Below are 56767 nucleotides of genomic sequence, written 5' to 3'. Positions count from 1 at the left end.
CCGTCGTTGGTGTCAGTGGTGTCAGCGGCCGAGGTCAGGCCGGTGTCGTTACCGACGACCTCGCCGCCACGTTCTTCGCCGTCTGCGGCCACAGGTGTTTCTTCATTGCTCGCCACGGGCGTTCTCCCGTCAACCCCGGGCGCCGACCACACCGCATCGGCGCCGCTCGGGGCACTCGTGTAGGTCGCCGCGCCTACCGGTCGCGGCGGAAGTCAAGACTCTGCGCCCTATCGGTTGCGCGCCGTGCCGGTCAGGGCTGGGGCGCGGCACCGGTCAGGCGCCGCCGCCGTCCCGATCGGGGACCAGTGGGTCGGTCACCGATCCGTCTGCCTCGTCGAGCAGCCCCTGCGCCAGACGCGTCACTCGGGGAGGTGACGGAGGCGCGAAGTCGGCTACCGCGCGGAAAGCGGAAAGGACGTCGTCGGGGCGTACGGCCGGTGTGTTATGCCGCACGACCAAGCTCAGTATCGCACAACCGTTACCGGGTCTTGATGTGACACTAGGCTCCACTTGGATCCGGAGCACCGCCTCGCGGGCGTCGAACGTTCGCAACCCGTTCTTCGTCATCCGCTGGACCTCGACCCGCTCGGCCGCCAGGAAGCGCTCGACCACGTCGCGGACCTGCGCCTCGTTGTCGGCCGCGGCCTGCTCACCCGGCTGGTTCGCGAACAGCTCGATCTGCCAGACCGAGGCCTGCAGCCGGTCGGCCAGCAGGCCCGGCCCGGCCTCCACCACGTCGATGATGTCCAGGCCGTCGGGCAGCGCCTCGTTCAGCGAGTCCCGGATCGCCTGCGGCTCCCGGCGCTCGGCCAGCGAGATCTCGATGTACTCGGCCTCGCTGGCCGTGCCGGTGGGCGCGGCGTTGGCGTAGGAGATCTTCGGGTGCGGGTGGAACCCGGCCGAGTAGGCCATCGGGATCGCGGCCCGGCGCACGGCCCGCTCCAGCGCCCGCTGGAAGTCGCGGTGGCTGGAGAAGCGCAGCCTGCCTCGCTTGGCGTACTGCAGGCGGAGCTTCTGGACGACCGGGGGCGGCGGCGGGCCGTCCGGCGTGCGCGCCGCCATCAGCCGACCGGCCCGGTGATCGGCGTGTGGGTGTGGGTGTGCGTCTGGGTGGGCAGCGAGGACTTGACCGCGAGCGGCAGCAGCGAGCGGCCGGTCGGGCCGACCTGGATCTCGGTGTTCATCTGCGGGCAGACCCCGCAGTCGAAGCACGGCGTCCAGCGGCAGTCCTCGACCTCGTCCTCGGACAGGGCGTCCTGCCAGTCGTCCCAGAGCCACTCCTTGTCGAGCCCGGAGTCGAGGTGGTCCCAGGGCAGGACCTCGGTCTCCTCCCGCTCCCGGGTGGTGTACCAGGCCACGTCCACCGGGGTGTCGGCCAGGGCCTTCTCGGCGCAGCTCATCCAGCGCTCGTAGGAGAAGTGCTCGCTCCAGCCGTCGAACCGGCCGCCGTCCTCCCAGACCGCGCGGATCACCTGGCCGACCCGGCGGTCGCCGCGCGAGAGCAGCCCCTCGACCTGGCCGGGCTTGCCGTCGTGGTAGCGGAAACCGATCGCCTTGGCGTAGCGCTTGTCCGAGCGGATCGCGTCGCGCAGCTTGGCCAGCCGCGCGTCGACCACCTCGGGGTCGGTCTGGCCGACCCACTGGAAGGGGGTGTGCGGCTTGGGCACGAACCCGCCGATCGAGACCGTGCAGCGGATGTCCCGGGTGCCGGAGACCTCGCGGCCGGTCTGGATCACCCGCTTGGCCAGCTCGGCGATCTGCAGCACGTCCTCGTCGGTCTCGGTGGGCAGACCGCACATGAAGTAGAGCTTCACCTGCCGCCAGCCGGCGCCGTAGGCCGCGGCGACGGTACGCACCAGGTCGTCCTCGGTGACCATCTTGTTGATCACCTTGCGGATCCGCTCGCTGCCGCCCTCCGGGGCGAAGGTCAGGCCGGAGCGCCGGCCGTTGCGGGACAGCTCCTGGGCCAGGTCGATGTTGAACGCGTCGACCCGGGTGCTGGGCAGCGACAGCCCGGTGTTGGTGCCGTCGTAGCGGTCGGCCAGCTGCTTGGTCACCTCGGCGATCTCGGAGTGGTCGGCCGAGCTCAGGCTGAGCAGGCCCACCTCCTCGAACCCGGTGGCCTTCAGACCGGCGTCGACCATCGAGCCGATGCCCTGGATCGAGCGCTCGCGCACCGGCCGGGTGATCATCCCGGCCTGGCAGAAGCGGCAGCCGCGGGTGCAGCCGCGGAAGATCTCCACGCTCATCCGCTCGTGCACGCTCTCGGCCACCGGGACCAGCGGCTTCTTCGGGTAGGGCCACTCGTCGAGGTCCATCACGGTGTGCTTGCTGACCCGCCAGGGCACGCCGGCCCGGTTCGGGGCGACCCGGCTGATCCGGCCGTCGGGCCGGTACTCCACGTCGTACATCGAGGGGACGTAGACCCCGCCGGTGCCGGAGAGGCGGAACAGCAGCTCCTCGCGGCCGCCCGGGCGGCCCTCCTGCTTCCACTCCCGGATCACGTCGGTGATGATGCCGACGGCCTGCTCGCCGTCACCGAGCACGGCGGCGTCGATGAAGTCGGCGATCGGCTCGGGGTTGAAGGCGGCGTGTCCGCCGGCCAGCACGATCGGGTGCTCGACCCCGCGCTCGGCGGCGCTGAGCGGGATGCCGGCCAGGTCGAGGGCGGTGAGCATGTTGGTGTAGCCGAGCTCGGTGGAGAACGACAGGCCGAGCACGTCGAAGTCGCCTACCGGGCGGTGGGCGTCGACCGTGAACTGGGGAACGCCGTGCTCGCGCATCAGCTTCTCCAGGTCGGGCCACACCGCGTAGGTGCGCTCGGCCAGGGCGTCGGGCCGCTCGTTCAGGACCTCGTACAGGATCATGGTGCCCTGGTTGGGCAGGCCGACCTCGTACGCGTCCGGGTACATGAGGGCCCAGCGCACGGTCTCCGGGCCGGCGAAGTCCCACTCCTTGATCGTGGAGTTGAGCTCACCGCCGACGTACTGGATCGGCTTGGAGACGAACGGCAGGAGCGCCTCGAGCCGGTCGAAGACCGATTCGCCGCTCACTGCCGGCTGGGTGTCCGTACGCATCGGGCCAGTTTAAGCGGGACCAGGGACTCTGGACGAAAGCCGGAGTCCCTGGCCCTGCGCGAGAGCTACAGCGAGGGGAACCAGAGGGCGATCTCACGGGCCGCGGACTCGGGCGAGTCGGAGCCGTGAACCACGTTCTGCTGGACCTTCGTGCCCCAGTCGCGGGCCAGGTCGCCGCGGATCGAGCCGGGGGCGGCCTTGATCGGGTCGGTGGCCCCGGCCAGCGAGCGGAACGCCGGGATGACCTGCTGACCCTCGACCACGGCGGCGACCACCGGGCCGGACATCATGAACTCGACCAGGGCGCCGTAGAACGGCTTGCCGACGTGCTCCTCGTAGTGCTTCTCCAGCAGCTCGGCGGTCGGCACCAGCATCTGCAGGGCGACGACGTCGTAGCCCTTGGTCTCGATGCGGCGCAGCACCTCGCCGATCTGACGGTGGCGCACGCCGTCCGGCTTCACAAGAACGAGCGTCCGCTCCGAGGCCATGATCGTTTTCCCTCTCGACAGTTCAAGACACGGATGCCCGGCCGATCGTTCCGGGCCGGGCAGGCAGAGCCTACTGAACACCGATCGGTGTCCGGTCCCCGCCCGTCACCTGTTCGGCGACTCAGGACCGGCCTGGTCGCGGGCGATGGAACACCGTGCGGCCACCCGTGGCCGCGTCCGTCGAGCAGTAGCTGAAGCAGCTGGAGGAGTCATGGAACGCCCGTCGCTGACCACCGTGCTGGCGTCGGTGCTGACGGCCGCCGTGGAGAACGACAACCGGCCGGCCCTGCTGGCCACCGTGATCCCGCTGCCCCGCCGCTCCCCCGACCAGGAGCAGACCGACCCGGACACCCCCGACCCCGGATCGGCCGCCTGAAAGTCAGGCCTTACGGACGGCGGCGGCGATCTCGGAGTTGCCGGAGACCAGTTCGAGCACCTTGCCGGCGGTGGCCGGGGCGTCGAGCAGGGCCACGACCACCGCAGCCACGTCGGCCCGCGGGACCGACCCCCGGTTGACCTTCGGCGCCAGCTTCACCTGGCCGGTGCCGGGCCCGTCGATCAGTGCCCCCGGCCGCAGGATGGTCCAGTCCAGGTCGCGCCCGCGCAGGTCGTCCTCGGCGGCCAGCTTGGCCACCAGGTAGGCGTAGAAGACGTCGTCCAGCCCGTCCGGCCGCGCGCCGTCGGCCACCGCGTCGGCCCCCACGCTGGAGATCTGCACATACCGCCGGACGCCGGACTTCTCGGCCGCCTGGGCCAGCAGCACCGCTGCCGCCCGGTCGACGGTGTCCTTGCGCTGGGCCCCGCTGCCCGGGCCCGCTCCGGCCGCGAAGACCACGGCGTCGGCGCCGGCCAGGAGCCGCACCACCGCCTCGGTGTCCGACTTCTCCAGGTCCAGCACGGCCGGGGTCACCCCCACCGCGCGCAGATCGTCGGCCTGGGCCGGGTTCCGGATGATCCCGACCACGTCCTCGCCGCGGTCGTGGAGCATCCGGCCCAGGATCAGAGCGATCTTCCCGTGGGCTCCGGCGATGACGATGCGCATGAGGTGGACGCTAACCCAGGTGAACGTGAACTGTCCCGGACCACGTCCCCGGCGATCGGACCGGCGGTCGGCCGGTGCGATGAGCGGACGGCTCAGGCCGGCTCGGTCGGCTCCCCGTCCCGGGCCCGTTTCGCCTGCTCGGCCTCGTGAAGCGCCCACCGCTGAGCGCTCTCGCGCTCCAGCCGCACCCCGATCCGGAGTGACACGATCCACAACAGGGCGAACACCACCCCGACGAACAGCATGGTGTGCACCCAGAAGCCGAACCCGATGATCAGCACCTGCAGCAGCGAGCCCACCACGTAACCCGTACGGCTACGCAGCATCCCGGCGGTGAGCAGGAGGGCCAGGGCGAGCGCGCAGCTGATGCCCAGCGCCGCCCCGGTCGACAGGTCGGAGAGCGACTTGGCGACCAGCCCGGCGAAGAACATCACCAGCGCCTCGCTGACGAGGACGGTTGCGGCCATGGTCCGGGTCGGGTTACGCACCCGCCCAGTCTGTCAAAGGTTGCCGCGCTTCCTCTGCTGACCCTCCTCCGACCCGTCTCTGCGGCCTATCGGGTGCTGAACGCCGCGTCGAAGGCGGCGGCCGGCGGGTCGAACAACTGCGAGCGCACGAACTGCAGGGCCTCGGGGGCACCGACCAGCCGGTCCATGCCGGCGTCCTCCCACTCGATCGAGATCGGGCCGTCGTAGCCGATCGCATTGAGCATCCGGAAGCAGGCCTCCCAGGGCACGTCGCCGTGGCCGGTGGAGACGAAGTCCCAGCCCCGGCGCGGGTCGGCCCAGGCCAGGTGCGAGCCGAGCCGGCCGTTGCGGCCGTTGCCCACCTGACGCTTGGCGTCCTTGCAGTCCACGTGGTAGATCCGGTCCCGGAAGTCCCAGAGGAAACCGACCGGGTCGAGGTCCTGCCAGACGAAGTGCGACGGGTCCCAGTTCAGCCCGAAGGCCTCCCGGTGCCCGACCGCCTCCAGGGCCCGTTGCGCCGTCCAGTAGTCGTAGGCGATCTCGGACGGGTGTACCTCGTGGGCGAATCGCACGCCTTCGGAGTCGAACACGTCGAGGATCGGGTTCCAGCGATCGGCGAAGTCCTGGTACCCGGCGTCCACCAGGTCCTGGGAGACCGGCGGGAACATCGCCACGTACTTCCAGATCGCCGAGCCGGTGAAGCCGACCACGGTGTTCACCCCGAGCCGGGCCGCGGCCCGCGCGGTGTACTTCAGCTCCTCGGCGGCCCGGGTGCGCACGCCCTCGGGCGATCCGTCGCCCCAGACCCGGTCGGAGAGGATGCCGCGGTGCCGCACGTCGATCGGGTCGTCGCAGACCGCCTGGCCGGTGAGGTGGTTGGAGATCGCGTACACGTTCAGGCCGTGCTCGGCCAGCAGGTCGCGGCGGCCCTGCAGGTAGGCATCGTCCTCGACCGCCCGCACCACGTCGAGATGGTCGCCCCAGCAGGCGATCTCGAGTCCGTCGTAGCCCCACCCGGAGGCCAGCCGGCAGACCTCCTCGAACGGCAGGTCGGCCCACTGCCCGGTGAAAAGGGTGATCGGTCGTGCCATCTGAACCTCCCAGCGAGAAAGGCCGCCCGGGTCCTGCGAGGAGGACCCGGGCGGCACGGACCTACTTCTGCACCTGCTTGATCAGGTCGGCCGCGTCACGCTTCAACGCGGCCCGGACATCGGCGTCCTTCACGATCGCCTTCGTCACGGAGGCGCTGAACACCTTCAGCGCCGTGACCTTCTTCTTCGGGTTCTTCAGCTGACGGGCCGTCTCGAGCTCGGCCTGCAGCAGCACCGCCCCGGCCTTGGTCACCTTGCCGTCCTTGCGGAACTGGGTGACCAGGGCCTTGACGTCGGCGAACGAGGTGACCGTGGTGAACTCGACCGTCTTCGTGGTCTTCAGCCCGGCCTTGTCGGTCGCCGTCACACTGACCGTGTGCTTGCCCAGATCCAGGTTCCACAGCGGGATCTCGGCACCCGACTTGATCTCGGCGCCGTCCAGGGTGCCGGCGACGGTGTCCAGGCCACCCTCGTCGGTCGCCTCCCAGGCGGGCTTGACCGACTTCGAGTCACCGATGGACGCCCCGGCCTCGATCCCGGTGACGGTCACCGCGGGCGGCGTGGTGTCGTCGGGGTCCTCCCCACCACCCCCGTCGCCCTTGACGAACGTCAGCTGGTCGAGGATCACCCCACCACTCGAGGTGACGAACAGCTTGCCCGTCCCCTTGGGCTTTTCGGTGAGCTTCACCGTCTTCTCGGCGATCGCCGCACTGTCCACGGCCAGTTCCGCGAACGGTTCGGCGGTGGGCTCACCCCAGTGGAACTTCAGGGTGCCGGCCCCGGACGAGGCCACCGTGACCGACCCGACGGCGTCCAGGTTCACCGGGTCCCAGCCGAGGTGGTCTCCCTCGTCGAACGAGGTGACCTTGCGCAGACCGCCGGCCGCGGCGTCGTCCACGATCTCGACGCCCTTCTGCTCGTCGGCCCACTCGGCCTGCTGCACGTCCGGGTTGAGGATCATCGAGACCTCACCGGTGGCGGCCGGCACCCCGTTCGCCCCGGCGTCGGTGTAGCGGATCACCACCACCCCGAAGATGTTCTCGGTGGCGCCGTGCTCCTGGGCGTCGGCCGGGGTGTTGATCGTGAACGTGCAGCCCGAGCCCTGGCTGAGCGGGTGGGCGTGCAGGTCGTGACCGAGACCGAAGGTCCAGGAGACCCGGTTGCAGACGGTCGCGGTGCCGTCCTCGGCGTCGTTCGTGGTCACGGTGAACGGAACCCCGTCACCCCACTTGAAGAACGACCCGTCGGCCGGGGTGGTGACGTTCACCGTCGGCGCCACGTTGCCCACGCTGATCGCGGTGGACGTGAGGCCGAACTTCCCCTCCGGGTCGGTGACCCGCAGGATCGGCGTGTACCGGCCGAGCTCCTCGTAGGTGTACGAGGTGGTAACGCCGGTGGCGTCGAACGTGCCGTCGGCGTCGAAGTCCCACTCGTACTTGAGCTCCTTGCCCTCCGGGTCCACCGAGTCCTCGGCCGAGAACTCCACCTTCAGCGGGGCCTTGCTGCCGCTGACCGGGTCGGCGGTGATCCGGGCCTGGGGCGACTTGTTGCCCGGGGCCCAGTCGATCCGGTAGAGCCCGGCGTCCGGGTTCTGCCGGAAGAAGCCGTCGCCGTAGTCCAGCACGTACAGCGAACCGTCGGGCCCGAACTCGATGTCGATCGGGCTGTCGGTGATCGCCTGGTTGCCGACGGTCAGCTCCTTGTTGGGCAGGAAGTGCTCGATCTTGGAGACCGGGCCGGCCGGCCACTCGAGCGTGAACGCCGCCAGGTAGTCCTGCGAGAACTCGGCGAAGAACGCCTTGTCGTCCCAGTACTCGGGGAACTTGGTGGTGGAGGCGTTGTCGGCGTCGTAGTGGTAGACCGGGCCGCCCATCGGGCCCTGACCGCCCTGCGGGTCGAAGTCGGTCAGTTCCGGCCAGGGCTGGTCGTCCGCGTCGTCCCCGTAGTAGAGGGTTGCGGGCGTGGCCGGCGGCAGGGTGTCCAGACCGGTGTTCCATCGCGAATTGTTCTCCGCGCCCGCGGCGCAGTCGAAGAACTCACCCGGGGCAGACGTCTCGAAGTTCCACTCGTTGTAGTTGAAGTTGTTGCCGGTGCAGTACGGCCAGCCCGAGTTCATCGGCTTGTCGATCCCGGTGGTCTGCCACTCGACCAGGCCCATCGGACCGCGCTCGGCACTGGGCACCGCCGAGTCCGGCCCGTAGTCACCCCAGGAGACGCTCTTGGTCTCCGGGTCGACATCGATCCGGAACGGGTTGCGCACCCCCTGGACGAAGATCTCCGGTCGGGTCTTGGCGGTGCCTTCCGGGTAGAGGTTGCCCTCGGGCACGGTGTACGACCCGTCGGCGGCGACCTTGATCCGCAGGATCTTGCCCCGGAGGTCGTTCGTGTTGCCGGCGCCCCGGCGGGAGTCGAAACCGGGGTTGTAGCCGGGCCGGTCGTTGTTCGGCGCGAAGCCGTTGGCCCCCGGGGTACTGGCCGGGGTGTTGTCGCCGGTGGCCAGGTAGAGGTTGCCCTCGGCGTCGAAGTCGACGTCACCGGCCACGTGGCAGCACTGCCCGCGCTGCACCTCGACCTTGATGATCACCTGCTCCGACTCCAGGTCGAGCTTGCCGCTCTCCAGGTCGAACTTCACCCGGGAGAGCTGGTTGTAGCCCTTCCACTGGTCCCAGTAGGACTCCTCCTGCCCGGCCGGGAGGGTGTTGGGCGCCGAACCGGCCGGCGTGCTGGCCGGGTACGGCGCGTCCATCGTCTTCGGCGCGTAGAAGAAGTAGACCCAGCCGTTCTCGGCGAAGCCCGGGTCGAGCGTGACGGTCTGCAGACCGTCCTCGGAGTTGTTGTAGACGTCGAACTTCCCGGCCTGGGAGCTCACCCCGGTGGTCGGGTCGACCAGGCGCACCACCCCGTCGCGGGCCGTCGTGAGCACCCTCCGGTCGGGCAGCACGGCCAGGTCGATCGGCTCCCCGGTGTCCTTGGTGAGCAGGATCTTCTCGTAGTTCTCCCAGTTCACCGGGTCGTCCGGGTCACCGGGGGCCTCGGCCGCCGGTTTGGCCCCGTGGTGCCCCGCCGCGTTGTCGGCAGCCCGCGAGGAGGCCGGGTTGGCCAGCACCATCGCCAGCACCGTGGCCGAGGTCAGCACCCCGGCCAGGAGCAGGGTGAACAGCCTGATCCGGAGCAGGCTGCGAGCCGGCATCACAGGCTCGCCAGGTGCTGGTAACCGATCCTCGCGTGCTGCAGCGACTGGGCCGGGGCGGTGGTACCACCCGGGGCGGTGTCCTGCTCGACCATCGGGTTACGGCTGTCGGTGCGCCCCACCCGGCGGAAGAACTTCTCGTAGTCGATCTGCCCGGTGCCGAAGGGCACGATGTTGTAGCCGTTGGGCACGTCCTGGTCGGGCTCACCGTCCTTGGCGTGGAACAGCGGGAACCGGGCGTTGGCGGTCAGCACCGTGGCGGCCGGGTCGAACAGGTCCTTGCGGGTGGAGCCGTCCGGGGCGGTGAACTCCCTGAACTTGTACTGGGCCACGTGCGCCCAGAACACGTCCATCTCCAGGTGCACGAACTTCGGGTCGGTGATCTTGAGGAAGTACTCCAGCCGCCGGATCCCGCTGCTGCGCGTGGGGTTGCCGGCCGCGTCGGCCGGGCCGCTGTCGAGCAGGAAGCTGTACGCCGCGTCGTGGTTGTGGGTGTAGAGCTTCAGCCCGGCCCGCGCCGCGATCTTGCCCAGCGCGTTCCACTTCTCCGCGGCCACGTCCCAGTCGGCCTTGAAGGCGCTGTTGGTCGGGTCGGCGCCGGTGCCGATGTGCTGCATGCCGAGGATGTTGGCGATCTCGGTGTGCAGCTTGAAGCGCTCCAGGTCGGCGTCGGTGAACGGCCAGGAGGAGGGGATGAAGCCGTGGTTGCCCTGGGCCCGCAGGCCGTTGTCGTCCAGCCACTTGCGCAGCTGCTTGGCGCCCTCGACCGACTCCAGCGAGGCGCCGCCGGGGGCGTTGGCGTGCTGGTTGTAGCCGGCGAACTCGATCTGCTTGTAGCCGATCTTCGCCAGGGCCTCGAACACCTCCTTGAAACCGGAGGGGCCGTTGAACGCGTTCGGGTCGCGGGAGATGGCGTCGCGCACGGTGTAGAGGATGATCCCGCGCTTGCCCCGGGGGATCGAACCGCCTCCTCCCCGGCCGGCCGGAGCGGCCGAGGCGGGCAGGGCGGGCACCGCGACGGCAGCCGCGGCGGCCAGTCCGGTGCTCGCTGCGAAGAGCTGACGACGGTTCAGCCGCAGGGCTCTGGCCAGGGCTGATGGCTCGTTCTGCGATGGTGCGTCGAACATGCTGTGTCTCCTAGACTGGAGCGGTCAGGGGGGCGTTCCGATCTCGAGCTAGGTGCTGTTCTCCTTCCTGGTGGGTTCCCGCCGGTGTGCCAGCACCGGCGGGAACCATCGCGTGCGGGAAAATCAGGCGGCGCTGGTGGCGGCGACCGGCGCGGGCAGCGACTGCCAGCGCGATCCGGCGGCGGCCGAGTCGGCCACCGCGGCCAGCACCTGCTGCACCTGCAGCCCCTCCTCGAACGACGGCGTGGGGTCGGTGCCGTTGCCCAGATCGGTCAGCAGGTCAGCGATCTCGTGGGTGAAGGAGTGCTCGTAGCCGATCAGGTGCCCGGCCGGCCACCACGCCCTCAGGTACGGGTGCTCCGGCTCGGTGACCAGGATCCGGGTGAACCCCCCGGTCTCCGCGGCGGCGGTGCCGTCGTACAGGTGCAGCTCGTTCATCGACTCGAAGTCGAAGGCCAGGCTGCCCAGGCTGCCGTTCACCTCGATCCGGATGGCGTTCTTGCGCCCCCCGGCGAACCGGGTGGCCTCGAACGACCCGAGGGCCCCGCTGCCGAACCGGCCGATGAAGAGGGCCGCGTCGTCCACGGTCACTGCACCGGTGCCGCCTCCGGTACCGGCTGAGAGACCGGACGAGGCAGCAGGCAACGGGCGTTCCTTGACGAAGGTCTCGGTCAGCCCGCTCACCCCGGCCAGCTGGTCGCCCACGATGAACTGGGTGGCGTCGACGATGTGGGCGCCGATGTCGCCCAGCGCCCCGCTGCCGGCCCGTTCCGCCTGCAGCCGCCAGACCAGCGGGAACTGCGGGTCGATGATCCAGTCCTGCAGGTACTGGGCCCGCACGTGCCGGATCTCCCCCAGCCGGCCTTCGGACACCAGCTTGCGGGCCAGCGCGATGGCCGGCACCCGCCGGTAGTTGAACCCGACCATCGAGCGCACCCCGTGCAGCCGGGCCTGCTGGGCCGCGGCCACCATCAGCTCGGCCTCGGCCACCGTGTTGGACAGCGGCTTCTCGCACAGCACGTGCTTGCCCGCGGCCAGCGCGGCGATCGCGATCTCGGCGTGGGTGTCCCCGGGTGAGCAGATGTCGATGATCTGGATGTCGTCCCGTTCGAGCAGCGCCCGCCAGTCCGTCTCCACGCTCTCCCAGCCGAGTTTCGCCGCCGCGCCCTCCGTCGCCGCCCGGTCCCGGCCACAGATCGCGGTCATCCGGGCGGTGGCCGGCAGGTCGAAGAAGTGCCCGGCCGAACGCCACGCCTGGGAGTGCGCCGCCCCCATGAAGGCGTAGCCGATCATCCCTACCCCGAGGGTGTTTTCCGCCATCAGGACTCGAATCCCAGAGAGAGGTACTGGTCCACGTTCTCCTTGGTCACGGTCTCGCTGGTCAGCGTGATCGAGGCGGGCACCCCGAGCTCGACCAGGTCGGACATCCCCTTGTTCTGCCCCACCAGCCGGGCCAGCTTGACCGCCGAGGCGGCCATGCTCGGCGGGTAGGTGACGGTCGCCTTGACCACCCCGGAGTCGGCCTTGATCAGGTCCATCATGTTCTTCGAGCCGGCCCCGCCGACCATGATGAACTCGTCCCGCCCGGCCTGGTCGATCGCCGCCAGCACGCCCAGGCCCTGGTCGTCGTCGTGGTTCCAGAGCGCGTCGAGCTTCGGCGCGGCCTGCAGCAGGTTGCTGGTCACCTGCTGCCCGGACTCGACCGTGAACTGGGCGCTGACCTGGTTGGAGACCTTGAACCCGGCGGTCGCCAGGGCCTCGGCGAAGCCCTTGCTGCGGTCCTGGGTGAGCGGCAGGTCGGCGATGCCCTGGACCTCGCCGATCACCGGGTTCTTCACGCCCTTCGCCTGCAGCTGCTGCACCAGGAAGTACCCGGCCGCGGCGCCCATGCCGTAGTTGTCGCCGCCGATCCAGGTGCGCGCACCCCGGGGCGAGGAGAACACCCGGTCGAGGTTGATCACCTGGATCCCGGCCTCCATCGCCTTCACCCCGACCTCGGTCAGGGCGTTGCCGTCGAACGGCAGGATCACCAGCACGTCGACGTTGCGGCTGATCAGCGTCTCCACCTGGGAGATCTGCTGGTTCACGTCGTTGCTGCCCTCGACCGCCTGGAAGTCGACGTCCGGGTACTTCTTGGCCTCCTCCTCGGCCTTGGTGGTGATCGCACCGATCCAGCCGTGGTCGGCGGCCGGGGCGCTGAACCCGATCACCACCTCCTGGCCGGGCTCGTCGTTGCCGCTGCCGGTGGCGGCCGCCTGGGTGGTGGCGGCGGCGTCTTCGGTCTCCGGCTCGTTGCTGGTGCAGGCGGCGAGAAAGCCGGCCGCACCGAGCAGTCCGGACCCGACGAGCAGACGCCGGCGGTCGAGAGCGAAACGGTCCATCGGAACCTCCGTGGGATGGGTGGGCGGGAATGCCCTAGCTGGAGCTGCTTTCGCGGTTCGCGCGGCGCTGGAGCAGCACGGCCGCGACGATGATCAGGCCCTTGGCGATGTTCTGGGTCTCGGTGGGCAGGTTGTTCAGGATGAAGATGTTGGTGATCACGGTGAAGACCAGCACGCCCAGGACCGAGCCGACCAGGGTGCCGCGGCCGCCGGTGAGCAGGGTCCCGCCGATGATCACGGCGGCGATCGCGTCCAGCTCGTAGAGCTGGCCGTGGGTGCTGGAGCCGGTGGTGGTGCGGGCCAGCAGCATGATCGCGGCGATCCCGCAGCAGGTTCCGGAGAGCACGTAGAGCAGGGCCGTGTTCAGCCGGGTGTCGATCCCGGCCAGCCGGGCGGCCTCGGTGTTGCCGCCGATCGCGAAGGTGCGCCGACCGAAGGTGGTGCGGTTCAGCAGCACCCAGCCCACGGTCGCCACCAGGGCGAGAATGATGACCAGGAGCGGGATCCCGAGGACGTCGGTGGTCGCCAGATCCTTGATCGGCTGCTCGGTGACCACCTGGGAGCGGTTGTCGGCCAGGCGGGCGGCCAGCCCCCGGGCCGACACCATCATGGCCAGGGTGACGATGAAGGCGACCAGCCGGCCGTAGGCGATCAGCAGGCCGTTCACCAGCCCGGCGCCGGCCCCGACGAGGATCGCGCAGAGCGCCATCATCCACGGCCCGTACGACTGGGTGGCCAGGGTGGTGGCCCAGACCGAGGCCAGGGCCACCAGCGCCCCCACCGACAGGTCGATGCCGCCGCCGATGATCACGAACGTCATGCCGATCGTGACCACACCGATCGTGGCCGAGCTGACCAGGATGTTCTCGAGATTGTCGGCGGTCAGGAAGTTCTCGCTGGAGGCCGCCCCGATCACGGCCAGCACGGCGAGCACCGCCACCAGGCCGAGGTTGCGCACCTCGGTGCCGCGCAGCCGGGCGAGCACGCCGGAGCGGGCCGGCGCCGCCGCCGGGGCGGCCGTCCGGTCTTCGGAAAGGGCCTCGCTCATCGCACGATTCCTTCCATCACCAGGTCGAGCACCCGGTGCTCGTCGAGTTCACCGGCCGGGGCGGTGTGCACCACCCGCCCTTCACGCATCACCAGCACCCGGTCGGCCAGGCCGAGCACCTCCGGAACCTCGCTGGAGACCAGCAGGACGCCCATCCCGGCGTCGGCCAGGCGCCGCACCAGGGCGTAGATCTCCGAGCGGGCGCCCACGTCCACACCTCGGGTCGGCTCGTCGAGCAGCAGCAGCCGGGTCGACCCGAGCAGCCACCGGGCCAGCACCACCTTCTGCTGGTTGCCGCCGGAAAGCGTTCGTACCGGCCGGGTCACGTCGGCCGGGCGCACCTCCAGCCCGGACGTCGCCTCCTGCGCCGTGGTCCGCTCCCGGCGCCGGTCCAGCCAGCCGGGCAGGCCCTTGGTCATCCTCGGCAGCGAGGCCAGCGTGACGTTACGGGCCACCGGTTCACCCAGCAGCAGGGCCTGGCTCTTGCGCTCTTCCGGCGCCAGCCCCATTCCCGCCTTCACCGCCGCCCGCACCGAACCGGCCGGCAGCTCGCGCCCGTCCATGACCACCGAACCGGAGGTACGCCGCCGGGCCCCGTAGATCGTCTCCAGAACCTCCGAGCGCCCGGCCCCCACCAGCCCGGCCAGACCGACGATCTCGCCGGGCCGGACGGTCAGGCTGACGTCCTCGAAAGAGCCCTTCAGGCCCAGACCGTCGACCTTGAGCAGGAACTCCTCGGGAAACACCGGTGCCTCGTCGCGTGCCGGGAACAGGTACTCCACCCGCCGCCCGGTCATCAGCGACACCAGGTCTGCGGTGGGCGTGCTCCGGGCCGGCAGCCCGGTGGCCACCGTGCGACCGTCCTTCAGCACCGTGACCTGGTCACCGATCTGCCGGATCTCCTCCAGACGGTGCGAGATGTACACCACCGCAACGCCTTCGGCGATCAGGTCGCGGATCACCCGGAACAGGTTCTCCACCTCGTCGTGGGCCAGCACCGCCGACGGCTCGTCCATCACGATCAGCCGGGCGTCCCGGGCCAGGGCGCGGGCCAGGCTGACGATCTGCTGCTGCGCGGCCGAGAGCCGGCCCACCTCACGGCCGACCGGGATCTCCGGGTGGCCGAGCTTCTTCAGCACCTGCTGGGCGGCCGCCCCCTGGGCTCCGCGGTGCACGAACCCGGCGGTGGCCTTCTCGTGGCCCAGGTAGAGGTTGTCGGCCACCGAAAGACCGGGCACCAGGTCGAGTTCCTGGTAGATGGTGGCGATGCCGCGCTGGATGGCGGCCGAGGGCGAGGAGAAGCTGACCTCCTCGCCCGCCCAGGTGATCTGCCCCTCGTCCGGGCGGTGGGCTCCGGCGAGAACCCGGATCAGGGTGGACTTCCCGGCGCCGTTCTGGCCGAGAAGACAGTGCACCTGGCCCGCGGCGACGTCGAGGTCGACGCCGTCCAGGGCCCGGACACCGGGGAACTGCTTGACGATGCCGCGCATGCGCAGCAGGACGTCGTCCACTGTGGCCTCCTCGTCGAGGTCAGGATGGAGCGCGAAGAACGTTCAGTTGGTGGCGAATACCGAGTCTGAGATGAGCCGCCCGGCACCCACGACTCCCGCGGTGCCGCCGAGCTCGGACAGGACGATGGGCAGATTGCCGGTCGCCAGAGGAAGCGAACGGCGGTAGACGACGCTGCGGATCTCGGCGAGCAGAGGGTGACCGAGGCCGGCCACGCCGCCCCCGATCACCACCAGACCAGGGTTGAAGAAGCTGACCAGAGAAGCCAGGACCTTGCCGATCCGGGTTCCGCCGTCGCGCACCAGGGCCAGGCTGACCGGGTCCCCGGCGTCCGCCGCGGCCCCGACATCCCTGGCTGAGAGCGGATTTCCGGCCAGCAGGCGTTCGGCCAGCCAGTCCGAGCGGCCGCTGCGGGCCGCCGCCTCGGCGTCGCGGGCCAGGGCGGCGCCACCGAAGGCGGCCTCCAGGCAGCCGGTGTTGCCACAGGCGCAGACCGGACCGTGGCCGTCCACCTGGATGTGCCCGATGTCGCCGGCCGAGCCGTTCACCCCGCGGTAGATCTCCCCGCCGACCACGATGCCGCAGCCGATGCCGGTCCCGATCTTGACGAAGAGCAGGTCGCGCACACTGCGCGCGGTGCCGGCGTGCAGTTCGCCGAGGGCCATCACGTTCACGTCGTTGTCGACCATGACCGGGGCGCCGAGCGCCGCGCCGAGCACGTCGCGGATCGGGAAGCGGCTCCAGCCGGGCATGATCGGCGGCGCCACCAGTGCGCCCTCGGCCTGGCTGACCGGGCCCGGCACCCCCACCCCGACCCCGGTGATCGTGCCGTCGAGCTCGGCCCGGACCTTGGCCACCAGATCGGTGGCCTGGTCCAGCACCGGTCCCGGGCCCAGGCGCACGTCGGTCTCGGCCCGGTCCTGCCCGAGCAGGTTCAGCTCACCGTCCAGCACCGCCACGTCGATCGAGGTGGCGCCGATGTCGACACCGACGAAGCGCAGGTTCTGGGAGAGCGCGACCATCTGCGAGCGCCGGCCGCCGCGCGAGGCGGCCAGCCCGACCACGTCCACGAAGCCCAGCTCGGCCAGCCGCTCGACCTCGATCGCGACCTTCGACTTGGACAGCTCCACGGCGTCGCCGAGCTCGGCCCGCGACTGCGGGCCGCTGTCTCTCAGGATCCTGAGGAAGCGGGCCTGGTGCCGGTTCTCCGGACGGGTGCCGACTCGCGCCACGATGCCGACCTCCCCGTCCGTGTCCGATCACTACCCCTGTGTAGCGTCTGTGAGGGACAGTAGTCAGCCTTCGCCCATTTTGTGAAGAACTTCGGCCACAAAAAACAAAAAGTCCGGTGAGCGGTCGATCGCCGGCGATTGAGGACGATGCTGGGCCCGGATCGCGGACCCGGTCACCTCGGGTGCCCCTCGGCGAGCATCTGCTCCAGCTGGAGCAGGGCCGGGGTCTTGGCCGCGGTGAACAACACCGTCAGCATCCGGGCCAGTTCCGCGTCCTCCTCCTGCCACCCCTCGGGCAGATCGGCCGCGGTCGGCTGGAGGGTCCCGATGATCTCGTCGGCCACCTCGCGCAGCCGCGGGTCGTCCGGCTCCCAGTGCTGGGCCTGGTCGTAGAGCACGTACTGCCGCAGCGCCGTCGGCGCGGCCAGCCAGGAGATCTTGTCCAGCAACAGTTCCCGGCCGCGAACGGGATACCGGGCGAGAATCAGCACCCAGCCGTCCCGTTCCGCCCGCAACGCCCACTCACTCACTCCCGCTGCCCGCAGCGTCTCCAGGAGATTGCCGAGTTCACCCGGCAGGAGGGCATTCTCACCTCGGCCCAGTGCGGTGAGCCGCTCCCTACGCAACTGGAGCTCCGAGATCTGGCGGTCGAGATCGTCCTCAATTTCCTGCACTGCCTCGGCCAGCACCGGCTGCGGCACCTCGAGGAGCTCCTGCACCCGGGCCAGCGGTACCCCGGCCTCCGAAAGCGTGCGGATCTTCAGCAGGTCGAGCACCGCCCGGGCGCCGTAGCGCCGGTAGCCCGAGGCGTCGCGTTCCGGCTCGGCCAGCAGTCCCCGCTGGTGGTAGTGCCGAACCGCCCGCACCGTGACTGCGGTGTAGGCGGCCAGCTGTCCGATCGTGAGCGACGCGTCGGCCGGAACCGGCCCGACCGAGGCGCGCGCATCGTCCGTCATCGGTGTCTCAGCTCTTCCTGACCTCGGCGAAACGGCGGGCAGCAGCAGCGTAGGCGAGCACCCCGACGGCCAGGCACCAGAGCACCGCGACCACTGCGTCCGAACCCGGATCGCGTCCCTGCAGCAGGGCCCGCAGGGTCTCGGCCAGTGGCGTGAAGGGCTGGTACTCGGCGAACCAGCGCACCGCCGTGGGCATCGTCTCGGTGGGGATGAAGGAGCTGCTCACGAAGGGCAGGAGCTGCACCAGAAGTGGCGTGTTGGAGGCGGCTTCGGGGTTCGGCGAGCGCAGCCCGATCAGCACCGCCAGCCAGGTGATGGCCAGGGCCATCAGCATCAGCAGGCCGAACGCGGCCAGCCAGTCCAGCACATTTCCCTGGGGCCGGAATCCCATCAGCACAGCGGCGCCGATCACCAGCACGGTGCTGATCGCGGTCTGCACCAGGCTGGCCAGCACATGGCCGGTGAGGAAGGCGCCGCGGGAGATCGGCAGGGTGCGGAACCGGTCGACGATGCCGGAGGTGAGGTCCACGCAGACGGCCACGGCGCTGCTGGTGCAGCCGGAGGCCACGGTGATCAGGAAGACGCCGGGTGCCAGGTAGTTGATGTACCCGCCCTCGCCCTGCACCCCGATGCCGGCGCCGAGCGGGCGGCCCAGCAGACCGGCGAAGAGCAGCAGGATCACCACCGGCACGAGCAGCACGCCCACGGTCAGGCCCGGGTAGCGAAGAGCCCGCCTGAGGACGCGTCGCAGCATCGTGAGCGAGTCGGTGAACGGACGCGGGGTGGTTGCGGTGAGGTTCGGGGCGATGGCGCTCATGACAGCGAGTCCTCCTCGGGAGCAACGGGAATCGGGCGGCCGGTCAGGGCCAGGAACACGTCGTCGAGGTTCTGCGCCCCGGGAACCTGCTGCTTGAGCTCGGCCGGGCTGCCCTCGGCGACGAACCGGCCGTGGTCCAGCACGGCGATCCGGTCGGCCAGCTGGTCGGCCTCCTCCAGGTACTGGGTGGTGAGGAAGATCGTGGTGCCGGACCCGACCAGTTCCTGCACGATCTGCCAGACCGCGCGGCGGCTGCGCGGGTCGAGGCCGGTGGTCGGCTCGTCGAGGAAGACGATGCGCGGGCGGCCGATCAGGGTCATGGCCAGGTCGAGGCGACGCCGCAGGCCGCCGGACAACGAGCTCGCCGGGCGGCCGGCCACCTCTTCGAGGTCGAAGTGGGCCAGCAGCTCGGCCACCCGACGGCGGCCCTCACGCCGCCCCAGGTGCAGCAGGTCGGCCACCAGGACCATGTTCTCGTGACCGGTGAGCAGCTCGTCCACCGCGGTGAACTGGCCGGTCAGGCCGATCGAGGCGCGCACCGCGTCGGCCTCGTGCACCGGGTCGTACCCGGCAATGCGCACCTGCCCGGCGTCGGGGGCCAGCAGGGTGGCCATGATCCTGACCATCGTGGTCTTGCCGGCGCCGTTGGGGCCCAGCAGGCCGAAGACGGTTCCCTCGGGAACCTCCAGGTCGACGCCCCGCAGGACGCCGACCTCACCATAGGACTTCTGCAGTCCCCGGATCGCGATCGCTGTGTTCATGACAGCGATCCTCGAAGGTTGACCCTGCGTCAGGGTCAACCCCCGATCTCTAACGGATCCGGAAGAGCCGGCGGACGTCGGCCGCCATCGTCACCGAGCCGGTGGCCAGGACCCCGCCGCCGATCATCCCGCCGATCTCGGCCTGGCCCATCGCGTAGTCGAGGGCGTCGTCGAGCCGCTGGAAGCTGGCCACCCGGTCGTCGCCGAACACGTCCTCGGCGATCTCGGTCAGCTCGTCCACGTCCATCGCCCGCGGCGAGGAGGTGCGGGTGACGACGACCTCGGAGAGCACCGGCTCGAGCGCGCCGAGGATGCCCTCCGCGTCCTTGTCCTCCAGCACCGCCACCACCCCGACCAGCTTGCTGAAGCCGAAGGCCTCTTCGAGGGAATCGGCGAGAACCTGCGCGCCGGAAGGGTTGTGGGCCGCGTCGATCAGCACCGTCGGGCTCTGCCGGACCATCTCCAGGCGCCCGGGCGAGCTCGCGTCGGCGAACGCGGCCCGCACCACGTCGATGTCGAGACCCGTTCCCTCGCGGGAGTTGTCGGTCTCGGCCCAGTCGCGCCCGTCGGACAGCAGGAAGGCCTCGACCGCGGCCAGCGCGGTGGCCGCGTTCTGCGCCTGGTGCGCGCCGTGCAGGGGCAGGAAGAGGTCGGGGTAGACCGCGGCGATGCCCTGCAGGGTGAGCAGCTGGCCGCCGACCGCGACCTCCCGGCTGCTGACGCTGAACTCGTACCCTTCCCGGAACACCGTGGCGCCCACCTCGGCCGCCCGCTGCAGCAGGGGCTCCATGGCCTCCTCGAGCTGCTCCGAAAGCACGGCCACAGCGCCGGGTTTGATGATCCCGGCCTTCTCGGTGGCGATCGTGGCCGGGTCGTGGCCGAGGAACCGCTCGTGGTCGACCCCCACCGGGGTGACCACGGCCACCCGGGCGTCGACGATGTTGGTCGCGTCCCACGAGCCGCCCAGGCCGACCTCGACCGCGGCGACGTCGACCGGGGTGTCGGCGAACGCCGCGTAGGCCATCGCCACCAGCACCTCGAAGTACGTCAGCCGCGGGTTGCCGGCCTCGGCGTTGCGCTGGTCGACCAGGTCGAGGTAGGGCTTGATCTCGTCGTAGACCTCGACGAAGCGCTGCTGGTCGATCAGCTCGCCGTCGATCGAGATCCGCTCGCGCACGTCGTTCAGATGCGGGCTGGTGAACCGGCCGGTGCGCAGGTTGTGCTCGCGCAGCAGCCGCTCGATCATCCGCGTGGTCGAGCTCTTGCCGTTGGTGCCGGTGACGTGCACCGCCTCGAACGCCCGCTGCGGGTCGCCGAGCAGCTGGGCCACCGCCTGGATCCGGTCCAGGCTGGGCACCAGGTCGTGCTCGGGGGCCCGGTCGAGAATCTCCCGGTAGACCTCCGCCGACCGGCGGGACAGCGCCTCGGCGGCCGCCGTCTCCTTGGCATCGCGCTGCGGCCCGTGGCCCGAAACCCGCGCCATCAGCGCACCCACACCTTGCTGCTGTTCATTCCGGAGAGCGTAGTCGGGGCCGTCGGTAAACCCTGCACCCCACCCCGCGGCTGTGCATGGTCATGGACCAGCCACGAGGGGAAGGATGGCCGGGATGCCAGCTCCACCGCGCGCAGTCTCCGGGGGTAAGCAGGTCGTGGACTACGAGGAGTTCTACCGGCGGGAGTTCGGCCGGATGGTGACGCTCGCCTGCGCGGTCTCCGGCAGCTGGCTGACCGCCGAGGACGTGGCCCAGGACGCGCTGCTGCAGGCCCGGCAGAACTGGGACCGGGTCGGCCGCTACGACCAGCCCGGTGCCTGGCTGCGCCGGGTCACCATCCAGCTGGCCTCCAAGCGGCTGCGCCGGGCCCGGGTCGAGGCCGCCGCCCTGCTCCGGCTGGGCAGTACCCCCACGCCACTGCCTCCCGGCCCAGAAGAGGTCGAGACGGTGCTGGCGGCGATCCGGCAGCTACCCCGGCAGCAACGCGCGGCCGTGGTGCTGGCCTACCTGGAAGACCGCAGTGTGCGTGAGGTGGCCGAGATCATGGGCTGCGCCGAGGGCACTGCCAAGGCCCACTTGTTCAAGGCCCGGGCCTCGCTGGCCCAGATCCTCGGGGAAGGCGACCAGCGATGAGCGACCTCGACGACCGCCTGCGCAACGCCCTGCACGACCTGAACGACCGGGTGGGCGCGTCGGTACCGACACATCAAGAACAATGGACGAGGCCCTCCCGCACTTTGCCGTTCCTGGTGCCCCTCATGGCGGGGGTCGCCGTTCTCGGCATCCTGCTCGGCGCCCTGATCTTCCTCGGCCAGGACCAGGGCGGCGAGGCGCCGGCCGCTCCTTCGGCGCTCCCCACTCCGGTGGTGGATCATCTGGACGAGAGCATCCCCAGCCAGTCGGCCGCCGAGGCCGAGCGGGACGGGGTGTACCCGCAACTGGCCGAACTGCCGTTGGCCGAGCGCCTCATCGGTGAGGACCTCCCCGAAGTCACCACCCCGGAGGGCGTCTGGACGATCCGTCACGCCGATGCGTTCGACGAGGGCGATCCGTTCGGCGCCGACGGCTGCCTCGCCCCGGCCGGCCCGGCCCGCTCGTACCCGTTCTGCGGCGAGTACAGCGAGGTGCTGCTGCTCTCGCCCGACCGCAGCCGGATCCTGCGCGCCTTCCCGATGGCCGACCGGATGTACTGGCTCACCGTCACGCCGGACGCGGTGTACTGCGGCCACGACGGCGACGGGGGCCTGCCCCGGTCCAGCGTCTGCCGGATCGACCGGGAGACCCTGGACGTGGTCGGAGTGCAGTTCCGCTGCCCCGAAGGCCTGGCCGACTGCTCCGACGACCCGGGCGAGGCCACCCGGCTGGGCAAGTACCCGGGCAAGTGGTCGCTCGGCGACCCGGTGGCCGGGGCGGCCTCGGTGGAACTGGGTGACGGTGGGGGCTACCTGGCTCTGTTCGTCCGCGACGCAGAGGGAAAGAACACCGCGGCGCTGTATCCCGACACCCTGGAGCCGGCCCTCTTCTGAGGGCCGGGCGGGCCGGGCCTAGAGCCCGGCCCGCTCGTACTCCTCGTCCAGCAGCTCCGACGCCTCGGCGTTGCTGAGGCCGTGCTCGATCGCGTCGTAGTACACCTTCACCAGCTGGTCGCCCCCGACCTTCTGGTAGGTCTCGGCCCAGCGCTCCGCGTCCTGACGCCAGTAGCCCACGGTGGTCACCCGCTCCAGCGGCCAGCCGTGCTCCTTACGCATCAGCTTCCGGATCGCCCGGGACTGCGCCGCCTCACCGGAGTACCAGACGTAGCCCGGGCCCTGGCCGAGCAGCTCGGGCAGCTTGGCGGCGATCAGGTCGCTCAGCGCGCCGGGGGCCACCCCGTTGCCGGTGCCCACGCTCGCGTCCACGCTGTGGGCGTTGCACTGGGTGGTGGGCAGCGCCGCCAGGTCGTCGGCGTCGGCCGTCTCGACCATCGCGTGCACCTGCGGGCCGTCGGCCGGGCACTCCTCGATGATCCGGGCGAGCGCGGGCAGGCCGGTCAGGTCGGCCGCGGCCAGGATCCACTTCGCGTCGGCCGGGGGCTCGTACCAGCACCGGGGGCGGGTGATCAGCAGCTCCTGCCCGACCTGGGCGTTGACCGCCCACTCCCCCGCGACCCCGCCCGGGTGCACCACGAAGTCGACGGTCATCCGCGCGTTCTCACCCGCTTCGAAGGCCCGCACGGTGTAGTTGCGGCCCTCCGGCGCGGTCTGCGGGTCGTGGTGGCCCCACACGCCGTCCTTCTCGGTCACCGGCGCGGGTCGTTCCTGGCCCGGCCGGGGGAACCAGAGCACGACCGCCTCGTCCGGCACGTTCAGCGGCTCGTAGCCGGACAGCTCGGGACCGCCGAAGACGATCCGCACCAGGTGCGGGCTCAGTCGTTCGGTGGCCACGACCTCGGCGTACAGCGCGCCGGACGGGTTGTCGGTCATGCGTTCGTTCAGCTCCCAGCTCGGGGACCGCCACCGGGACCAGCGGCTTAGGGCAGCCTAACCTTAAGTCAGGAACCGCTGCCGATCCAGGGGCGTGAACTGCACGACAGCTGCCGGACGCGCCGACGGCGCCCCGGTCGGTGACCGGGACGCCGTCGTCGAACTGCGGTTCAGATCACTTGGTGGTCACCCGGATCGTGGACGAGGCCCCGCTCTGCTTGGTCACCTCGATCCGGACCCCGGCTCCGGCCACCTTCACCCCGTGGTCGAGCTGCTTGGGGTCGAAGTAGTTCTTGGTGTCGTCGAAGACCGGGTTGCCCTTCAGACCCTTGATGGTCTGCTTCTTGCCCTCCCAGTGCAGGGTGATGCTGTCGGCCTTCTTCTTGCCGAACGGCGCGTCGTACAGCTGCACCCGGGTGCGCCACGGCTTGCCGTCGGACCGGATCAGGGCCTTGGGGTGGGCGTCGACGTTCAGGTTGCGGCCCTGGCCCGGGTGCACGCTCACGTCGTTGTCGTCGAACGCGGTGTCCCAGTAGGTGACCAGCAGGCCCTCCTGGTAGGGGAAGTGCTCCGCGTAGTCGGGCCGGGTCTTGGCCCAGCCGTAGTTGTACGGGCCGGTCTTCAGGTACTTGTCGTAGCTGATGTACGACCGGTTGGCGGCGATGTAGTAGTGGTCGTACTCCACTTCCTGGGTGCCCTGGGCCCGTCGGAAGCCCTTCGCCGCCCAGGCCGCGTCGACGGTCTCGGCACCGTCCTCGAACACGACCGTGTCACCGGCCCGCACCGCGATCTGGTCCAGGAAGATCCCGGCCGGCTGACCGGCGCCCTGGTTGCCCGCGGTGGCCGGGTCGGTGGCGTAGCGGAAGCGCAGCTGCACCTTCTTGCCGGCGTAGGCGGACAGGTCGAAGGTGGCCGGCTTCCAGCCCTTGCTCACCCCGTCGATGCCGTTGCCCTCGGCGGCGTTGGTGATCGAGCCGGGCAGCACCTTGTAGCCGCTGCCGTCGTCGACCTCGACGAAGGCGTAGTCGCAGGCGGTCTCGCCGCAGTCCTCGATGTTCCAGTTGGCCTGGAAGGTCAGCTGGGGCGAGCCGGCCGGCAGGTCGACCGAGCGGGTCAGGGTGTTGGTCAGGTCGTTGCCGGTGTCGCTGTACCACTGGTACTCACCGGCAGCGGGCGCGACCAGCTTCTCCTGCACCTTCTTCTTGGGCAGGACGACCACTGCGGCCTGCGGCTTCTTGGTGTTGTACTCCGAGGGGCCGAGGTCGATGGTGCGCTTCTTGTCCTTACCGGCCTGCACCACCTCGAAGTCCAGCCAGCCGAGCTGGAGCTTCTCCCAGGCGCCGATGTCACCGGCCCGGGTGCCGAGCGCCTCGCCCTTGCCGCTGAGCCGGCTCTGCGCCATCAGCGACCACCACTCCACGGGGCTGCCCTCACCCCCGGAGATGTCGTAGTTGTCGGGCAGGCCCAGGTCGTGGCCGTACTCGTGGGCGAACACGCTCAGCCCGCCGTTCTCGGGCTGCGTGGTGTAGTCGCCGACCCAGATGCCGGTGTTGCCGATCTGGGTGCCGCCCAGCTGGTTGTTCGCCGGGCCGGCCGCGCCGGCCTGGTCGAAGTAGGCGTACCAGCGGTGGCTCCAGACCGCGTCCTCACCCTGCTGCGGGTCCTGGTCGGCCTGGTCGCCGCCGGCGTGGACGATCTGGAAGTGGTCGACGTAGCCGTCCGGCTCGTTGAAGTTGCCGTCCCCGTCGAAGTCGTAGCGGTCCCACTGGTCGAACTCGGCGACCGCGGCCTTGATCTGCGCGTCGGTCTGCCCCTTGGCCTTCTGGTCGGCGACCCAGGCCTTGAGCCCGTCGGTCACCATCTCCCAGGTGTTCTCGCAGATCGTGTCCGGGCAGGGGTAACCGTTGGAACGGCCGTAGCGGGCCTCGTTGTACGGCAGCTTCACCCAGTCGGTGACGGTGCCCTCCACGCTGTAGCGCCCGGACGACTGCGTCTCGTAGTAGGTCTTGAGCGACTCGACGCCCTTGCCCTCACCGAAGTACAGGTCCTGGTAGTGCTTCTGGCTGTAGTCCTTCTGCCAGACCGTGGTGTTGTCGTCCTTGCCCGGCGCCGGGATCTTGTTGTGCAGCGGCCCGTCGAACACCGTGGGACCGACGAAGTCGGGGTCGGTGTCCTGGTCCGGGTAGTCCGGGTGCCGCTGGTCGCCGAACTCGGCCAGGACCACGAAGATCCGGTCGGTCTGCTCACGGGCCAGCTCGACGTACTTGTCGTCGGCCTTGCCCTTGCGCCCGGCCATCTTGACGACCTGGCTGCCGTTCCTCTCCTGAACCTTCGCCTCGCCGTTCAGCACCCGGGTCAGGGCCTCCTGGCGCAAAGCCCGGGCCTTGTCCTGCTGGGGGCTGGACAGGTCGTCACTGCCGTGAGTGTGCTCGGCACCGTCCACGGCGGGTTGCGCCCGAGGAATCGCCGCCGAGGCCGTGCCGGGGAGGGTGATCGCCGCTCCCGCGGCCAGGGATAGGGTCGCCAGACCCACCAGGACTTTTCGCACTCAGACCTCCGAGTCCGCCGATCCCACGGTCCAGGTGCCGCAGGACTCGGAGTAGAACCTAAGCCAATCGACAGCTCCCGTTAAGGTGCTTTCTGTTATTTGTCGGGTCAACGGCAAGAAACCTGGACGAAACCCGCCGATCCCGTCACCCCCGCCCCACGCACAACAGCGCCCCGGCCGGTCGGCCGGGGCGCTGTCGAACTGCGAGGTCGGGCGGTCTCAGGGGGTGGTGACCCGGACCGTCATGTGGGTCTTCTTCTGCTTCAGCACCTCGATCCGCACCCCGGCACCCCGCACCTTCACCCCGTGGTCGAGCTGCACCGGGTCGAAGTAGTTCTGCTTGTCGTCGAAGACCGGATTACCGGGCCGCTTCGGGATCTTCGTCTTCTGCCCCGCCGTGTGCAGGCCGAGGCTGTCGGTCTTGTCCAGGCCGAACGGTGCGTCGAAGAGCTGGATGCGGGTCCGGAACGGCTTCCCGTCGTTGCGGAACAACGGGGCCGGGTGCGCGTCCACGTAGAGGTTGCGCCCCTCCCCCGGGTGCTCGCTGACATTGTTGTCAGCCTGCGACAGGTCCCAGTAGGAGACCAGAAGCCCTTCCTGGTAGGGGAAGTGCTCGGCCCACTGCGGCCGGTCCGGCCAGCCGAAGTTGTACGGGCCGGTCTTCAGGTACTGGTCGTAGCTGACGTAGGAACGGTGCCCGGCGATGTAGTAGTTGTCGTAGAACGAGGAAACGGTGCCCTTCGTCCGCGCGAAACCGCTTGCCAGCCAGCCGTTGTTGCCGTTCTCCGCGTCGTCGGCGAAGGCCCCGGCAACGGTGATGTCGTCGAGGAAGAGCCCGGCCGGGCGCTTCGGGTCGGCGCCGGCCGCGGCCGGGTCGGTGGTGTAGCGGAAACGAAGGGCGATGTTCTTGCCCGCGTACGCACTCAGGTCGAACGAAGCCGGCTGCCAGCCCTTGCTCGCCCCCTCGATCGCGTTGCCCTCAGCGGGGTTCGTGATCGAACCGGGCAGCGCCTTCCACGTACCCCCGGTGCTGACCTCCACGTAGGCGTAGTCGCAGGCCTCCTTCTCGCAGTCCTCGATGTTCCAGTTGGCCTGGAAGGTGAGCTTGGGCGCGCCCTTCGGCACGGTGAGCACCCGGCCGAGGGTGTGCGAGATCAGGTCTCCCGACCCGCTCCACCACTCGTACGACCCGCTCGGTGGCTGCGGCAGCTGGGTGACGACCTCCTTGAGCGGCAGAGGCACGATCACCGCCTGCGTCCGGGAGGTGTTGTACTCCTGCGGGCCGAGCTCCACGACCCGGTCGCGGCGGCCGAACGGCACCAGCTCGTAGTCCAGCCAGCCCAGCATCAGCTTCTGCCAGGCCCCGAGGTCACCGGCCCGGCTGCCCACCGGCTCGCCCGCTCCGCTCAGCCGGCTCTGTGCCATCAGCGACCACCACTCCACCGGGCTGCCCTCGCCCCCGGCCGTGTCGTAGTCGTCCGGCAGCCCCAGGTCGTGCCCGTACTCGTGGGCGAAGACGTCCATGCCGCCGTTCTCCGGCTGCATCGTGTAGTCGCCGACCCAGATGCCGGTGTTGCCGACCTGCGAGCCGCCCAGCCGGTTCCCGGCCGGTCCGGCGACCCCCAGCTGGTCGCGGTTGACGTACGAGCGGTGGCTCCAGATCGCGTCCTCGCCCTGCTGGCGGTCCCCGTCGGCCTGGTCCCCGCCGGCGTGCACGACCTGGAAGTGGTCGATGTACCCGTCCGGCTCGTTGAAGTTGCCGTCCAGGTCGAAGTCGTAGCGGTCCCACCGGTCGAACCCGGCCATGTCCGCCTTGATCTGGGCGTCGGTGCGCCCGGCGGCCTTCTGCCCGTCCACCCACACCTTCAGCGCGTCGGACACCAGGGACCAGACGTTGGTGCAGACCGAGGTGGGGCAGGGATAGCCGTCGGATCGGCCGTAGCGGGCCTCGTTGTACGGCACCCGCACCCAGTCGGTCACCGTGCCCTCGACGCTGTAGCGCCCCGAGCTCTGCGTCTCGTAGTAGGTGCGCAGCGACTCGCCGGCCCCGAAATACAGGTCCTCGTAGTGCTTCTTGTCGTAGTCCGGCTGCCAGTTGGTGGAGTTGTCGTCGGCGCCGGGCTTCTGGATCTGATTGCGCAGCGGACCGTCGAACACCGCCGGGCCCGGTGTGTCGGGATCGGTGTCCTGGTCCGGGAACTGCGGGTGGCGCTGATTGCCGAACTCGGCCAGCACCACGAAGATCTTGTCGGTCGTCTGCCGGCCGAGTTCCACGTACTGGCCCTCGCCGGGGTCGCTGCCGCGTGCCTTCACGCCATCCGCGGCGTCGGCCGCGCCGGCCAGACGCACCACCTTGCTGCCGTTGCGGGTCTCCACCTCGGCCTGCCCGTTCAGGACCTGGGTGATCGCCTTCTCCCGCAGAGCGCGGGCTTTCACCTGCAGAGGCCCGACCAGGTCGTCGTCCGACACCCCGGAGACCGAGGCGCCGTCCACCGGAGCCGCGGCCGCCCTCGGTGCCGCCGCGGCTGCGGCCCCGGCCGGGCCGGTGGCCACGGCGCTGCCGCCGATCGCCAGGACGGCCAGCCCCACCAATACTTTCCGATTCACTTCGCGTTCCCCCGAGAAGTTCCGTGCGCCCCATCCCCGTAGCTGCTTGGGGCGACGCAGGCGATCTTCTCCGAGTCCCTGCTGGTAACCACCACCCGAACCGGGTATTGAACCGTTCGCCCCCCGGTGGTGCGGCAAACGACCGAGGCGACCACCCCGTCCTCAATTGATGGACGTGGGTGGTCGCCTCGGTTCGGTTCCGGCGGCCCGGTGGGTCAGGCCGACTTCTCGCGCCGCTCCCGCGGCTTGCGGACCGGTGCCTCGCGGGGCACCAGGGTCGGGTTCACGTTCTCCAGCACGACCTCGCGGGTGACCACGCAGCGGGCCACGTCGTCGCGGCTGGGCACGTCGAACATGACCGGCAGCAGGACCTCCTCGACGATCGCCCGCAGACCCCGGGCGCCGGTGCCGCGCAGGATGGCCTGGTCGGCGATGGCGTCGAGCGCGTCGTCGGAGAACTCCAGCTCCACGCCGTCGATCTCGAACATCCGCTGGTACTGCTTGACCAGCGCGTTCTTCGGCCGGGTGAGGATGCGCACGAGCGCCTCCCGGTCGAGGTTGGAGACCGTGGTGATCACCGGCAGCCGGCCGATGAACTCGGGGATCAGCCCGAACTTCAGCAGGTCTTCCGGCATCACGTCGGCGTAGGAGTCGGCGTCCGCCTTCGGCTGGTGCAGGGGGGCGCCGAACCCGATGCCCCGCTTGCCCACCCGGGACTGGATGATCTGGTCCAGCCCGGCGAACGCCCCACCCACGATGAACAGCACGTTGGTGGTGTCGATCTGGATGAACTCCTGGTGCGGGTGCTTGCGCCCGCCCTGCGGCGGGACCGAGGCGGTCGTGCCCTCCAGGATCTTCAGCAGCGCCTGCTGAACCCCCTCGCCGGAGACGTCCCGGGTGATCGAGGGGTTCTCCGACTTCCGGGCGATCTTGTCGACCTCGTCGATGTAGATGATCCCGGTCTCGGCCTTCTTGACGTCGTAGTCCGCCGCCTGGATCAGCTTCAGCAGGATGTTCTCGACGTCCTCGCCGACGTAACCGGCCTCGGTGAGAGCGGTCGCGTCGGCGATGGCGAACGGCACGTTCAGCATCTTGGCCAGGGTCTGGGCCAGATACGTCTTGCCGCAGCCGGTCGGGCCGATCAGGAGGATGTTCGACTTGGCGATCTCGACCGGCTCGTCGCCGCGCCGGCCGGGCTCGCCCGCCTGGATCCGCTTGTAGTGGTTGTACACGGCCACCGCGAGGCTCTTCTTCGCCGGCGTCTGCCCGACCACGTACTGCTCGAGGAAGTCGAAGATCTCCTTCGGCTTCGGCAGCTCGACCAGGCCGAGCTCGCTGGCCTCGGCCAGCTCCTCCTCGATGATCTCATTGCACAGGTCGATGCACTCGTCGCAGATGTAGACGCCGGGCCCGGCGATGAGCTTCTTCACCTGCTTCTGGCTCTTTCCACAGAAAGAGCACTTCAGCAGGTCGCCACCGTCTCCGATGCGTGCCACGCGCAGTCCTTCCTCCGGGGGGCTTACTGGCTCTCCGCCACGTCGTGCATCCGACCGGCCCCAGCACCATTCAACGCCACTGGGACGCCGCTGTCAGCGGCACCCCCTGTTCGGTCGGCGTGTCAGGCGCCGGACGGGGGCGGGGTGGAAACCTGAACGCCCTTACGGCTACTGAGCACCTGGTCGACCAGACCGTACTCAAGAGCCGCTTCGGCGGTCAGGATCTTGTCCCGCTCGATGTCTTTCTGCACCTGCTCCGAACTGCGGTTCGAGTGCAGTGCGATGGTGTCTTCCAGCCAGGTACGCATCCGCAGCACCTCGTTGGCCTGGATCTCGATGTCCGACGCCTGGCCGTAGTCGCCACCCGACATGGCCGGCTGGTGGATCAGCACGCGGGCGTTCGGCAGGGCGAGGCGCTTGCCCTTGGTGCCGGCCGCCAGCAGCACGGCGGCGGCCGAGGCGGCCTGGCCGAGGCAGACGGTCTGAATGTCCGGCTTCACGTACTGCATGGTGTCGTAGATTGCCGTAAGGGCGGTGAACGAGCCACCCGGGCTGTTGATGTAGAGCGTGATGTCGCGGTCCGGGTCCTGGCTCTCCAGCACGATCAGCTGGGCCATGACGTCGTCGGCGGACGCGTCGTCGACCTGCACACCGAGGAAGATGATGCGGTCCTCGAACAGCTTCGTGTACGGGTCCATCCGCTTGAAGCCGTAGGCGGTGCGCTCCTCGAAGTTCGGGAGCACGTAGCGGCTGCTCGGCGCGGCGACCTGCGGGGAGGCGCTGCGACCGGAACCCGGCAGGTGCAGGCCTGCGTGGTGGTCGGGGTAGCTCATCGGGTCACTCCTGATGCTGACTGAGGCCGGTGGGATCGATGTCGGACGGGCGGGCGGCGAGACGGCTCAGACGCCGGTGCCGCCGCCGCCGCTGACGTCACGCGCGGAGCGGACCACGTGGTCGACGATGCCGTACTCCAGGGCTTCCTGCGCGGTGAACCAGCGGTCGCGGTCGGAGTCCTTGGTGATGGTCTCGACCGTCTGCCCGGTCTGCGCGGCGATCAGCTCGGCCATCTGCTTCTTGATGTGCAGGATCTGCTCGGCCTGGATCTTGATATCGGTGGCCGAACCGCCGATGCCGCCCAGCGGCTGGTGCATCATCACGCGGGCGTGCGGGGTGGCCGAACGCTTGCCCTTGGCCCCCGCGGTCAGCAGGAACTGCCCCATCGAGGCGGCCAGGCCCATCGCGATGGTGGCCACGTCGCAGGAGACGTACTGCATGGTGTCGTAGATCGCCATGCCGGCGGTCACCGAGCCACCGGGCGAGTTGATGTAGAGGTAGATGTCCTTGTTCGGGTCCTCCGCGGCCAGCAGCAGCATCTGCGCGCAGATCGCGTTCGCGTTCTCGTCGCGCACCTCGGAACCGAGGAAGATGATCCGGTCCTTCAGGAGGCGGTTGTAGACGTGGTCGTCGTAACCCATGCCGGGTGACGCCGTGCGGGCCACCGGCTGGTCGAACGAATTCGTCGCCGGGGCGCTCCCCGGAACGATCAAGTGGCTCACGATGTCGCTCCCCAAAACGTTGGCACCTAGTCCGGCTGCCTGAGCCGGGTACCGGGTGGACCACCCGGTGCATTGACCCTAACGCGGACCACTCCCGGTGATCCTCCCCTACCGGCCGTTGTTCGCTGTGGGCGCATCGGGGCCCACGGTGCATGACCCGGATGGCCTCTGACCAGGCGACACGCCCCAGGGGGCGAGACCCGTAGGAGTGAATGACCGGGACCGGCGGCCGATTTCACTGGCGTCCCACCGGGAGTGGGGGCCGGATCGGTGGTCGTACTTCTGCGGAAAGCAGAACCGGCATCCCGACCGAGTTTCGTCGATCCGGATGCCGGTTCTGTCTGGCCCGAGCTACCTGCCTCAGAGGGTGGGCAGCGCCGTCGGGTCGTCCGACTTCTTCTTCTCGCCCTGCTCCTCGGCGACCTCGTCCTCGACGACCTCACCCTCGAGGGCGGCCTCGTCGCCCGCCTCCTCGGCGCTGGCCGGGAAGAGCTCGGCGAGGTTGATCTCGTTGCCCGACTCGTCCTTCACCTGGGCGCGCTCGAGCACCTGGGCCAGCGCCTTGCGGCGGCCGACCTCGGCCACCATCGACGGCACCTGACCGGCCTCGTCCACGGCCTTGATGAACTCGTTCGGGTCCATCCGGTACTGCTGGGCGCTGGCGAGCAGGTACTCGATCAGCTCCTGCTGGCCGACCTGGACCTCTTCCTTCTCGGCGATCGCGTCGAGCAGGAGCTGGGCCTTGAACGCCTTGCGGGCCTCGACCTCGACCTCCTCGCCGTGCGGGTCGTCCTCGGCCTTGCCCTCCTGCTCGAGGTGCTGCTTGACCTCGGCCTTGATGATGCCCTCGGGCACCGGGATCTCGACGGCCTCGAGCAGCTTCTCCAGCAGACGCTCACGCGCCTGGATGCCCTGCTGGTAGCGGGCCTCCTGGCCGGCCTGCTCGGAGAGGCTGGCGCGCAGCTCCTCGAGGGTGTCGAACTCGGAGGCCATCTGGGCGAACTCGTCGTCGGCCTCGGGCAGCTCGCGCTCCTTCACCGACTGCACGGTGACGGTGACGTGGGCGTCCTCACCGGCGCGCTCGCCACCGGCCAGCGGCGAGTCGAACGTGGTGGTCTCGCCGGCCGAGAGGCCCGGCAGGACGTCGTCCATGCCCTGCAGCATCTCGCCCGAGCCGACCCGGTAGGAGACGCCCTTGACGCTGTCGATCTCCTCGTCGCCGATGGTGGCGGCGATGTCGATGCTCAGGAAGTCGCCCTCGGCGGCCGGGCGCTCGACGGTGACCAGGGAGCCGAAGCGCTCGCGCAGCGTCTGCAGCCGCTCCTCGACCTGCTCGTCGGCGACCTTCACGTCGTCGACGGTGACCTCGACGGCGTCGAGGGCGGGCAGCTCGAACTCGGGGCGCACGTCGACCTCGGCGGTGAAGGCCAGGTCGCCGCCGGTGGCCGGGTCGGGCACGGAGGTGACGTCGACCTCGGGCTGGCCGAGCGGGCGGATCTCGGACTCCTGCACGGCCTGCGTGTAGAAGCCGGGCAGGGCGCTGTTGACGGCCTCCTCGATCACGACGCCGCGGCCGAACCGCTGGTCGATGATCCGCGGCGGCACCTTGCCCTTGCGGAAGCCGGGGACGGTGACCTGCGAGGCGATGCTCTTGTAGGCCGCGTCCATGCTCGGCTTGAGTTCGTCGAAGGGCACCTCGACGGTGAGCTTGACCCGGGTGGGGTTGAGGGTCTCGACGGCGCTCTTCACGAGGGGACTTCTCCTGGCCTTTGGACAACTGAGGACGATGCGGCCCGCTGTCGGCCCCGCCGCCGGCAGCGCGAGCGCGCGCCCAGGGGCAGGACAGGCATCATGGCCTTCGGCACATCCTAGCCGCGCCACGAAGGCGGGTAGGACAGGCCCGGCCCACCCTAGCCACTATTCGTGACAGGGGACCTGAACCAGGGCTGTGACCAGCCCAGATGTTCTGCGCATCACTGCGCTCGTCGGGGTACCCGGATTCGAACCGGGGGCCTTCCGCTCCCAAAGCGGACGCGCTACCAAGCTGCGCCACACCCCGCCGCCCGCCCGGCCGCACGTAGATGTCCGACCGCCCGGGTGACAGGCAGTAGGCTACGACACGTCGGAGGAACCGTTCGCCCGGTTTCCGGATTTCCGGCTATCGTACGAACTGCTCCACACGCGGGTGTAGCTCAATGGTAGAGCCCCAGCCTTCCAAGCTGGTCATGCCGGTTCGATCCCGGTCACCCGCTCCACGCAAGAAGGGCCAGGTCAGAGGCGCACAGCCTCCGATCCTGGCCCTTCTTCGTAACACCACTTTTGGCCCGCGTGCCAGATACGTGCCAGATGGCGCCGCAGGTCAGACCTTGATCGCGTGCGATTCGGATCGCACGCGGGAGTCAGACGGGAGCAGGCACGCCGGTCGCGTCGTCCTCCGGATCATCGTCCTGGTCCTGGTCGTCGTCCTTCATAGCCCGCACCGCAGCGTCCAGGGCCTCAGCGATCGCCTTGTCGGCCCGGGCGGTGGCGTGCTGATAGATCAAGGCGGCCCGAGCGCTGTCATGCCCCATCCGAGTCATCAGATCCCGTGTGCTGGCTCCCGTGGCCGCCGCGAGGGTGTTCCCCGTGTGCCGCAGGTCGTGGAAGTGCAGCCCCGGTGATCCCACCGCAGCGGTTGCCGTCCTCCACCCGACCAGCTTGGCGAAATTATTTCTCCGCAGCGGTGGGCGGGCCTTGCTCACGCCGGTAAACACCAGCGCGGCCGGATCGGCCGGCACGAAGTCGTCCAGGTGCTTTCGGATCGTCGGCACGATCGCTTCCGGGATGCTGACCGTTCGGCGTCCGGCCCGCGACTTCGTAGGGCCGAGCTCCAAACCGCTCCCCTCCACTTCTCCATAGGCGTTCACCACGCGGACCGTGCGGGCCTTGAGGTCGATATCCGCCCGAGTCAACGCGGTCACCTCACCCCAGCGCAGACAGGCGAAGGTGGTCACCAGCACCATGGCCTGGAATTGCTCGGGCAACAGTTTGGCCAGCGCGAACACCTGGACCATCGTCAGCACCGGGCGCTCAGCGCTTTCCTCTTTGTCGGCGCCGGGGATGCGGCACGGATTCTTGCGGATCAATTCGTCCTCTTTCACCGCAGTGTTCAGCACGGCCCGCAGCAGCCGGTACGCCTTGGCCACCACAAGCGCCGACACTCCCCCGGCCATGAGTTCCGTCCGCCAGGAGCGGATTCGAGCCGTTGTCAGATCCCCGATCGTTATGCCGCCGAGCTTGGGCACGATGTGGGAGCGCAGGAGTTGGCGATACAGCGCGATCGTGCGCGGCCTCAGCTTGGGCCGTTCGTTGATCCAGCGCTCCGCATAGTCTTTTAGCAGGATTCGGCCGCGAGACGGATCGATCCAGTCACCGCGAACCAACGCGGCCTCGGTCATGGTGAGCCATCTATTCGCCTCCTCCTTGCGGGCGAACGTGTTCGGCGCGGCCTTCATCACCCCGTCGCTGTCGAGGTACCGAGCCTGGAACCGGCCAGACGGCAGCTTGCGCACTGCTCCGAAACGACGCTTTGCAGATGCCATTTAGGCAGCCCTCCTGAGGTCATTCCACACGGTGGTTTCGGTGATCGGGGCGACTTTTCCGGCGGCGATGTACTCGACCAGGTCCCGGGGGTCGATGCGGACGGCTCGACCGAGGCGATAGAACACGATCCGGCGTTCGGCGACCAGGCGCCGGACGTAGCGGGCACTCATGCTGATCCGCTCGGCGGCGGCCTCGATCGTGAGCAGTTCAGGCACGGCGGCGTGGCTGTCCATGGGGACGTTCTCCCGTCACGGTGGGTCAGGGTCGGAGGGGTTGCGTTCAAGGGGGCTGGATTCGACAGGCCCTACGGCCCCTACAGACCCTGCCTCGGGCGTTTGTGCAGGTCAGCTCATGCCGGCCGATTCGGCGGGCAGGGTCTGTAGGGCTGGAATCAGGGCCTGTTGGGAGGGGGCAGGGTCTGTACGGGCCCTGCCAGGGTCTGTAGAGGGTCTGTTGGTTCCGGTCTACAGACCCTGCCTTTTGGGCGCGTACCCGCTGGCCAGAAGGCTTTAGGGGCCAGGCAGGGTCTGTAGGGGCTGTTCGATCCAGGCACCTTGAACGGGCGGAGCCTCCTGGTCGGGCGTGAGACGGAAGATCCGCTCTCCGTTACTTTTGGTGGCTTCGACGTTGATCCCGCAGGCGCGCAGTGCGGGCGAGATCCGGCGCAGGTGGCCACCGGCCGCGCGGTTGGTTCGTGGCCAGCCGCGCGGCGGGTGTTCGGGCGTGATGGTGGCCAGTAGCTCGGCGATGGTTCCGGCCCATCCGGCTACGGTGCCCTTGACCATGGCGGTGATGGCGGTGGCGAACGGGTCGGATTCGACGACGGCGTGGTTGCTTTCGTTGGTTCGCTGTTGGTAGGCGGCCAGGGAGTTCCAGCCGGTGACGGTGTCGAGTGCGGCCAGCATTCGGGCGAAGTCGGCCATCCGAGGTAGCTCGGCCAACTCGACCGTGGGCAGCGCGGCCAGGACTCCGGCCAGCAGGTCCAGCAGCGCGGCCAGGGTCGCAGGCTGGGCCTGGCGGTAGTCGGCCGCGACGTCGGCATCCGGGCGTCGGCGGTCGGGTGTGATGCGTTGCAGCTCAACCGGAACCATGCGTTCGGCCAAGTCCCCGGCGAGGCTTCCGGCATCGATCGACGTCAGCGCAATGACCCGGCGAAACGCCAGAACGGTCACATCGTCATCGGTGAACAGAGCCCGGTCGACGATGCCGTCCCCGGTGACGGCCTTGCAGAGCGTGTCGGAGAACCAGGGCGCGATAGTTGAGACGTTGTCCAGGGCGACCGTCCAGGACGCGGTGGCCGTGACGGCCCATGCCTTGACGTCTTTCGGGGCGCTGCGCAGCGGTGCCGGGGACGGATCGATCAGGCCGACGCAGAACGCCGCTGCGGTCGATTTGGCGGTGCCCTGCTCTCCCAACAGGGCCAGGATCGGATGTGGAATGTTCGGGATCAGCGCGGCCAGCAGCCAGGCCACAATCAGAGCGAACCCGTCGTCATCGACGTTCAGCAACTGCCGGAAGCCGTCCAGGCTGCCAGGGCGCTGCGGGACCGGGAGCGGCTGGGTGAGGGCAGTGCGGCGGAACAGGACCGGGGAGTGTGCCTCGATCCACCAGCGGCCGGGTTCGATCCGCACCACGCGGCCGGTCGCGTCGCCCAGGTCCAGGATCATGCCTCCGGGGTGCGCGGCGACCCGCAGGCCAACGGTTTCGGCGGGGCTTTCAGCGGCCATGCCCTCAATCACGGTCATGGCATCGCTCAGAGCCGATGATGAAGCCGCGGAGTTGGTTTCGGTGTAGTAAGTGCGGGCCAGGCGCTGGCGCAGTCCGTCCCTGCCGCGCAAGGGCAGGGCGACGGCGGGGCCGCGGCGGTCGACGGCGTAGGCGCGGCCGTCCATGCCCTGGACCAAGCGGTAGGACTCTTCGGCCAGGGCGACCAGGCGGGATGCTTGCGAGGGGCCTTTCTCGTCCGTCACAGGCGTTCTCTCCTTCGGTTGCTCGGGTGGTCAGGGTTCGTCGCAGATCGAAAGATCAGGCAGCGCGGGGACGCTCGGCGGATCGGAGCGTGGCGGCGTCCGGGGTGTGTTCGGCGATGCGGGCCAGGGTGCGGCCCATGGCGCTCATGCTGTCCGCGAGGAGCTTTTCCAGCGCCACCAGGGGGCCAGTTGCGTTGTCTGCGATGGCGTCGGCGTATTCGAAGGCTTCGCGGCGCAGGCGGGCTTCCAGGACGGCCCGGCGGTGTTCCTGGCAGGCCTGCGGGACGGTGACACTGGCACCGAGGCAGGCGCCGACGACGAAGGCCCAGGGCTCCCCGGCCAGGGGTCGGGCGCCGTGCTGGCGTTCCAGCTCGGCGACGACCAGGGGCGCCTCGATCGGCTGACGGCGACCGTTGATCGTGTAGAAGGCTCGCAGGATCGCCCGGTGCTGGGGCGAGTGGAGATCGGCCGGTTCGATGTCGGACAGGACGGTTCCCAGGTAGCGGGGGTGGGCCATTGCGACGCCCAGCAGGACGGGTTCGCTCGGGCTCATCTGCGGGTGGACGTAGTGGTTCATGTGCGGGTACCTCCGGTGAGAGTGGGGATTTAGCGGTGGGTGTGGGCGCCGCGTTGTTCGGTGCGCAGGTACTCGTAGAGGCGGCGGCCGTTGCGCAGTCGCAGGCCGGTTCCGTTGCACCGGCCGTGGATCCGCACGGCGTTGATGTCGAAGGGGGCGCGGCGCTTGCCGCTGCCGTGGCAGTAGCGGCAGGGCTTGAACGGCCAGATCCAGCAGGTGAACGCGTAACCCAACGTCACGATCAGGGCCAGGACCAGAAGACCCGCAGACGATGCGAACCAGGCGAGCAGGTGCCCGGATCCGGTCGCGGTAGGGGCGACCTGGCCGTGGTCATGCGATTCGGCCGGCATCGGGGACAGAGCGGTGATGAGTGCGGCGGTGTGGTGGGTGGCGGTAGCGGCGAGAGACAGCACGGTTCGGCCTCCTGGGGCTGTTTTTGGACGTGCTGGGTCACCGGCGCTACCCGCTACCTGGTTTTGTGGCAGGTAGCGCCGGTGCAGGTCAGTGCGGAAGTGGTCCGGTAGCGGGGCTGGTAGCGCTGCCGCTACCCGGTAGCGATCGGGCCGCTACCTTCTGGCCCGTGGCGCCGGGGATGGATCGTCCGGCGGGACCGGGGAAAACGTTCTGGTTCGGGTGGAGCTGTGGCCTGGTGTTAGGTGCTGGCCTGGCGGGCGTCGATGGCTGCGGTCAGATCCTTGTGGCGTAGTCCCTTGCGAGGTTCCCCGGCGACCTTGACATTCACGCTGGGTAGTTTCAGGGCTCGAAGTTGGGTGGAGATCGTCTCGGCGGTGATGTCGGCGTAGTGTTCGGGGAAGGTTTCCGCGAGGCGGGTAGCGATGTGCGTCCAGTGCAGGCCGGGCTCACCGGAGAAGACCGCTGCGACGTCGGCCAGGACGTCACGCACCTCTCGCGGCGTGCTCTCCCCCGCAGCGTCTCCGGACAGGGTCCCGGCGGCCTCGCGGTGGCGGCGGGCAGCCTTGAGGATGTTCTCAGCGTCCGCGTGGTCGGCGAGGTAGGTCCGCACGACGGGAGTGTCATCGGTTGCGCCGTAGAGGATCCCGACGCCTCGGTACTTCTTGCCGGTCGGCAGCGAAGCGGCGTCGAATCCCTCCTGGTAGGCGTCACCGCCGAGCACAGCATCCGAGACGACGCGGTTGCCGCACTTGAGGGCGAAGCGCACGGCGTGGTTGTCGCGGTAACGGTTGAACAGTCGCCCGACGTCCCCGGCCCCGACGCCAGAGGGCTTCTGCGAGGACGACAGCAGGATCACCCCGGCGGACGGACCGACCGCCATGATGTACGAAAGCAGGCCCGCGATCTTCTTGTTCGTCTCCTGGTCGTCCAGTTCGTAGTAGACCTGGAACTCTTCCATCACCAGCAGCCAGACCCGCAGGCGCGGGTACTTCCGCGAAAGGTCCCGTGTGATCTTGCCTTCCGGGCACTCACTGGTCGGCAGGGACGCCAGGAACTCGTTGACGTCCTCAATGTGCTTCTTGACTTCGGTCAGCATCTCCACCAGGTGCGTCACCGGGTCGTTGTCCCGAGCGTTGGGCACAGTGCCGAACACGGCCCGGTGCGCGACCAGGCGGAACTTGTCCCAGTCCGGGCTGTTCTTGCCATCGGCTAGCAGGATCCGAACGTACGGGTCCAGGGATGCGAACAACGCCAGGGCCCGGGCGGCGAACGTCTTGCCCTTACGGGGCTGGGCGCCGATCAGGATCGAGATCCACATCAGGTCCAGCAGCACCTTGCGGCCGCGCTCATCCAGGCCGAACGGCGCCGGAGTCCAGATGTCGCGTACCTTGCAGTCCAGCAGCGGAGATCGGCCGGCATGAACGGCCAGCGGGTCACGGTCGGCCACGAACAACAGGTGACGACGCTCGGAGCTCTCATCGGGAGTCAGGAACACCTGGTTCGCCGAGACGTCCAGGCCCGAGGCAATGGCGGTCTTGGCGTTGCGGACGTGGGTGAAGCCGGTGCCGAACGGCAGATCGATCGCGACCTGAGATCCGCTGCCGGTGACGTCGCGGGACATCGGTGAGGCGAACCCGATCTGCTTGTCAGCCTTGTCCGGGTGCCCGAGATTGGCGGCGTAGTAGGCCCGCAACACGATGTCCGGGTTCATCCGGCGGAACCGGCCGGTCACTACGGCCTTGGCCACGATCGACCGGTCAGCCGGACGACCGATCCGGGCCAGCAGCACCAGCACGGCGGCCAGGAGACCAGCCACGATCAGCGGCGGGGCCGAGAACCACAGCACCGGCCCGCCGATGGCCAGGACCAGGACCTGAGCGACCAGGACGATGCCTCTCCAGCGGCGGGTGGCCTTGACCTCCCGGTGCAGCCGAAGCCAGGCCTGAGAGTCGTTCTCGGCGGCGGCTTGCTGCCGTAGGCCGTGCTGTTCGACCAGCCACCACCACCGCAACTGGCGACCGATCAACACGGGCACGCCGACCAGGGCCCAGAACAGGACCTGAGCGCCGTACCAAGGGGCGCGGACCAGATGGAACGCGGACACATGCCCGGCCAGCATCAGCGCGTCCTGGATCGTGGCCTTGATGTTCAGCCACCCGGCCAGGCCCGGCGGGATGATCGGCAGCCGGGCCGCAGCGCCGCTCGGGCCGATCGTGGGTAGGGCGTCAACGGCGGCTCCGCCGTGCTGCGGTTCCTCGTCCAGAGCCACATCGAAGTGGCCTTCACTGACCTCCCCGACGACCGTCACGGTGTCCGGGTCGGTGTCCGGGTGCTTGTCCGGTCGGTTGTCCGGGGTGGAGCGGATTCGTGCGGCGGCCAGGTCCACGACGTTGGCGTCCCGTTGCGTGCTGGTCTCGGCCTGGTCGGTGGTGTGGTCTTCGGGCGGTGTGCCGTACTCGGGCGCGGTGCTCATCCGTAGTTCCCCTTCCAGGGGTGCAGCGGTGCAGTTCCCGGGATCAGCGGCCCGCCCGGTACAGGGGCAGGGCGGGCCGCACTACGTAGCGGTTGAGGTTCAGGCGGCCAGGTCGGCGGACTCCGGCGCCTGGTCGGTCTGGTCGGCCGGTGCGGTGTTGAGGTACCGGCGCGCGGTCCGCTCGGTCACCCCGACCCGCTCAGCGATCCGGGCCACGGTCCAGTCCGGGTACCTTTCGCGGAGCTTTCGTGCCTTGTCCGCGTTGCCCGAGGCACCGGCGCGTCGGGTGCCCTTCGTGGGGCGTCGTGCCTGGTCAGCCTCTGCCGACCGAATCGGCGTGGCTGTCTCAGCGGGCGCGATCGGCTCGGTGTCTGCCGGTGCGGGCTGGTCGGTGTGCTGGTCGCGCAGAGCGTTCACGATCACGGCCCGCTCGGTCCAGGCCTCCGCGTCGTCCTGGTCGTGCTCGACCGGTTCCGCAGTCGGCTCAGCCGCTGGGGTCTCGTGGACCAGGTGAGCCAGGGCAGCGCCCATCCCGAGCACGATCACCGGCAGGCAGGCGACCAGGGCAGTGATCTGCCATGGGGCCTTGATGACTCCGGCCGCTGCCATCAGGTGGTAGGCGACCTGGCCACCGGCACCGAGGACCAGGGAGCCGATCGCGGAGACGCGGGCGAAGCGCTGGGCTCGCTCGGACACGTCCAGCGCCAGCCACACGTACATGGCATAGGCGGCGTAGGTCTCGACCCCGATCGGCAGCGTGATCGCGGTATCGATGGTCAACTCGTCCCAGATCCCCGGCAGCGGCGAGACCGGACCGAACCCGGTCAGCCTGCCCAGCTCGACCCACCCGGACCAGATCGCGACGAAGGCGGGCAGGGCCAGCAGCAGGACCGGCCACGCGCGGCGCGGTGCCTCGGTCTTCGTGACAGTGGTGTTGGCGTCCATGCTCAGTTCCCCGTCCCGTCGTTGCTCGTGGTCTGTGTCAGGTGGGCGCTCACCCGGCGCGCGGCGTCGAGCTGTTGCACCGTCTGTTCGATCCGGCCAGCCGCGATCATCAGCGCGCCGGATAGGGCCTCCAGCTCGGTCTCGACGTCGGCGTCCTGGTCGTGCCCGACCCGCCCGGCATCCGCCTCCGCGAAGATCCATCGCTGAATCTGCGAAAGGGACTGACACATGCCATAAACCGTGGCCAACAAGTGCGCTATGACTGCGTCAACGTCGGACGGGTAGACGTAGGCACCGGCGCCGATCGTGGCGTGGTTGAGGCTGCGGATCGCCTCGGCGGCCTGGTCGGCGTACTCGTCCGGGCGCAGGTGCTTGCGTGCGCCCATCAGCAGCTCACCGCCGTGGTGCGGGCCAGCAGCAGCCCATCGGCGCGGCCGGTGTCGATGCCCTGATGGATCGACCCGTTGACGCATCGGGACTGGACCACCCGGTGAACCGGCGTGCTCGGCGCGGCCTGGTCGAAGTGCCCAACCAGGGCCAGACCGGCCGCGGTGATCGGCGGCGCGGCTACCAGGGCGACCAGGTAGCCGATGGCCACCCGCCGCACGATCCGCCCCTGCGGGTCCCGCTTCACGATCGCGGCCCGGACCGAAGCCAGGCGCTCAGCCTCGATCGCACTCACGCCGCATCGTCCAGCGTCCCGGCGTCCAGAGCGAAGAACTCACGCATCCGTCGCGTCACTTCAGCCTCAGCGCGGCGCAGTCGGCGCACGGCCAGCTCATCGGCGTTCGGTTCGTTGCGCAACAGGACGATTTCCGCGTCCAGCACATCCATTTCCGCCTCGATCAGCGGCCATTCGGCCTCAATCGCGCGAAGCTCGGCCCGGCTCGGGCCATCCCCTACCGCTCGCATCTCGTTGTCCCCTCGTGATGTCCGGTGAAGCAGTACGAGGAAGCTAACAACTGAATGGCTCGCTGGTCAACTGTTAGGAACAACTGCACTGGAAGAAAGCGTTCTACCTGCGACGATGCAACCAATCAGACTGTTAGCATCTGAATGGCTTAACGATCGAAGGCACCTATCAGGAGGCGCGAAGCATGACCACGGACGGGCAACCCCTGACCCGAGGTGAGGCGTTGCATGTGCAGATTGCCCGCAGCATCCGCAACCAGATTCAGGCCGGCCGACTCCGCGACGGCGAGACCCTGCCGTCGTCCCGCCAGCTGGCCGAAGAGTGGAAGGTCAGCGTCTTCACGATCAACGAAGCCATGAAGCTCCTGGCCGCTGATGGCCTGGTCGTCAACCACTCCCGATCCCGGCGCCTGATCCACTTCCCCGGCGAGACCACCCCGACCCCGTGGCGGCCCGAGACACCGCAGGTGCTCCTGGTCGGCGGCTTCCCCGGCTCGGGCAAGTCCGAGCTGGCCCGCGTCCTGGCCCGCCTCACCGGGTGGCCGATGCTCGACAAGGACACGCTCACCCGCCCCGTGGTCGAGGCGGCCCTAGAGATCCTGGACCGCTCACCCAACGATCGGGAGTCCGACGTCTACCTAGAGCGGATCCGTCCCCGGGAGTACGAAGCGACCGAGGCGGCCTACCTCGAGAACGTCGAGTGCGGCAACAGCGCGATCGTGGCCGCGCCGTTCCTGCGGGAGCTGCGGGACAAGGCGTGGGTAGACCGCACCACCGCGTCCATCACCGCGCGCGGTGGCAAGGCCACGCTGGTCTGGGTCTACTGCGAACCCGACACCATGCACCGATACATGCGTCAGCGCGGCGCGGCCCGGGACGCAACCAAGCTGGCCGACTGGCCCGCCTACCTGGACAGCATCGACCTGGACATGCGGCCGAACGGCCCGTTCGAGCTGATCGACAACTCCGCGTCCAGCTCCCCGCTACAGGTCCAGGCGTCGGCATTGGTAGACAAGGTGCTCAAAGCATCCGCGTAACCCGGCACCTCGACCAGGAGACTTTGTGACGCACGATCAACAGCTCACCGTCGGCATCCTTCACCCCGGACGAATGGGAGCTGGGATCGCCGCCGAAGCCCGCAAGAACGTTGACGTGCTGTGGTGCCCCACTGGCCGCAGCGAAGCCACCGCGGCCCGGGCCGAGGCCGGCCGATTCACCGCAGTGCCCACCGTGGCCGAGCTGGTCGAGCGATCCGACGTCATCCTGAGCATCTGCCCACCGATGTTCGCCGAAGCCATCGCCGCCGAAGTGGGCCAGTACGACGTCAGCGGGAAGGATTACGTCGAAGCCAACCCGGTGACCCGTCAGCAGCTCGACCAGATCACCAAGGCACTCCCGGGCGCCGCAGTCATCGACGGAGCGATCATCGGCTCCGTACCCGGCACCGGCAAGAAACCAGCGCTCTACGTCGCCGGACCGAGCCATGCCACCCTCATGCTGGCCGCCATATTCTCCGGAACCGACGTCATCGTCCGCCGCCTAGGCACAGAGGTCGGCAAAGCATCCGCTCTCAAGTCGGCCTACTCCACCTACCAAAAGGGTGCCCGCGTCCTAACCGTCCTGGCCCACGCCCTGGCCGACGAGCACGGCGTCCGAGACGAAATGCTCGAGCTGGCTGCGCAGCGCAGCGGCAGCTACCTCAGCGAACCCGACTACGTCGCCGAACTGGCCGCCATTGCCTGGCGCTGGTCACCAGACCTCACCGTCGCAGCCGCCGAGCTCGACGCCGCCGGGTACCCTGGCCAGGCTGTAGGCGCCCTGGCCGACGTCCTCGACCAGTGGAGCAGCACCCGCAATAACTGGGACCTGAGCCCGAGCGAGGCGACCGAGATCCTTCGGCGCGATTCGGCCGGCCGGTCCGAGTAGCCGCCAAAACACCTGTCCCCCTCGGCGGAGGGATTCGCGAGGGGGACAGGCGGCCCCGGTAGCGTCCTTCACTCCCTGTGCGCCCCAGGAAGCACCACCGGGCGTGGCTGGCAGGTGCGCGCCCAGACCCCGTACTCATGGACGCACACCCACCGCTTGAAGATCACAACTACGAGTAGTCGCGATCCGGGTACTTTACCCGCTGTCCGGGTGAAGTACCAGGCCGGGCGTGCTTATACCCGGCCGCCCTGCCTACGTTCGCCAGGTGTCCGATTCCCTCGCCCTGGCCCTCAAGCGCGCGGTGCGCGCCGAGCGGTCTCGGCGTGGGATGAGTCAGACCGAACTGGCGAACGCTCTTGGGTGGTCGCAGAGCCGAGTGGCATCCCTAGAGACCGGCACGCGACGCCTCTATGCCGACGAGCTTCCGGAGGTGTGCGCAGCGCTTGGCGTGCCCTTGACTCGCCTCCTTGCCGACGCAAAAAAGGGCGATATGCAGCGACTCGGTCTCGCATAAAGCGATCCAACTTCTATCGAGATCGCTAGGCCCGCCTTAGAAGAACATTCTAAGATTAAATGCTTACGTGAAGAACCGTTTAGTGGCGGTCGTAGCCTTTTCAACCCTGAGCGCACTAGGCATATTTACCTGGCTCGTCCTTTATGACCCGTCTAAGACTTGGGCCAGGTACATCGCATTTGCAACTATTCTTATACTAACGTGGTTTTCCGTAGCGTTGGTAGCTAAACATTGGACGTTACCGCGATGGGCACTGGCAGGTCTCGCGGCCGTCGTGACCGTAGGCAGCTTTCTGGGCGGGATTTATCCCACCTTCCAGAAGGAACCTGACGCAAGACCTGAGCTAACCAACTCATATCCAGGCACAGGAGAGTTAAGCAAAATATCTGTGGCCTGGGGTATGGAGCAGAACGACGCGCTCGCGAAACTCAACCTAGGTATAGACAATTTTTTTACCGCTCAAGATACAGAGCAGATTTTTTATGTCCAGGTTCAGAAATCTTGGACCCTTGAACCGGGATGGTCGCAGGAAATTGACTTTGAACTTATGAACCCATCCACCAATGCGGCCCTCGAGGCACAGCCACTAACGACCTTCTGCAACGACGTTGGCGCAGTAACCAGATGTGTTCTGTGGATACCTGAGTGCATGTGCTTCGATCGAATTCGCGAATACTTCATTCGAGCTACTTTGAACTTTCGCAAGAAACCCGCAGATGAGGCTTTTGATATTGCAATGCCCATGGACTTCATAGATAGCGAGACCTACCAGAATCCTAGCTACAAGGCTAGGAGAAAGGAAGGAATCCCACGCCGCGAGTAAGTTCGTGAACAAATGACACTTGACAGATGGCACCTAATTTCACCGTCATGCCTGGAATCATTGCGAACAATATCCTGATCCTAGGCTCTCCTGCTTAGTACCGCTGATTCTCCGCAAGAATGAAAGGTACGCGACATAATACTTGACCCGACCTGCGACGGAAATACCAGCATGCCACTCATGAACTCAATCGAAGGGCGTCCGGCAATATGGTACTGGATTGATATTGGAGGGTTGTCCGGGTATCTCGCCGTCAAATTCTTAATGGCCTCAGTCATCTCTTGGCCGAAAGCCACCATATTGTTAATGTCGGTAGCCCCGACTAGGAATCTGTATGGTTCGGCCTCAACTAGCGCCGCGGCCATACTGGGCCCCATTTCCCCGACTGGTACATCCCTGACGAGCTTTATCATGTCAGCGGCCCTCAACATTAGGTAGGTCGTCGCTTCCCAATCCAGATCATTGAGAACCGCGACACTGCCGTTCATGTTGAGCGCGCTGGCATTATGAATAGCTCCGTATGGCATCTCTCTCAGCCGGACAGCAAAGTCCGTCACTGTTGCGGCGTCGAGGTCACGATCCCTCCCTGAGTCTAAGTTGGGCGCTGACCTGGCCCGCTGAATAGCGGCAATATGTGCCTCTGCAACCAGCTCTACGCCGTAGTCCTCTGGGACGCCTTCTGGTTCTTGGGCGATCTGCAGCAACAGATCCGCAAGGTCTAGGGCACTCCCACCTCGTCTCACTAACTCTAGGAGGACCGAAGTCGGAACTGATGCACCAAGGATAATACGGCGCCTCGCGGAATTACCGTGGCCCTGAGAAATCTCTGGGTGGACCTGCAATCTTGCGTCAGCACATTCTGTCACAGAAATGAGAACAACTGGAGGTGAGTCACATTCCAACATATCGAAACGAGTAAATTCATTTACTCCTTGCAGGCGGCAATAGCCAGCGCTCCAGAGGCGCATAAAGCCCAGCATCTGCCGAAAGTTATGACTAGCTTGAGCCGCCTGCCTTCTCTTTCCGGCCTGCATTGCAAAAAGAATCAAAGTATCTCGACAAAGCCACGCTAGATCCGCAGGTTCTCGAACCCCCTGTTTTCCCTTCCGATACTCACTGGGTTCAAAGACATATGGTGCACCTAGGCTTCTCTGGGCCAGGAGTTTAACCAGTTCTTCTTGTGCGCTGGACGGCATGCCAAAGGATCGCACGCCCTGGAGTGGGCGGCGTGCAATCAAGCAAATGCCGCTTCGGAGAAGAACTCATAAGACGGCTTATGACCCTAATTGCCACTTTTTCTCAGCGTCGATCCCCCCGTCTTCTAATGACAATTGCCCCGAGGCACCTACCGAGCGGCGCGGCCGGGGGTCGGTCGTACCGCAGCGTTCGAGGTCTTCCGCTTCGTCGTGCCAGATACGTGCCAGATGGGTAGGCCTTTCGGGGGCACTCCAGGCCGCTCAAGGCACCTGCCCGCAGCGCAAAGTCCCAGGTGGCCCTGCAAAACCGGGGGCTTCCAAGCTGGTCATGCCGGTTCGATCCCGGTCACCCGCTCCACCGGCAAAGGGCCAGGTCAGAGGCGTGAAGCCTTCGATCCTGGCCCTTCGTCGTGCGACCATTTCCATACAGCGTGCCAGATGGTCAGAAGTCCGAAGGCCTGAGTCCGGCCTGCCGGCAGATGGAACGAAAAGTTCCGATCTTCAGATGACCGCGACTCATCGGAACGATCACCACCCGAACCGGATCAGCGCTCGAACGAAACTTGGCATGAGAGCCGCGCTGATGAACCAGCTCGAAACCGTGGTGCCGCAGCACCTTGGCCACCGCGTCCGACGACGGCCCCTCAGGCACTCTTCAGGGTGATCTGCTCGACGTGCGCGTCCGCGACGGTCTGGAACAGATCCGTCTCGGCGGTGTCATCGAAATACAGTTCCAGCGCTTCACGGAGGTTGGAGAGAGCCTCAGTCTCGGTGTCGCCTTCGCTGGCGACATCGATGTTCAGGCACTGAGCCACAAACCCGTCGTCCTCGCGGTACACGACCACCTGCAGCGTGCGATCACCCATGGTCCACCTCCCTGTTCTCAGGATACCGGTCCGGTCTCCGGCGGCGTGCCAGATACGAGCCGGATGGGTAGGCCGTCCGAGGTCACTCCAGGCCGCTCAAAGCACCTGACCACCGAGCAAAGTCCCAGGTAACCTCCTCAGATCGGAGGCTCCCAAGCTGGTCATGCCGGTTCGATCCCGGTCATCCGCTCTCCGCACGAAGGGCCAGGTCAGCGGCACAAACCACTGAACCTGACCCTTCGTCACGAGGACGACAACGGGTGTCTGCGGGCCAGATGGGCCACCCACGGGCCCCAGGCCCCACCGATCTCGTCCTGCGAACGGAACCGCCCCCCGCGCCAGGTTCAGATGTTCCCAAGGACCGCGGACCTGCCCCTGTGGGCACTGGGCACCCTGAAGGACTGATCTCCAGGCGGTGGGCCGAGGTCCTGGTCGATGACGACCACGGGAGCAAATCACGCTCCGCCGGATCTGGGGCAGGACTGATTGACTGCTTACAGACGATTCGTCGCGGATGAACGGCCACCACGTCCACCAGCTCTTCACAGCCTTTGAAGTCGTCCGGATTGGCCGTGTACAGGGCCAATTCAACACTGGCCGCCGGGGCCGCAATCATCAGGTCCGAGGATCGCTTGCGCGGTCCACGTCCAGTCGCACGAACGGCTGCGCAGAGTTGGCCGTAGAGCCGGGCGGCTGCCTGATCATACGGGAGCGGATCAAAAGTCGCCTCCACATGCTGCAATACAGCTACCCGTCTGGCCCGTTTCGCCGGATCGTCGGTGGCATGCGGACCGAACGACAACTCCCCCAATGTCACCGCCGTAATCAGAATCAGGTCAGGCAGTTCCGCAGGATCGTAGAGCTTCAGGGCAGCAATGATGTTGGTATCGACGACCGCAGACTCGTGCACAGTCACAGGCCTGTCCCCTCGTACGGATCGTCCAGGTCCTGACCGACGACGCGGTCCAGATCGGCTCGCAGTTCATCAGCGTCTACCGCAGGGGCGGTAGCAAAGACAGCGAAGACCTCTTCCTTGGGAACCGCCCGGCGCCGCCGGATCGGAACCATTCTGGCCAGCGGCTCACCGTTGAGGGTCAGCGTGTAGGCATGGCCCTGCCGAAGGTCGCGCGTGATCATGCCCGAGTCCGCCACGAACTGGCGGACGCTGACATGCGTCGGCTGCTCCCTTGGAATGGCTATGACCAAATCTTACCTCGCCGTACCACGGCGTGGTACGGCGAGGACTCGGGTGCGCCGGCCCGCCCTTCGGTGACCTCAGCCCTCACAACCACTGATACAGGCAGAGGACCACATTCGCGGCACACGCGAGTTCGAGGATCAGAAGAACAGGAACGAGATCACCGGAGACCGCCGTATCCGCCTGGAGATCCCTCTGTCCCAGATCTTCGGCCAAGATCATCAGCGCCACATTCACGGAATACGACGCTCCGGCTCCAAGACCAGACCGACCGGGGATCCACCCGACAGCCTTCCACCAATCATCTCTGATTTCACAGACGGTACGATGTTCGCGTTCTTCCGAAAGGCAGAAGACGGCGAGTACAAGCTCCGCACCATGTATCCGAAACCCAAGGACGAAACATGAGCACCGACCCGGACATCGCCACCTTCCTTGAATATTCAGGCCGCATGATGAATGTCAACGATCTCTTCGCCAACTGGGAGGAGGAGTTCGTGGACGACATGGCAGCCCTGCGCATCGACTCCATCAAAGAGAGTTTCCGACGAGGTTTCGCGAAGAGTCTCGGCGGGCAGATCACCCCTCGTGACTATGAAAAGGCGACAGACTGGGAGTTCGAAAGCCCTGAAGAGCTTCATGACCATTTGAAAGCCCTCTGGGCCAAGTTCTACGGCGATGCGGACCCCGCCGAGAGCCTCAACTGATGACGCAGAGAATCGAGAGCGGCAGCTAACTTCCAAGCTGGCCGTGCCGGCTCGACCTTGCGAGCCCGAACCCCGCTCAGGCCAGGCCGCCGACGTAGATGCCCTGGTCACGCAGCTCGTCCATACCGCGCAGGGCGTTCGGGTCGCTGCCTTCCAGATCGACGCCGAGAAGGGCGGGCAGGTCGCGAAGTGGGGTCAGGTCGGTGACCGGGTTCCCGCCGACCCACAGTTCGTCCAGCTTCGGCAGGTCGGCGAGCGGGGCCAGGTCGCCGATCCGGTTGTCGGAGACATTCAGCATGGTCAGGGCGGGCAGTTCGGTGAACGAGGCCAGGTCCTCGATCTGGTTCCGGCGCAGGGTGAGGCGGTCGAGAACAGGGCTGCCGCTGAGGGGCTCGATGACGGTGATCTGGTTGTCGCCCAGGTCGAGTTCGGTCAGGTTGGGCAGGTCGCCCAGTGGGGAAATGTCGGCGATCCGGTTGCCGGACAGGCCCACGGCGTAGAGATCGGCGAGGTGGGCGAGCGGGGCCAGGTCGGTGATCTGATTGCCGGATGCGCCGAATTCTCGAAGAGTGGTCAGAGCGGCCAGCGGCGCGAGGTCGGTCACCTGGTTGTTGGTGATCTGGACGCTGGTCAGGCCGGGAGTGCGGGCCAAGGGGCTCAGGTCGCTGATCCGGTTGGTGGGTACTGCCAGGCTGGCCAGGTTGGGCAGGTGCTCCAGGCCGATCAGAGACTGGATCTGCCCGCCGCCGTTCAGGTCCCCGTTACAGGTGAGCGCGAAGACGCTGTCGAGCTCGCGGCTGGACGTGGCCTGCTCGGCGTTCGAGAGCCCGACGGTGGTGGCCACGCAGGCCGCCAGGGCAGGATCGGGAAAGAGGTCGGCCAGTTTGGTTCGGCTGGCCAGACGGTCGTAGGCCCAGATGCCGGCCCCGGACAGTAGGGCGACAACCAGAAGGACGGCGGGGAGGCGGGTGCCCAGGCGGGGCAGCGCTGGGGCGGAGACAGCTGGAGCGGGCATCACTGCGGCGGCCGGCAGCAGGAGCGCGGCGCAGGCGGTAAGGGCTGCGGCCAAGACGATCCACCACTGGACGGAGCCACCGATGTAAGACAAGCTCTGGACCGAAAAGGCGAGCAGGGCAACGGCATAGAGCAAGGTAAGAGCGGCGCCTCCAGCCGTGGCGAGGCTTGCGATCAACCGGTCGCCGGAGAAGCGGGCCACGCCGGCCAACAGGAGCACGACGCCGAGGGCGGCCAGGGCCAGCGGGGCCATCACCACGGCGGCGTTCGTCGCCACCTGGGTCATCGGAAAGTCCATGCTCAGCAGATGAAGCGCGTCGGTCTTCCAGGCTTTCCAGGTGCCGTAGGTCATGGCAATCAGGCCCACCACCACCGCCGGGCCGCCCCCGACGACCGGTGCCTGGATACGCGAAAAGGTCACTGCCGCAGGTGCACTACCGAAGGCCACGAGCAGGACCAGAGGCAAGGTGGGAGCCTGGTGAGTGTGCCGGAGCAGAAGCGCCGTGGCCAGTGCGGCCAGGCTCAGCAGGACACTCACGCTCAGGAGCCAGCTGGTTCCCGACGGCGTCCGAGAGATCGACATGCGAGGAATCCTGCCGTAACCGACAACCGCGACGATTCCTCCCCGAGTACCGATGTGGCGGTACCTCAGGGGGAGAGGCACTCAGACCAAAGGACCTGTCGAAGCAGCGACATCAAACTGGTTCCGGGCGTGCAAGTCTCACCTGGTGTTCTATGTCCTCGAATCCCAGCCGCCGGTACAGCTCAATTGCGTGATAGGCCGGGTCCGCCACAATGACCAGCTTCGAGGCACCCCGGTCGGTGAGCCCCCACCTGCCCAGTCGCTGAACCAGCGCGGAGGCCAGGCCTTGGCGGCGAAAGGCCGGATGAGTCTCCACACTCTGAAACCGGGCAAGCCCGCTGTCGTCGGTGAACAAGCCAGCTCCGCAACGCATGACACCGTCGACGAAGGCGCCGAACCAGACCCCGTGACCGGCCTCGACAACGGCCCGGTACTCCCGCGCCCGGGTCTGGGCGCGTTTCGGGAGGCGTGGGTCGGGCGCCCCCTCATGCAGGGACAGACGCAGTTCGACCGACTGGGCCCAGTCCTCATCGCTGTGTAGAGGCCGAATTTCAAACAGAGGACGTTTGTGGGCCCTCCTCGGTAGGTCGGTGGCCGTCAGGACCGTATCGACCTGGATGTCGAACCCGAGCGCGGTCAGGCCCTCGGCGTCTTCGACCGCGCCGTCCACACTGTCCAGGCCGAGGGCCACATGGCGAGCAGAGGGAAACTCGCGAGCGAACTCAGCGATCCACCCCTGCCACTCTCCGGCAGGCGGCGCCGAGCGCAGAAGCAGATAGTTGCCCCACCAGAAGTGGGGGTTGGACGGGGTACGAATGACCAGATGAGAACCCCGGTCAACAGTCTCCGAGCCCCCAAAGCCGTGAATCATCAGGTCGGTCCGGTACCCGAGCGAGGCTACGTCCACCGGGCTGAGGATAACGACCGGGCCCGGCCTTTCACCACGGATATTGCCTTTCGGCAGGCATTGAGCGGCCTAGAGAACGCCCATGTGCCTCAACGCCGTGGCCAGGACGACCAGGGCAACGAGGAGAGCCCCCGTTCGGATAAGGCTGCGTGGCTCCTGCCGAGCCCGACCAGGTCCGACGAACACGCCGACCATTGCGCCAATCACCAGTATCGGCAGGCCCATCACCAGCAGCGGTGCATACAAGTCCTCGCTGCCTCCGTTCGAAGCAGCGAGCACTCCCATCAGCAGCGCCACCACAAGCAGCCCGGCCAGGCTGCCCAAAGCAAACGAGCGCATCACCGACCGTCCCCCTCCTTCCCACCCCACCTGGTCCATTCATCCGCCTCGCCGCTAGGGGAAGCTTTTCAAACTCAGCGACCCCCATCCTCGCCATACTGTCCTCCAGTCGACGCGCATTCACCAGTGAGCGCACTAATGAGCGTCTGGCGTCAGCGCATTCCGGTCAAGGCAAGAACGAACGCGAGGTGCCCCAGTGATTCAGGAAAATGTTGGACGCCCTTCGATGACGGCGATGGGCTGGCCCACCAGCATTCGGGCAGCGGTCCGGGTGCTCTGGGACTACCACGACCTGCATCACACACCGGAACCAACGGACGTCGGTGTCGGCCTGGGTAGCCACGACCTCGGCGTAGCGACCTGCGCAGCTCAGCTCCACCTCGGCGGTACGTTCCCACTGATCGTCTTCACCGGGGCGAACGCCCCGACCACGATCGAGCGCTTCCCGAGAGGCGAGGCCGTTCACTACCGCGAACACGCTCTTTCTCTTGGCGTTTCGGAACGGGCCCTACTCGTCGAACCGAATGCCCGGAACACCGGGGAGAACATCACGTTCACCCGAGACCTGCTCCGCAGCAGCGGCATCGAGCCCCAGTCGGTCACACTTGTCTCACGGCCGTATCAGCAACGCCGGGCCTACGCGACCTGCCGAAAGCTCTGGCCAGAAGTCGAGACGGTCCGCTGCGCCTCGCTTGCCCTCACGCTGGACGACTACATCGCCGGCATCGGAGACGCCGAACGTGTGGTGAACATGCTCGTGGGCGACACCCAGCGGATCAAACTGTACGCAGACAAGGGTTTTGCCATTCCCCAGCCGATGCCCGACGAAGTGTGCGACGCCTTCCATCAGCTGACAGCCGCCGGCTTCACCTCCCGACTCGTCTGAGCAGTGGAAGTGAGTGCCCGGCTCCGCCGCCGACCTGGCCTGTGATCGGTCAGTTGCCAGAGACGTCCTCGGGTAGCTTCAGCCGCCGAACTACGAGCAACATGAGGGCCACGACGATCGCTACTGCCACACCCCAGAAGATCTGCCCGATCAATCTGCGCCCGACCTCGCACCCAGCTCTCGGGTCCAACGAGAACGCGATCGGGCTCAAAGGAACTGGGCGAGGGCGGCGAGCCCGAAGCAGCACCAGGCTTCCAAAGCGCAGGTGCCCGCCGTCACCGTGGACGGCGGGCACCTGTACTGAGGGGCGATCAGGCGATCAGCTGGTGCTGCCACCCGGCTGCACGACACCGTTCACGGTGAGCGTGTAGGGGGCGTACTGCTGCACCTGCTCGGTGGGCTCGTCGTAGGCCACGATCGCCACGACCTGGTCGTAGCCCCTGAGCTTCTTCAGCTGCTTGCTCTTGCTGCCCAGGTCCAGGGCGGACTTGCCGTCGAAGGTGACCTGGACGGCCTGGTGCTTCTTGGCGTCCAGGCCGACCAGCCGCACGTTCCAGTTGTGCACGGCGATCGGCACGATCTCGGTGGGCGAGTCGAACGGCGCCAGGCTGGAGCCGTCGCTGACCACCGCGCCGCCGACCGTCAGGTCGTCGATCAGCAGGCCGCCCTCGTTGACCCCGCCGTCACTGACGTAACGGATGTTGATCAGGATCTTCTTGCCGGCGTAGGCCGAGAGGTCGTACTCCTGGGCCTCGAAGCCGGTGGTGGTGCCGTTCAGGCCCGGGCCGAGCGGGCCGTCCGGGACGGTGTGGTTGCCGGGGATGGGCGCGCTGTACGTCTTGCCGCCGTCGGTGGAGACGCTGACGTAGCCGTAGTCGTACGTCGCCTCGGCGCCGTACTTGGCCAGGAACTTCAGGGTCGGGTCGGCGGTGGGCACGGTGACCTCGGTGACCAGGCCGGCGTCGGTGTTGCTCTCGTTGCCGGAGAACAGCACCGGGTTGCCCGCGCGGTCCGGGTCGTCGCTCTTGACCGTCCAGGCCAGCGGCAGGGGCGGCAGGGTCTTGGCGCCGCTGAACTTCAGCGTCTTCAGGTCCTTCCCGCGGATCGCCTTGCCCTTCTTCTGCACCGGCACGAAGTCGGCGCCGTTCGGGGCCGCGCCCGGTTCGGCGTACGACTGCGGGTTGGCCAGGTTCACCGAGGTGTTCAGGCTCTTGCTGGTGACCTTGGACTTCGAGACGCCGGAGATCTTCGACTTCTTCGACTTGTCCAGGAACGCGTCCAGCAGGGTGGCGGACTGGAAGTCGTGCAGGACGTCGTACACGTCCTTCACGCCCTCGCCCTTCAGTTCGGCCGCCACGCTGGCCAGCCCCTGGAGCTTGCCGTCGTTGTGCAGCGCGGTGATGAAGTCCAGGCCGTAACGGTCCTGCAGGAACAGCATCAGCGCGAACGCGTGCCCGTAGTCGGCCAGCACCGCGTTCGGGTTGTCGGCGTCCTCGCCCCAGAGGTTCAGCGAGTTCTGGGCGCCGCCGCAGTCGCGCGGGTTGGGGTTGAACCTGGTCTGCACCGTGCCGTAGCCCTGGTGGCAGATCAGGTGGTTGTCGAAACCGGCCTGGTTCACGGTGGCCTTGGTGTCGGCGTAACCGGTCAGCGCGATGGCGATGTCGGACAGGCCCTCGTTGACCCAGGTGACCTCGTTCGGGTCGGTGTAGTACTGCAGCAGGTGCTGCCACTCGTGCCCGAAAACGCCTTCGTACAACCACGGACGAGCGGGGCGGCTCGTGCACGGGTCGTCGGTGGCCGCGTCGGCCGGGTTCGCGGTGGTGCGATGCGTCCAGTCGAACGCATCGATCGTCATCACGTTCCGGTCGAAGAGCTCGTTCAGGTACGAGGAGAAGAAGCCGGCGGTGTAGGTCTGCACGGCCGGGAAGTCGTAGTAGTTGTCATCACGCACGTTGTCGACCAGCGTGACGGTCTTCTCGCCGCCACCGGTGTAGACGCCGCCGTTGCCGTTCGCGTCCGGCCCCAGCACGGCCTTGCTGCCGTCACGGTCGGGCGGGGTGCTGAAGGCCGCGGTCTCCTTCGGGTACATGTTGGTGTCGAACTGGTTGATCAGCCCGGCCACCTGCGCCTCGGTGACCGTGGTGCTGCCCTCGACGGCGTTGCGGCAGTCGCCCTCGGGGAAGGCGATGTCGTTGGCGACCCAGACCTCGATGTGCTCGCCCACGCCGCGCAGGGTGAAGTCCTTGCGGTAGTAGCCTTCCCGGTCGTCCGAGGCGACCCACTGCCGCACCGTGCCGACCTCGGGGGTGGGCGCGGCGGCGGCCGACTTCTTCAGCTTCGTCTTGTCGGCCTGGTAGGTCGAGGGCACCTTGACGGCCTTGCCGTCGACCAGGCGCGGGGCCCGGCTGCCCAGGCTGATGTCGGACTCGGCGACGCTGGGTTCGTCCGCCGCCATGGCGGCGGAAGGAAGAACGACCGTGCTCAGGGGTAGGGCGATGGCGAGGCCGATTGTGGCCGCCAGTCGTTTCCGGACCATCAAGTCTCCCTGGGGGTGGGCGGAGGTCGATGCACGGGCGACGACTGGGACGCACAGACTCGACGGCGCAGACGTCAACCCCGACAGAAGTTGGTGGCTCCGCCGAGGTCGTACTGAAGGTAGCCAAGGCGGCACAAAATGTCAGTAGTTCGGCCGGAACGATCTGTCGAGGGCGATATCACCCGGTATGCGCCTTGCCGATCAGGCGCCGGGCGGTCGCTGCAGCAGCACCTGATGCTCGACGTCCTCGAATCCGAGGGCCCGGTAGAGGCCGAGCGCGTGGTAGTCCGGGTCGGCGATGATGACCAGACGCGACGCGCCGAGCTGGTCCAGCCCCCAGACCCCCAGTTCGTGCACCAGGGCAGAGGCCAGGCCCCGACGGCGGAAGTCCGGATGAGTTTCCACGTTCTGGAAACGGGCCACCCCGCCGCCGTCGCTGAACAGCCCGGCCCCGCATCGCATTTGCCCATCGACGAAGGCACCGAACCAGGCGCCGTGGCCGGCCGCCACCAAGGCTCGGAACTCCTCGGTCTTCGCCGCCGCAAAGTCTTCCAGCACAGCGTCTTCACCCGAAGCCAGACGCAGGCGGGTGATCTGGTGCCAGTCCTCGTCCATGCGCAACGGACGGATCTCGGCGTCGACCGGTCGGACCGGCGTGCGGAGCGAACTCGCCGCGAGCACGGTGTCGACCAGGACGTCCAGGCCCAGATCGGCCAGACCGCCTGCGTCTTCGACCATCCCGTCAGCCGTGTCCAGGCCGAGGGCGACATGATCGGCCTCGGGGAACTCGCGCTGGAACTCGGCCACCCAGCCCGGCCACTCCCCCGCTGCAGGACGCTCGCGCAGCAGCAGGAAATTGCCCCACCAATAGACGGGGTTGGCCGGAGTACGCACCACTAGGTGAGAACCGCGGTCAGAGACCTGCGAGCCACCCAGTCGGCGCAACATCAGATCGGTTCGGTATCCGAGCGAGGCAACCTGCACCACCCCAGCCTAGGGGCCTTTGAATTATGGACGTCGGTGACCGCCCAAGGTGCCGATCGGCACCTTG

The 56767-nt window shown here is 68.0% G+C and carries 53 protein-coding genes, 2 tRNA genes and 2 pseudogenes (1 of these 57 running past the window's edge); 10 read left to right on the top strand and 47 right to left on the bottom strand.

Annotated features, from left to right (window positions below):
- From LWF15_RS37425 to ndk, 4 genes are all read right to left on the bottom strand, one after another.
- A protein-coding gene (locus tag LWF15_RS37425) for a ribonuclease E/G (protein WP_232810092.1) crosses the window boundary here: on the bottom strand, positions 1–116 show its 5' end (the start). 3913 nt of this gene lie to the left of the window's left edge; the window shows 116 of its 4029 coding nt (coding positions 1–116); it begins with the start codon at positions 114–116; the stop codon falls past the left edge of the window.
- Between the two features lie 157 nt (positions 117–273).
- Positions 274–1062, bottom strand: a complete 789-nt coding sequence (locus LWF15_RS09695; RefSeq protein WP_232810091.1) for a TIGR03936 family radical SAM-associated protein — start codon at positions 1060–1062, stop codon at positions 274–276.
- Positions 1062–3077, bottom strand: coding sequence for a TIGR03960 family B12-binding radical SAM protein (locus tag LWF15_RS09690; RefSeq protein ID WP_232810090.1), 2016 nt, complete (start codon positions 3075–3077; stop codon positions 1062–1064). Before LWF15_RS09690 ends, LWF15_RS09695 begins: the two co-directional genes overlap by 1 nt.
- Before the next feature lie 65 nt (positions 3078–3142).
- Positions 3143–3565 carry a nucleoside-diphosphate kinase gene (gene ndk / locus LWF15_RS09685; protein WP_232810089.1) on the bottom strand — a complete coding sequence of 141 codons (423 nt, stop codon included), beginning with the start codon at positions 3563–3565 and terminating at the stop codon, positions 3143–3145.
- Positions 3566–3776: 211 nt separating this feature from the next.
- Here ndk and LWF15_RS09680 point away from each other — a divergent pair, with 211 nt between their 5' ends.
- The gene (locus LWF15_RS09680; protein WP_232810088.1) at positions 3777–3941 is read left to right on the top strand and encodes a hypothetical protein; all 165 of its coding nucleotides are present in this window, start codon (positions 3777–3779) and stop codon (positions 3939–3941) included.
- 3 nt (positions 3942–3944) lie between these two features.
- Here the strand turns inward: LWF15_RS09680 and LWF15_RS09675 are convergent, their stop codons facing one another.
- The 14 genes from LWF15_RS09675 to LWF15_RS09610 all read right to left on the bottom strand — a co-directional run bounded on the left by LWF15_RS09675 (position 3945) and on the right by LWF15_RS09610 (position 20669).
- On the bottom strand, positions 3945–4607 hold the full coding sequence (locus LWF15_RS09675) for an NAD(P)-binding oxidoreductase (protein ID WP_232810087.1): 663 nt from the start codon (positions 4605–4607) through the stop codon (positions 3945–3947).
- Positions 4608–4699: 92 nt separating this feature from the next.
- Positions 4700–5095 (bottom strand): DUF4233 domain-containing protein, encoded by a 396-nt coding sequence (locus LWF15_RS09670; RefSeq protein ID WP_232810086.1) that lies wholly within the window; start codon positions 5093–5095, stop codon positions 4700–4702.
- A 65-nt stretch (positions 5096–5160) separates the two neighbouring features.
- Positions 5161–6165 carry a sugar phosphate isomerase/epimerase family protein gene (locus LWF15_RS09665; RefSeq protein ID WP_232810085.1) on the bottom strand — a complete coding sequence of 335 codons (1005 nt, stop codon included), beginning with the start codon at positions 6163–6165 and terminating at the stop codon, positions 5161–5163.
- Positions 6166–6226: 61 nt separating this feature from the next.
- The gene (locus tag LWF15_RS09660; RefSeq protein WP_232810084.1) at positions 6227–9355 is read right to left on the bottom strand and encodes a PQQ-dependent sugar dehydrogenase; all 3129 of its coding nucleotides are present in this window, start codon (positions 9353–9355) and stop codon (positions 6227–6229) included.
- Positions 9355–10482: a sugar phosphate isomerase/epimerase family protein gene (locus LWF15_RS09655; protein ID WP_232810083.1), complete on the bottom strand. Its 1128-nt coding sequence runs from the start codon at positions 10480–10482 to the stop codon at positions 9355–9357. Before LWF15_RS09655 ends, LWF15_RS09660 begins: the two co-directional genes overlap by 1 nt.
- Before the next feature lie 123 nt (positions 10483–10605).
- On the bottom strand, positions 10606–11802 hold the full coding sequence (locus LWF15_RS09650; protein ID WP_232810082.1) for a Gfo/Idh/MocA family protein: 1197 nt from the start codon (positions 11800–11802) through the stop codon (positions 10606–10608).
- Positions 11802–12863, bottom strand: coding sequence for a substrate-binding domain-containing protein (locus tag LWF15_RS09645; protein WP_232810081.1), 1062 nt, complete (start codon positions 12861–12863; stop codon positions 11802–11804). The genes LWF15_RS09650 and LWF15_RS09645 overlap by 1 nt, the downstream gene beginning before the upstream one ends.
- A 34-nt stretch (positions 12864–12897) precedes the next feature.
- On the bottom strand, positions 12898–13911 hold the full coding sequence (locus LWF15_RS09640) for an ABC transporter permease (protein WP_232810080.1): 1014 nt from the start codon (positions 13909–13911) through the stop codon (positions 12898–12900).
- Entirely contained in the window at positions 13908–15401 is a 1494-nt protein-coding gene (locus LWF15_RS09635) for a sugar ABC transporter ATP-binding protein (RefSeq protein WP_269809916.1), read from the bottom strand. Before LWF15_RS09635 ends, LWF15_RS09640 begins: the two co-directional genes overlap by 4 nt.
- A 63-nt stretch (positions 15402–15464) precedes the next feature.
- A complete protein-coding gene (locus LWF15_RS09630) occupies positions 15465–16652 on the bottom strand; it encodes an ROK family transcriptional regulator (protein WP_232810078.1) in 1188 nt (395 codons plus the stop codon).
- Between the two features lie 173 nt (positions 16653–16825).
- The gene (locus LWF15_RS09625) at positions 16826–17608 is read right to left on the bottom strand and encodes a MerR family transcriptional regulator (protein ID WP_232810077.1); all 783 of its coding nucleotides are present in this window, start codon (positions 17606–17608) and stop codon (positions 16826–16828) included.
- A gap of 7 nt (positions 17609–17615) precedes the next feature.
- Positions 17616–18425, bottom strand: coding sequence for an ABC transporter permease (locus tag LWF15_RS09620; RefSeq protein ID WP_232810076.1), 810 nt, complete (start codon positions 18423–18425; stop codon positions 17616–17618).
- Positions 18422–19186 carry an ABC transporter ATP-binding protein gene (locus LWF15_RS09615; RefSeq protein WP_232810075.1) on the bottom strand — a complete coding sequence of 255 codons (765 nt, stop codon included), beginning with the start codon at positions 19184–19186 and terminating at the stop codon, positions 18422–18424. Before LWF15_RS09615 ends, LWF15_RS09620 begins: the two co-directional genes overlap by 4 nt.
- A gap of 49 nt (positions 19187–19235) precedes the next feature.
- A complete protein-coding gene (locus LWF15_RS09610) occupies positions 19236–20669 on the bottom strand; it encodes a bifunctional folylpolyglutamate synthase/dihydrofolate synthase (RefSeq protein ID WP_232810074.1) in 1434 nt (477 codons plus the stop codon).
- A gap of 124 nt (positions 20670–20793) precedes the next feature.
- Here LWF15_RS09610 and LWF15_RS09605 point away from each other — a divergent pair, with 124 nt between their 5' ends.
- Both LWF15_RS09605 and LWF15_RS09600 read left to right on the top strand, forming a co-directional pair.
- The gene (locus tag LWF15_RS09605) at positions 20794–21312 is read left to right on the top strand and encodes a SigE family RNA polymerase sigma factor (protein WP_232810073.1); all 519 of its coding nucleotides are present in this window, start codon (positions 20794–20796) and stop codon (positions 21310–21312) included.
- The gene (locus LWF15_RS09600; protein ID WP_232810072.1) at positions 21309–22205 is read left to right on the top strand and encodes a hypothetical protein; all 897 of its coding nucleotides are present in this window, start codon (positions 21309–21311) and stop codon (positions 22203–22205) included. The genes LWF15_RS09605 and LWF15_RS09600 overlap by 4 nt, the downstream gene beginning before the upstream one ends.
- An 18-nt stretch (positions 22206–22223) precedes the next feature.
- On the opposite strand, the gene LWF15_RS09595 is transcribed toward LWF15_RS09600, so the two are convergent.
- From LWF15_RS09595 to LWF15_RS09560, 8 genes are all read right to left on the bottom strand, one after another.
- Positions 22224–23141 (bottom strand): siderophore-interacting protein, encoded by a 918-nt coding sequence (locus tag LWF15_RS09595; protein ID WP_232810071.1) that lies wholly within the window; start codon positions 23139–23141, stop codon positions 22224–22226.
- A 175-nt stretch (positions 23142–23316) separates the two neighbouring features.
- Positions 23317–25689 carry an immune inhibitor A domain-containing protein gene (locus LWF15_RS09590; RefSeq protein ID WP_232810070.1) on the bottom strand — a complete coding sequence of 791 codons (2373 nt, stop codon included), beginning with the start codon at positions 25687–25689 and terminating at the stop codon, positions 23317–23319.
- Positions 25690–25908: 219 nt separating this feature from the next.
- Positions 25909–28296: an immune inhibitor A domain-containing protein gene (locus LWF15_RS09585; RefSeq protein ID WP_232810069.1), complete on the bottom strand. Its 2388-nt coding sequence runs from the start codon at positions 28294–28296 to the stop codon at positions 25909–25911.
- A 215-nt stretch (positions 28297–28511) separates the two neighbouring features.
- Complete coding sequence (gene clpX, locus LWF15_RS09580) at positions 28512–29792, bottom strand: ATP-dependent Clp protease ATP-binding subunit ClpX (RefSeq protein ID WP_232810068.1); 1281 nt, start codon at positions 29790–29792, stop codon at positions 28512–28514.
- A gap of 122 nt (positions 29793–29914) precedes the next feature.
- Complete coding sequence (locus LWF15_RS09575) at positions 29915–30625, bottom strand: ATP-dependent Clp protease proteolytic subunit (protein WP_232810067.1); 711 nt, start codon at positions 30623–30625, stop codon at positions 29915–29917.
- A 66-nt stretch (positions 30626–30691) separates the two neighbouring features.
- Entirely contained in the window at positions 30692–31267 is a 576-nt protein-coding gene (locus tag LWF15_RS09570) for an ATP-dependent Clp protease proteolytic subunit (protein ID WP_232810179.1), read from the bottom strand.
- 441 nt (positions 31268–31708) lie between these two features.
- Entirely contained in the window at positions 31709–33097 is a 1389-nt protein-coding gene (gene tig / locus LWF15_RS09565) for a trigger factor (RefSeq protein WP_232810066.1), read from the bottom strand.
- 236 nt (positions 33098–33333) lie between these two features.
- Positions 33334–33407 (bottom strand) — tRNA-Pro (locus tag LWF15_RS09560).
- A gap of 122 nt (positions 33408–33529) precedes the next feature.
- Here LWF15_RS09560 and LWF15_RS09555 point away from each other — a divergent pair.
- Positions 33530–33603: transfer RNA gene (locus LWF15_RS09555), tRNA-Gly, on the top strand.
- Between the two features lie 144 nt (positions 33604–33747).
- On the opposite strand, the gene LWF15_RS09550 is transcribed toward LWF15_RS09555, so the two are convergent.
- From LWF15_RS09550 to LWF15_RS09505, 10 genes and pseudogenes are all read right to left on the bottom strand, one after another.
- On the bottom strand, positions 33748–34929 hold the full coding sequence (locus tag LWF15_RS09550) for a tyrosine-type recombinase/integrase (RefSeq protein ID WP_232810065.1): 1182 nt from the start codon (positions 34927–34929) through the stop codon (positions 33748–33750).
- The gene (locus tag LWF15_RS09545) at positions 34930–35163 is read right to left on the bottom strand and encodes a helix-turn-helix domain-containing protein (protein ID WP_232810064.1); all 234 of its coding nucleotides are present in this window, start codon (positions 35161–35163) and stop codon (positions 34930–34932) included.
- 276 nt (positions 35164–35439) lie between these two features.
- Complete coding sequence (locus LWF15_RS09540) at positions 35440–36900, bottom strand: hypothetical protein (protein ID WP_232810063.1); 1461 nt, start codon at positions 36898–36900, stop codon at positions 35440–35442.
- A 55-nt stretch (positions 36901–36955) separates the two neighbouring features.
- Positions 36956–37477, bottom strand: a complete 522-nt coding sequence (locus LWF15_RS09535; protein ID WP_232810062.1) for a DnaB-like helicase N-terminal domain-containing protein — start codon at positions 37475–37477, stop codon at positions 36956–36958.
- Positions 37478–37506: 29 nt separating this feature from the next.
- Positions 37507–37890, bottom strand: a complete 384-nt coding sequence (locus tag LWF15_RS09530; protein WP_232810061.1) for a hypothetical protein — start codon at positions 37888–37890, stop codon at positions 37507–37509.
- A 239-nt stretch (positions 37891–38129) separates the two neighbouring features.
- Positions 38130–40364 carry a hypothetical protein gene (locus LWF15_RS09525; protein WP_232810060.1) on the bottom strand — a complete coding sequence of 745 codons (2235 nt, stop codon included), beginning with the start codon at positions 40362–40364 and terminating at the stop codon, positions 38130–38132.
- Positions 40365–40868: 504 nt separating this feature from the next.
- Positions 40869–41270: pseudogene (locus LWF15_RS38110) on the bottom strand (ABC transporter permease); the annotation flags it as partial.
- 41 nt (positions 41271–41311) lie between these two features.
- Positions 41312–41695, bottom strand: a complete 384-nt coding sequence (locus LWF15_RS09515) for a hypothetical protein (protein WP_232810058.1) — start codon at positions 41693–41695, stop codon at positions 41312–41314.
- On the bottom strand, positions 41695–41991 hold the full coding sequence (locus LWF15_RS09510) for a hypothetical protein (RefSeq protein ID WP_232810057.1): 297 nt from the start codon (positions 41989–41991) through the stop codon (positions 41695–41697). Before LWF15_RS09510 ends, LWF15_RS09515 begins: the two co-directional genes overlap by 1 nt.
- A complete protein-coding gene (locus LWF15_RS09505) occupies positions 41988–42221 on the bottom strand; it encodes a DUF6284 family protein (RefSeq protein WP_232810056.1) in 234 nt (77 codons plus the stop codon). The genes LWF15_RS09510 and LWF15_RS09505 overlap by 4 nt, the downstream gene beginning before the upstream one ends.
- A 185-nt stretch (positions 42222–42406) precedes the next feature.
- Between LWF15_RS09505 and LWF15_RS09500 the strand changes: the two genes are divergently transcribed.
- The 4 genes from LWF15_RS09500 to LWF15_RS09490 all read left to right on the top strand — a co-directional run bounded on the left by LWF15_RS09500 (position 42407) and on the right by LWF15_RS09490 (position 45484).
- Positions 42407–43258 carry a GntR family transcriptional regulator gene (locus LWF15_RS09500; RefSeq protein ID WP_232810055.1) on the top strand — a complete coding sequence of 284 codons (852 nt, stop codon included), beginning with the start codon at positions 42407–42409 and terminating at the stop codon, positions 43256–43258.
- Between the two features lie 25 nt (positions 43259–43283).
- Positions 43284–44147 (top strand): hypothetical protein, encoded by an 864-nt coding sequence (locus tag LWF15_RS09495; protein WP_232810054.1) that lies wholly within the window; start codon positions 43284–43286, stop codon positions 44145–44147.
- A gap of 229 nt (positions 44148–44376) precedes the next feature.
- Positions 44377–44661, top strand: coding sequence for a helix-turn-helix domain-containing protein (locus LWF15_RS38105; protein WP_408622903.1), 285 nt, complete (start codon positions 44377–44379; stop codon positions 44659–44661).
- 274 nt (positions 44662–44935) lie between these two features.
- The gene (locus LWF15_RS09490; RefSeq protein ID WP_232810053.1) at positions 44936–45484 is read left to right on the top strand and encodes a hypothetical protein; all 549 of its coding nucleotides are present in this window, start codon (positions 44936–44938) and stop codon (positions 45482–45484) included.
- 80 nt (positions 45485–45564) lie between these two features.
- Here LWF15_RS09490 and LWF15_RS09485 read toward each other — a convergent pair whose 3' ends face one another.
- From LWF15_RS09485 to LWF15_RS09470, 6 genes and pseudogenes are all read right to left on the bottom strand, one after another.
- Positions 45565–46188, bottom strand: coding sequence for a hypothetical protein (locus tag LWF15_RS09485; protein ID WP_232810052.1), 624 nt, complete (start codon positions 46186–46188; stop codon positions 45565–45567).
- 934 nt (positions 46189–47122) lie between these two features.
- Positions 47123–47296 carry a type II toxin-antitoxin system HicA family toxin gene (locus tag LWF15_RS38100; protein WP_408622951.1) on the bottom strand — a complete coding sequence of 58 codons (174 nt, stop codon included), beginning with the start codon at positions 47294–47296 and terminating at the stop codon, positions 47123–47125.
- A 28-nt stretch (positions 47297–47324) separates the two neighbouring features.
- Positions 47325–47546, bottom strand: a complete 222-nt coding sequence (locus LWF15_RS09480; RefSeq protein WP_232810051.1) for a type II toxin-antitoxin system HicB family antitoxin — start codon at positions 47544–47546, stop codon at positions 47325–47327.
- 517 nt (positions 47547–48063) lie between these two features.
- Positions 48064–48462: pseudogene (locus tag LWF15_RS38095) on the bottom strand (PIN domain-containing protein); the annotation flags it as partial.
- Positions 48459–48683, bottom strand: a complete 225-nt coding sequence (locus LWF15_RS09475) for a hypothetical protein (protein WP_232810050.1) — start codon at positions 48681–48683, stop codon at positions 48459–48461. The pseudogene LWF15_RS38095 and the gene LWF15_RS09475, both read right to left, overlap by 4 nt.
- A 145-nt stretch (positions 48684–48828) precedes the next feature.
- Positions 48829–48981 (bottom strand): hypothetical protein, encoded by a 153-nt coding sequence (locus tag LWF15_RS09470; protein ID WP_232810049.1) that lies wholly within the window; start codon positions 48979–48981, stop codon positions 48829–48831.
- 167 nt (positions 48982–49148) lie between these two features.
- On the opposite strand from LWF15_RS09470, the gene LWF15_RS09465 reads away from it, so the two are divergent.
- Positions 49149–49451 (top strand): hypothetical protein, encoded by a 303-nt coding sequence (locus LWF15_RS09465; protein ID WP_232810048.1) that lies wholly within the window; start codon positions 49149–49151, stop codon positions 49449–49451.
- Positions 49452–49527: 76 nt separating this feature from the next.
- Here LWF15_RS09465 and LWF15_RS09460 read toward each other — a convergent pair whose 3' ends face one another.
- The 3 genes from LWF15_RS09460 to LWF15_RS09450 all read right to left on the bottom strand — a co-directional run bounded on the left by LWF15_RS09460 (position 49528) and on the right by LWF15_RS09450 (position 52297).
- A complete protein-coding gene (locus tag LWF15_RS09460; protein ID WP_232810047.1) occupies positions 49528–51048 on the bottom strand; it encodes a leucine-rich repeat domain-containing protein in 1521 nt (506 codons plus the stop codon).
- Between the two features lie 112 nt (positions 51049–51160).
- Positions 51161–51955, bottom strand: coding sequence for a GNAT family N-acetyltransferase (locus LWF15_RS09455; RefSeq protein WP_232810046.1), 795 nt, complete (start codon positions 51953–51955; stop codon positions 51161–51163).
- Between the two features lie 69 nt (positions 51956–52024).
- Positions 52025–52297, bottom strand: coding sequence for a hypothetical protein (locus LWF15_RS09450; RefSeq protein ID WP_232810045.1), 273 nt, complete (start codon positions 52295–52297; stop codon positions 52025–52027).
- 223 nt (positions 52298–52520) lie between these two features.
- Here LWF15_RS09450 and LWF15_RS09445 point away from each other — a divergent pair, with 223 nt between their 5' ends.
- On the top strand, positions 52521–53180 hold the full coding sequence (locus LWF15_RS09445) for a YdcF family protein (RefSeq protein WP_408622949.1): 660 nt from the start codon (positions 52521–52523) through the stop codon (positions 53178–53180).
- Between the two features lie 319 nt (positions 53181–53499).
- On the opposite strand, the gene LWF15_RS09440 is transcribed toward LWF15_RS09445, so the two are convergent.
- Positions 53500–55716: a M6 family metallopeptidase gene (locus tag LWF15_RS09440; RefSeq protein WP_232810043.1), complete on the bottom strand. Its 2217-nt coding sequence runs from the start codon at positions 55714–55716 to the stop codon at positions 53500–53502.
- A gap of 201 nt (positions 55717–55917) precedes the next feature.
- A complete protein-coding gene (locus tag LWF15_RS37420) occupies positions 55918–56610 on the bottom strand; it encodes a GNAT family N-acetyltransferase (protein ID WP_232810042.1) in 693 nt (230 codons plus the stop codon).
- Between the last annotated feature and the right edge of the window lie 157 nt (positions 56611–56767).

This window comes from Kineosporia rhizophila (genome assembly GCF_021277265.1).
GTDB classification, from domain to species: domain Bacteria; phylum Actinomycetota; class Actinomycetes; order Actinomycetales; family Kineosporiaceae; genus Kineosporia; species Kineosporia rhizophila.
The sequence above is the reverse complement of the archived record's forward strand: the minus strand, read 5'-3'. Positions and strand labels throughout refer to the sequence as shown.

What these genes read in the sequence shown, in the direction of transcription:
- LWF15_RS09620 (WP_232810076.1), bottom strand. Translation starts at nt 18,425, where the DNA reads ATGAGCGCCATCGCCCCGAACCTCACCGCAACCACCCCGCGTCCGTTC.
- LWF15_RS09610 (WP_232810074.1), bottom strand. Translation starts at nt 20,669, where the DNA reads ATGGCGCGGGTTTCGGGCCACGGGCCGCAGCGCGATGCCAAGGAGACG.
- LWF15_RS09545 (WP_232810064.1), bottom strand. Translation starts at nt 35,163, where the DNA reads ATGGACAGCCACGCCGCCGTGCCTGAACTGCTCACGATCGAGGCCGCC.
- LWF15_RS09440 (WP_232810043.1), bottom strand. Translation starts at nt 55,716, where the DNA reads ATGGTCCGGAAACGACTGGCGGCCACAATCGGCCTCGCCATCGCCCTA.
- LWF15_RS09525 (WP_232810060.1), bottom strand. Translation starts at nt 40,364, where the DNA reads ATGAGCACCGCGCCCGAGTACGGCACACCGCCCGAAGACCACACCACC.
- LWF15_RS09575 (WP_232810067.1), bottom strand. Translation starts at nt 30,625, where the DNA reads ATGAGCTACCCCGACCACCACGCAGGCCTGCACCTGCCGGGTTCCGGT.
- LWF15_RS09500 (WP_232810055.1), top strand. Translation starts at nt 42,407, where the DNA reads ATGACCACGGACGGGCAACCCCTGACCCGAGGTGAGGCGTTGCATGTG.
- LWF15_RS09505 (WP_232810056.1), bottom strand. Translation starts at nt 42,221, where the DNA reads ATGCGAGCGGTAGGGGATGGCCCGAGCCGGGCCGAGCTTCGCGCGATT.
- LWF15_RS09475 (WP_232810050.1), bottom strand. Translation starts at nt 48,683, where the DNA reads ATGATCACGCGCGACCTTCGGCAGGGCCATGCCTACACGCTGACCCTC.
- LWF15_RS09465 (WP_232810048.1), top strand. Translation starts at nt 49,149, where the DNA reads ATGAGCACCGACCCGGACATCGCCACCTTCCTTGAATATTCAGGCCGC.
- LWF15_RS09600 (WP_232810072.1), top strand. Translation starts at nt 21,309, where the DNA reads ATGAGCGACCTCGACGACCGCCTGCGCAACGCCCTGCACGACCTGAAC.
- LWF15_RS09665 (WP_232810085.1), bottom strand. Translation starts at nt 6,165, where the DNA reads ATGGCACGACCGATCACCCTTTTCACCGGGCAGTGGGCCGACCTGCCG.
- LWF15_RS09695 (WP_232810091.1), bottom strand. Translation starts at nt 1,062, where the DNA reads ATGGCGGCGCGCACGCCGGACGGCCCGCCGCCGCCCCCGGTCGTCCAG.
- LWF15_RS09605 (WP_232810073.1), top strand. Translation starts at nt 20,794, where the DNA reads ATGCCAGCTCCACCGCGCGCAGTCTCCGGGGGTAAGCAGGTCGTGGAC.
- LWF15_RS09680 (WP_232810088.1), top strand. Translation starts at nt 3,777, where the DNA reads ATGGAACGCCCGTCGCTGACCACCGTGCTGGCGTCGGTGCTGACGGCC.
- ndk (WP_232810089.1), bottom strand. Translation starts at nt 3,565, where the DNA reads ATGGCCTCGGAGCGGACGCTCGTTCTTGTGAAGCCGGACGGCGTGCGC.
- LWF15_RS09635 (WP_269809916.1), bottom strand. Translation starts at nt 15,401, where the DNA reads ATGCGCGGCATCGTCAAGCAGTTCCCCGGTGTCCGGGCCCTGGACGGC.
- LWF15_RS09445 (WP_408622949.1), top strand. Translation starts at nt 52,521, where the DNA reads ATGACGGCGATGGGCTGGCCCACCAGCATTCGGGCAGCGGTCCGGGTG.
- LWF15_RS09460 (WP_232810047.1), bottom strand. Translation starts at nt 51,048, where the DNA reads ATGTCGATCTCTCGGACGCCGTCGGGAACCAGCTGGCTCCTGAGCGTG.
- LWF15_RS09650 (WP_232810082.1), bottom strand. Translation starts at nt 11,802, where the DNA reads ATGGCGGAAAACACCCTCGGGGTAGGGATGATCGGCTACGCCTTCATG.
- LWF15_RS09660 (WP_232810084.1), bottom strand. Translation starts at nt 9,355, where the DNA reads ATGCCGGCTCGCAGCCTGCTCCGGATCAGGCTGTTCACCCTGCTCCTG.
- LWF15_RS09570 (WP_232810179.1), bottom strand. Translation starts at nt 31,267, where the DNA reads ATGGGTTACGACGACCACGTCTACAACCGCCTCCTGAAGGACCGGATC.
- LWF15_RS09595 (WP_232810071.1), bottom strand. Translation starts at nt 23,141, where the DNA reads ATGACCGACAACCCGTCCGGCGCGCTGTACGCCGAGGTCGTGGCCACC.
- LWF15_RS09640 (WP_232810080.1), bottom strand. Translation starts at nt 13,911, where the DNA reads ATGAGCGAGGCCCTTTCCGAAGACCGGACGGCCGCCCCGGCGGCGGCG.
- LWF15_RS09655 (WP_232810083.1), bottom strand. Translation starts at nt 10,482, where the DNA reads ATGTTCGACGCACCATCGCAGAACGAGCCATCAGCCCTGGCCAGAGCC.
- LWF15_RS09615 (WP_232810075.1), bottom strand. Translation starts at nt 19,186, where the DNA reads ATGAACACAGCGATCGCGATCCGGGGACTGCAGAAGTCCTATGGTGAG.
- LWF15_RS09645 (WP_232810081.1), bottom strand. Translation starts at nt 12,863, where the DNA reads ATGGACCGTTTCGCTCTCGACCGCCGGCGTCTGCTCGTCGGGTCCGGA.
- LWF15_RS09675 (WP_232810087.1), bottom strand. Translation starts at nt 4,607, where the DNA reads ATGCGCATCGTCATCGCCGGAGCCCACGGGAAGATCGCTCTGATCCTG.
- LWF15_RS09550 (WP_232810065.1), bottom strand. Translation starts at nt 34,929, where the DNA reads ATGGCATCTGCAAAGCGTCGTTTCGGAGCAGTGCGCAAGCTGCCGTCT.
- LWF15_RS09480 (WP_232810051.1), bottom strand. Translation starts at nt 47,546, where the DNA reads ATGGGTGATCGCACGCTGCAGGTGGTCGTGTACCGCGAGGACGACGGG.
- LWF15_RS09515 (WP_232810058.1), bottom strand. Translation starts at nt 41,695, where the DNA reads ATGGGCGCACGCAAGCACCTGCGCCCGGACGAGTACGCCGACCAGGCC.
- LWF15_RS09535 (WP_232810062.1), bottom strand. Translation starts at nt 37,477, where the DNA reads ATGAACCACTACGTCCACCCGCAGATGAGCCCGAGCGAACCCGTCCTG.
- LWF15_RS09625 (WP_232810077.1), bottom strand. Translation starts at nt 17,608, where the DNA reads ATGACGGACGATGCGCGCGCCTCGGTCGGGCCGGTTCCGGCCGACGCG.
- LWF15_RS09690 (WP_232810090.1), bottom strand. Translation starts at nt 3,077, where the DNA reads ATGCGTACGGACACCCAGCCGGCAGTGAGCGGCGAATCGGTCTTCGAC.